Annotated in this window: 52 protein-coding genes, 2 pseudogenes and 1 riboswitch (1 of these 55 only partly in view); of the genes and pseudogenes, 18 read left to right on the forward strand and 36 right to left on the reverse strand. The window is 59.8% G+C overall.

The window, feature by feature from the left end; genetic code table 11:
- Positions 1-210: 210 nt before the first annotated feature.
- Together pyk and ACB042_RS07580 are read right to left on the reverse strand one after the other, a co-directional pair.
- The gene (gene pyk / locus ACB042_RS07575; protein ID WP_005362071.1) at positions 211-1,650 is read right to left on the reverse strand and encodes a pyruvate kinase; all 1,440 of its coding nucleotides are present in this window, start codon (positions 1,648-1,650) and stop codon (positions 211-213) included.
- Between the two features lie 163 nt (positions 1,651-1,813).
- Positions 1,814-2,671 carry a MurR/RpiR family transcriptional regulator gene (locus ACB042_RS07580; protein WP_005347620.1) on the reverse strand — a complete coding sequence of 286 codons (858 nt, stop codon included), beginning with the start codon at positions 2,669-2,671 and terminating at the stop codon, positions 1,814-1,816.
- Between the two features lie 344 nt (positions 2,672-3,015).
- Here ACB042_RS07580 and glk point away from each other — a divergent pair.
- A pseudogene (glk, locus tag ACB042_RS07585) lies at positions 3,016-3,987 on the forward strand (glucokinase); the annotation flags it as partial.
- Between the two features lie 205 nt (positions 3,988-4,192).
- Here the strand turns inward: glk and ACB042_RS07590 are convergent.
- Entirely contained in the window at positions 4,193-4,693 is a 501-nt protein-coding gene (locus ACB042_RS07590) for an SRPBCC domain-containing protein (RefSeq protein ID WP_005334766.1), read from the reverse strand.
- Positions 4,694-4,853: 160 nt separating this feature from the next.
- On the opposite strand from ACB042_RS07590, the pseudogene ACB042_RS07595 reads away from it, so the two are divergent.
- Positions 4,854-5,273 (forward strand): annotated as a pseudogene (locus tag ACB042_RS07595) (N-acetyltransferase family protein).
- Here the strand turns inward: ACB042_RS07595 and ACB042_RS07600 are convergent.
- From ACB042_RS07600 to ACB042_RS07620, 5 genes are all read right to left on the reverse strand, one after another.
- The gene (locus ACB042_RS07600; RefSeq protein WP_043822460.1) at positions 5,263-5,781 is read right to left on the reverse strand and encodes a hypothetical protein; all 519 of its coding nucleotides are present in this window, start codon (positions 5,779-5,781) and stop codon (positions 5,263-5,265) included. The pseudogene ACB042_RS07595 and the gene ACB042_RS07600 overlap by 11 nt on opposite strands.
- Before the next feature lie 10 nt (positions 5,782-5,791).
- Positions 5,792-6,583, reverse strand: coding sequence for a transcriptional regulator (locus tag ACB042_RS07605; protein WP_371178173.1), 792 nt, complete (start codon positions 6,581-6,583; stop codon positions 5,792-5,794).
- Positions 6,584-6,959: 376 nt separating this feature from the next.
- Positions 6,960-8,486, reverse strand: coding sequence for a methyl-accepting chemotaxis protein (locus ACB042_RS07610; protein WP_371178174.1), 1,527 nt, complete (start codon positions 8,484-8,486; stop codon positions 6,960-6,962).
- 64 nt (positions 8,487-8,550) lie between these two features.
- Complete coding sequence (locus ACB042_RS07615) at positions 8,551-9,282, reverse strand: transporter substrate-binding domain-containing protein (RefSeq protein WP_323929635.1); 732 nt, start codon at positions 9,280-9,282, stop codon at positions 8,551-8,553.
- A gap of 551 nt (positions 9,283-9,833) precedes the next feature.
- The gene (locus ACB042_RS07620; RefSeq protein ID WP_005334784.1) at positions 9,834-11,072 is read right to left on the reverse strand and encodes a uracil-xanthine permease family protein; all 1,239 of its coding nucleotides are present in this window, start codon (positions 11,070-11,072) and stop codon (positions 9,834-9,836) included.
- 559 nt (positions 11,073-11,631) lie between these two features.
- Here ACB042_RS07620 and ACB042_RS07625 point away from each other — a divergent pair.
- Entirely contained in the window at positions 11,632-12,669 is a 1,038-nt protein-coding gene (locus tag ACB042_RS07625) for an OmpA family protein (RefSeq protein ID WP_371178175.1), read from the forward strand.
- 85 nt (positions 12,670-12,754) lie between these two features.
- Here ACB042_RS07625 and ACB042_RS07630 read toward each other — a convergent pair whose 3' ends face one another.
- Both ACB042_RS07630 and ACB042_RS07635 read right to left on the reverse strand, forming a co-directional pair.
- Positions 12,755-14,449 carry an NAD-dependent malic enzyme gene (locus ACB042_RS07630; RefSeq protein ID WP_005338379.1) on the reverse strand — a complete coding sequence of 565 codons (1,695 nt, stop codon included), beginning with the start codon at positions 14,447-14,449 and terminating at the stop codon, positions 12,755-12,757.
- A gap of 69 nt (positions 14,450-14,518) precedes the next feature.
- Positions 14,519-15,376, reverse strand: coding sequence for a helix-turn-helix transcriptional regulator (locus tag ACB042_RS07635; protein WP_371178176.1), 858 nt, complete (start codon positions 15,374-15,376; stop codon positions 14,519-14,521).
- A gap of 120 nt (positions 15,377-15,496) precedes the next feature.
- Between ACB042_RS07635 and ACB042_RS07640 the strand changes: the two genes are divergently transcribed.
- Entirely contained in the window at positions 15,497-16,876 is a 1,380-nt protein-coding gene (locus ACB042_RS07640; protein ID WP_371178177.1) for an MATE family efflux transporter, read from the forward strand.
- Positions 16,877-16,999: 123 nt separating this feature from the next.
- Positions 17,000-17,248 (forward strand): YciN family protein, encoded by a 249-nt coding sequence (locus ACB042_RS07645; RefSeq protein WP_005338382.1) that lies wholly within the window; start codon positions 17,000-17,002, stop codon positions 17,246-17,248.
- Positions 17,249-17,281: 33 nt separating this feature from the next.
- On the opposite strand, the gene ACB042_RS07650 is transcribed toward ACB042_RS07645, so the two are convergent.
- The gene (locus ACB042_RS07650) at positions 17,282-18,403 is read right to left on the reverse strand and encodes a GGDEF domain-containing protein (RefSeq protein WP_005338383.1); all 1,122 of its coding nucleotides are present in this window, start codon (positions 18,401-18,403) and stop codon (positions 17,282-17,284) included.
- Positions 18,404-18,649: 246 nt separating this feature from the next.
- Here ACB042_RS07650 and ACB042_RS07655 point away from each other — a divergent pair, with 246 nt between their 5' ends.
- Positions 18,650-20,047: a nucleobase:cation symporter-2 family protein gene (locus tag ACB042_RS07655; RefSeq protein ID WP_371178178.1), complete on the forward strand. Its 1,398-nt coding sequence runs from the start codon at positions 18,650-18,652 to the stop codon at positions 20,045-20,047.
- A gap of 100 nt (positions 20,048-20,147) precedes the next feature.
- Positions 20,148-20,864: a protein ligase gene (locus ACB042_RS07660; protein WP_279485930.1), complete on the forward strand. Its 717-nt coding sequence runs from the start codon at positions 20,148-20,150 to the stop codon at positions 20,862-20,864.
- Between the two features lie 114 nt (positions 20,865-20,978).
- Here ACB042_RS07660 and ACB042_RS07665 read toward each other — a convergent pair whose 3' ends face one another.
- On the reverse strand, positions 20,979-22,355 hold the full coding sequence (locus ACB042_RS07665) for a sodium:alanine symporter family protein (protein ID WP_279485931.1): 1,377 nt from the start codon (positions 22,353-22,355) through the stop codon (positions 20,979-20,981).
- A 107-nt stretch (positions 22,356-22,462) separates the two neighbouring features.
- Positions 22,463-22,578: riboswitch (glycine riboswitch) on the reverse strand.
- 507 nt (positions 22,579-23,085) lie between these two features.
- Between ACB042_RS07665 and ACB042_RS07670 the strand changes: the two genes are divergently transcribed.
- A complete protein-coding gene (locus ACB042_RS07670; protein ID WP_371178180.1) occupies positions 23,086-24,252 on the forward strand; it encodes a type III PLP-dependent enzyme in 1,167 nt (388 codons plus the stop codon).
- Positions 24,253-24,340: 88 nt separating this feature from the next.
- Here ACB042_RS07670 and ACB042_RS07675 read toward each other — a convergent pair whose 3' ends face one another.
- Both ACB042_RS07675 and ACB042_RS07680 read right to left on the reverse strand, forming a co-directional pair.
- Complete coding sequence (locus ACB042_RS07675) at positions 24,341-25,309, reverse strand: calcium/sodium antiporter (protein WP_005343920.1); 969 nt, start codon at positions 25,307-25,309, stop codon at positions 24,341-24,343.
- A gap of 126 nt (positions 25,310-25,435) precedes the next feature.
- On the reverse strand, positions 25,436-25,909 hold the full coding sequence (locus tag ACB042_RS07680) for a peroxiredoxin (RefSeq protein WP_139741799.1): 474 nt from the start codon (positions 25,907-25,909) through the stop codon (positions 25,436-25,438).
- Between the two features lie 155 nt (positions 25,910-26,064).
- Here ACB042_RS07680 and ACB042_RS07685 point away from each other — a divergent pair, with 155 nt between their 5' ends.
- Positions 26,065-26,991: a phenylacetate--CoA ligase family protein gene (locus tag ACB042_RS07685; RefSeq protein ID WP_371178181.1), complete on the forward strand. Its 927-nt coding sequence runs from the start codon at positions 26,065-26,067 to the stop codon at positions 26,989-26,991.
- 91 nt (positions 26,992-27,082) lie between these two features.
- Here ACB042_RS07685 and yfcD read toward each other — a convergent pair whose 3' ends face one another.
- The gene (gene yfcD, locus ACB042_RS07690) at positions 27,083-27,565 is read right to left on the reverse strand and encodes an NUDIX hydrolase YfcD (RefSeq protein ID WP_201947473.1); all 483 of its coding nucleotides are present in this window, start codon (positions 27,563-27,565) and stop codon (positions 27,083-27,085) included.
- 203 nt (positions 27,566-27,768) lie between these two features.
- On the opposite strand from yfcD, the gene ACB042_RS07695 reads away from it, so the two are divergent.
- Positions 27,769-27,987: a DUF1107 family protein gene (locus ACB042_RS07695; protein ID WP_203118191.1), complete on the forward strand. Its 219-nt coding sequence runs from the start codon at positions 27,769-27,771 to the stop codon at positions 27,985-27,987.
- A gap of 52 nt (positions 27,988-28,039) precedes the next feature.
- On the opposite strand, the gene ACB042_RS07700 is transcribed toward ACB042_RS07695, so the two are convergent.
- The 11 genes from ACB042_RS07700 to ACB042_RS07750 all read right to left on the reverse strand — a co-directional run bounded on the left by ACB042_RS07700 (position 28,040) and on the right by ACB042_RS07750 (position 38,032).
- Positions 28,040-28,354 (reverse strand): DUF2845 domain-containing protein, encoded by a 315-nt coding sequence (locus ACB042_RS07700; RefSeq protein ID WP_201947470.1) that lies wholly within the window; start codon positions 28,352-28,354, stop codon positions 28,040-28,042.
- Positions 28,355-28,542: 188 nt separating this feature from the next.
- Positions 28,543-29,154, reverse strand: coding sequence for an FKBP-type peptidyl-prolyl cis-trans isomerase (locus ACB042_RS07705; protein WP_005338405.1), 612 nt, complete (start codon positions 29,152-29,154; stop codon positions 28,543-28,545).
- A gap of 150 nt (positions 29,155-29,304) precedes the next feature.
- Positions 29,305-30,030, reverse strand: coding sequence for a copper homeostasis protein CutC (locus ACB042_RS07710; protein WP_371178182.1), 726 nt, complete (start codon positions 30,028-30,030; stop codon positions 29,305-29,307).
- Between the two features lie 41 nt (positions 30,031-30,071).
- A complete protein-coding gene (locus ACB042_RS07715) occupies positions 30,072-30,974 on the reverse strand; it encodes an ROK family protein (protein WP_371178183.1) in 903 nt (300 codons plus the stop codon).
- A 108-nt stretch (positions 30,975-31,082) separates the two neighbouring features.
- Positions 31,083-31,589 carry an N-acetyltransferase family protein gene (locus ACB042_RS07720; RefSeq protein ID WP_371178184.1) on the reverse strand — a complete coding sequence of 169 codons (507 nt, stop codon included), beginning with the start codon at positions 31,587-31,589 and terminating at the stop codon, positions 31,083-31,085.
- Positions 31,577-32,383 (reverse strand): M48 family metallopeptidase, encoded by an 807-nt coding sequence (locus ACB042_RS07725; protein WP_005358873.1) that lies wholly within the window; start codon positions 32,381-32,383, stop codon positions 31,577-31,579. Before ACB042_RS07725 ends, ACB042_RS07720 begins: the two co-directional genes overlap by 13 nt.
- Positions 32,384-32,564: 181 nt before the next feature.
- Positions 32,565-33,539, reverse strand: a complete 975-nt coding sequence (locus ACB042_RS07730) for a PstS family phosphate ABC transporter substrate-binding protein (RefSeq protein ID WP_005338411.1) — start codon at positions 33,537-33,539, stop codon at positions 32,565-32,567.
- Positions 33,540-33,717: 178 nt separating this feature from the next.
- Positions 33,718-35,013, reverse strand: a complete 1,296-nt coding sequence (phoR, locus tag ACB042_RS07735) for a phosphate regulon sensor histidine kinase PhoR (protein ID WP_005338413.1) — start codon at positions 35,011-35,013, stop codon at positions 33,718-33,720.
- 8 nt (positions 35,014-35,021) lie between these two features.
- A complete protein-coding gene (gene phoB / locus ACB042_RS07740) occupies positions 35,022-35,711 on the reverse strand; it encodes a phosphate regulon transcriptional regulator PhoB (RefSeq protein ID WP_371178185.1) in 690 nt (229 codons plus the stop codon).
- 101 nt (positions 35,712-35,812) lie between these two features.
- Complete coding sequence (locus tag ACB042_RS07745; RefSeq protein ID WP_371178186.1) at positions 35,813-36,223, reverse strand: VOC family protein; 411 nt, start codon at positions 36,221-36,223, stop codon at positions 35,813-35,815.
- A gap of 129 nt (positions 36,224-36,352) precedes the next feature.
- The gene (locus ACB042_RS07750) at positions 36,353-38,032 is read right to left on the reverse strand and encodes a sigma-54-dependent Fis family transcriptional regulator (protein ID WP_371178187.1); all 1,680 of its coding nucleotides are present in this window, start codon (positions 38,030-38,032) and stop codon (positions 36,353-36,355) included.
- Positions 38,033-38,268: 236 nt separating this feature from the next.
- Between ACB042_RS07750 and ACB042_RS07755 the strand changes: the two genes are divergently transcribed.
- The gene (locus ACB042_RS07755) at positions 38,269-39,786 is read left to right on the forward strand and encodes an aldehyde dehydrogenase family protein (protein ID WP_371178188.1); all 1,518 of its coding nucleotides are present in this window, start codon (positions 38,269-38,271) and stop codon (positions 39,784-39,786) included.
- Between the two features lie 80 nt (positions 39,787-39,866).
- On the opposite strand, the gene ACB042_RS07760 is transcribed toward ACB042_RS07755, so the two are convergent.
- The gene (locus ACB042_RS07760; RefSeq protein WP_371178189.1) at positions 39,867-40,652 is read right to left on the reverse strand and encodes a helix-turn-helix transcriptional regulator; all 786 of its coding nucleotides are present in this window, start codon (positions 40,650-40,652) and stop codon (positions 39,867-39,869) included.
- Positions 40,653-40,885: 233 nt separating this feature from the next.
- Here ACB042_RS07760 and ACB042_RS07765 point away from each other — a divergent pair, with 233 nt between their 5' ends.
- Complete coding sequence (locus ACB042_RS07765; protein ID WP_330124089.1) at positions 40,886-41,785, forward strand: DMT family transporter; 900 nt, start codon at positions 40,886-40,888, stop codon at positions 41,783-41,785.
- An 81-nt stretch (positions 41,786-41,866) separates the two neighbouring features.
- Here ACB042_RS07765 and ACB042_RS07770 read toward each other — a convergent pair whose 3' ends face one another.
- The 5 genes from ACB042_RS07770 to ACB042_RS07790 all read right to left on the reverse strand — a co-directional run bounded on the left by ACB042_RS07770 (position 41,867) and on the right by ACB042_RS07790 (position 47,729).
- A complete protein-coding gene (locus ACB042_RS07770; protein WP_201986926.1) occupies positions 41,867-42,562 on the reverse strand; it encodes a response regulator in 696 nt (231 codons plus the stop codon).
- A 3-nt stretch (positions 42,563-42,565) separates the two neighbouring features.
- Positions 42,566-44,134, reverse strand: a complete 1,569-nt coding sequence (locus tag ACB042_RS07775; protein ID WP_069526286.1) for a sensor histidine kinase — start codon at positions 44,132-44,134, stop codon at positions 42,566-42,568.
- 17 nt (positions 44,135-44,151) lie between these two features.
- Complete coding sequence (locus ACB042_RS07780) at positions 44,152-45,702, reverse strand: NAD-dependent malic enzyme (protein WP_371178190.1); 1,551 nt, start codon at positions 45,700-45,702, stop codon at positions 44,152-44,154.
- A gap of 23 nt (positions 45,703-45,725) precedes the next feature.
- Positions 45,726-47,042 (reverse strand): 2-hydroxycarboxylate transporter family protein, encoded by a 1,317-nt coding sequence (locus ACB042_RS07785; protein WP_371178191.1) that lies wholly within the window; start codon positions 47,040-47,042, stop codon positions 45,726-45,728.
- A gap of 516 nt (positions 47,043-47,558) precedes the next feature.
- Positions 47,559-47,729 (reverse strand): hypothetical protein, encoded by a 171-nt coding sequence (locus ACB042_RS07790; RefSeq protein WP_162838752.1) that lies wholly within the window; start codon positions 47,727-47,729, stop codon positions 47,559-47,561.
- 298 nt (positions 47,730-48,027) lie between these two features.
- Here ACB042_RS07790 and ACB042_RS07795 point away from each other — a divergent pair, with 298 nt between their 5' ends.
- The 5 genes from ACB042_RS07795 to ACB042_RS07815 all read left to right on the forward strand — a co-directional run bounded on the left by ACB042_RS07795 (position 48,028) and on the right by ACB042_RS07815 (position 52,120).
- Positions 48,028-48,540, forward strand: coding sequence for a MarR family transcriptional regulator (locus ACB042_RS07795; protein ID WP_371178192.1), 513 nt, complete (start codon positions 48,028-48,030; stop codon positions 48,538-48,540).
- Between the two features lies 1 nt (position 48,541).
- A complete protein-coding gene (locus ACB042_RS07800) occupies positions 48,542-49,597 on the forward strand; it encodes an HlyD family secretion protein (protein ID WP_371178193.1) in 1,056 nt (351 codons plus the stop codon).
- The gene (locus ACB042_RS07805; protein ID WP_216958824.1) at positions 49,587-50,684 is read left to right on the forward strand and encodes a DUF2955 domain-containing protein; all 1,098 of its coding nucleotides are present in this window, start codon (positions 49,587-49,589) and stop codon (positions 50,682-50,684) included. Before ACB042_RS07800 ends, ACB042_RS07805 begins: the two co-directional genes overlap by 11 nt.
- 172 nt (positions 50,685-50,856) lie before the next feature.
- On the forward strand, positions 50,857-51,621 hold the full coding sequence (locus ACB042_RS07810; protein WP_371178194.1) for a substrate-binding periplasmic protein: 765 nt from the start codon (positions 50,857-50,859) through the stop codon (positions 51,619-51,621).
- Positions 51,622-51,763: 142 nt separating this feature from the next.
- A complete protein-coding gene (locus tag ACB042_RS07815; protein WP_267529625.1) occupies positions 51,764-52,120 on the forward strand; it encodes an MliC family protein in 357 nt (118 codons plus the stop codon).
- 56 nt (positions 52,121-52,176) lie between these two features.
- Here the strand turns inward: ACB042_RS07815 and ACB042_RS07820 are convergent, their stop codons facing one another.
- The 4 genes from ACB042_RS07820 to nrdD form a co-directional block, all read right to left on the reverse strand.
- Positions 52,177-52,569, reverse strand: a complete 393-nt coding sequence (locus tag ACB042_RS07820) for a TonB family protein (protein WP_005358848.1) — start codon at positions 52,567-52,569, stop codon at positions 52,177-52,179.
- Between the two features lie 176 nt (positions 52,570-52,745).
- Complete coding sequence (locus tag ACB042_RS07825; RefSeq protein WP_236381442.1) at positions 52,746-52,916, reverse strand: YqaE/Pmp3 family membrane protein; 171 nt, start codon at positions 52,914-52,916, stop codon at positions 52,746-52,748.
- Between the two features lie 64 nt (positions 52,917-52,980).
- The gene (gene nrdG / locus ACB042_RS07830) at positions 52,981-53,490 is read right to left on the reverse strand and encodes an anaerobic ribonucleoside-triphosphate reductase-activating protein (protein ID WP_043818898.1); all 510 of its coding nucleotides are present in this window, start codon (positions 53,488-53,490) and stop codon (positions 52,981-52,983) included.
- A gap of 100 nt (positions 53,491-53,590) precedes the next feature.
- Positions 53,591-55,708: an anaerobic ribonucleoside-triphosphate reductase gene (nrdD, locus tag ACB042_RS07835; protein ID WP_021229151.1), complete on the reverse strand. Its 2,118-nt coding sequence runs from the start codon at positions 55,706-55,708 to the stop codon at positions 53,591-53,593.
- Positions 55,709-56,152: 444 nt separating this feature from the next.
- On the opposite strand from nrdD, the gene ACB042_RS07840 reads away from it, so the two are divergent.
- On the forward strand, positions 56,153-56,895 hold the 5' portion of the coding sequence (locus tag ACB042_RS07840) for an ABC transporter substrate-binding protein (protein ID WP_005338444.1). It continues 232 nt past the right edge of the window; only the first 743 of its 975 coding nucleotides appear in the window; it begins with the start codon at positions 56,153-56,155; the stop codon falls past the right edge of the window.

Below are 56,895 nucleotides of genomic sequence, written 5' to 3' on the forward strand. Positions count from 1 at the left end.
AGGTGAGCTCGCCTTTTTCAATCTGCTCGACCAGTGCCAGTTTAAAAGTCAGCGAGTAATCGCGCTGTGTCCGTTTCACACCTTGTCCCATCGGGTTCTCCATTTATTGGGAGGAAAGGTGTAAACCATATTCAGGACGGGACACGGTTAACAAAAAGGCTGCTCATCAAAGAGGAGCAGCCTTTTTAAGCACAGTAAAACCGGACGGGCTTATTCGACCATCATCACCTTGCAGGTGTTGGTACTGCCCACGGTTTCCATCTTGTCACCGTGAGTCAGCAACACCATGTCGCCGCTCTGCAGCAGCCCCTTCTCCTTGAGCACGGCCAGCGCGTCGCGACACACTTCGTAGACCGGTTTGGTCTCGTCACCGTCAAACATCACCGGAGTGACGCCACGGTAGAGATTGGTCCAGGCCAGGGTCTTGTTGTGGGGAGACATAGCAAAGATCGGCAGACCGGAGCTGATACGGGACATCAGCAACGGCGTGGTGCCGGACTCGGTCAACGCCACGATCGCCTTGACCCCTTCCAAGTGGTTGGCCGCATACATGGTGGACATGGCTACAGCTTCTTCAACGGAAGTGAAGGTGTAGCTCATGCGGTGGTTGGAGACGTTCAGGCTCGGGTGCTTCTCGGCACCGACACAGACGCTCGCCATGGAGGTCACGGTCTCGATGGGGAACTGACCGGCAGCTGTCTCGGCAGAGAGCATCACCGCATCGGTACCATCCAGCACGGCGTTGGCCACGTCCATAACCTCTGCACGAGTCGGCAGCGGCGCGTTGATCATCGACTCCATCATCTGGGTAGCGGTGATCACCACACGGTTCAAACGACGGGAGTGGCGGATCAACTTCTTCTGTACACCAACCAGCTCGGGGTCACCGATCTCGACCCCCAGATCGCCACGGGCGACCATCACAGCATCGGAACCGAGGATGATGTCTTCCATCGCCTCATCGGTGGCGACTGTTTCGGCGCGCTCAACCTTGGCCACGATCTTGGCATTGGAACCGGCTTCGCGGGCCAACTCGCGGGCGTAGCGCAGATCATCGCCACAGCGCGGGAAGGAGACAGCCAGATAGTCCACATTCATGCGGGCAGCGGTCTTGATGTCTTCCTTGTCCTTCTCGGTCAGGGCCGGAGCGGAGAGACCGCCCCCTTTCTTGTTGATGCCCTTGTTGTTGGAGAGCGGCCCGGCCACGGTCACCGTGGTGTGAATGCGGGTGCCTTCAACCTGCTCGACCTTCAGCTGCACACGGCCATCGTCCAGCAGCAGGATGTCGCCCTGAACCACATCGTCTGGCAGGCTCTTGTAGTCGATACCGACCTGCTCCTGACACCCTTCACCCTTGCCGAGTGCCGCGTCGAGAATGAACTTGTCACCGATGGCAAGATAGATTTTGCCATCCTTGAAAGTGGAAACACGGATTTTCGGGCCTTGCAGATCACCCATGATGGCTACGTGACGACCGAGCTTGGCAGCAATGTCACGCACCTGATTGGCGCGCAGGATATGGTCTTCAGCAGTGCCGTGAGAGAAGTTCATCCGCACCATGTCGGCCCCGGCGCGGATGATCCCTTCGAGGATCCCTTCGCGGTCGGTAGCCGGACCGAGTGTGGTTACAATCTTTGTACGTCTAGGCATGAAAGACTCCAATATGAAGTTGATATGACTTGAGATTCTGCCCCATCAAGCCCATGGCTCGATGCACCCGTTTACAAACCATCTGGGTGGTTTTTGTTATTAAATTACAATACTACACCAAGGCGGGTGGCATAGACAGTCGGGGGCCGGAGCCCCCGACGGTTCAGGAAGAGTGCGGGGTTTCGAAGCGGGATTCGCGCAATCCCTCTTTCACTTTCTTCAGATTTTCGCGAAATTTCATCCCCCGGCGCAGGGTAAAACCGGTCGCCAGCACATCCACCAGCGCCAGTTGGGCGATGCGGGATGCCATCGGCATATAGACATCGGTATCTTCCGGCACATCCATGGAGAGCACCAGATTGCACTCGCGGGCCAGAGGGGAGTCCTTGGCGGTCATGCCGATCACGGTGGCGTCGTTCTCGCGAGCCAGCGCGGCGATCTCGACCAACGCCTTGGTGCGGCCGGTGTGGGAAATCAGCACCACCACATCCCCTTCGCTGCTGTTGATGCAGCTCATGCGCATCATGACGATATCGTCAAAGCTCACTACCGGAATGTTGAAGCGAAAGAATTTGTTCTGGGCATCGCGGGCAACGGCGGAGGAGGCGCCAAGGCCGAAGAAGCTGATCTTCTTGGACTGGGTCAGGATATCGACGCAGCGGTTGATGGCAGAGATATCCAGGCTGTTTTTGGCGGCATCCAGACAGGCCATGGTGGATTCGAAGATCTTGGCGGTATAGGTATCCGGCCCATCTTCCGCTTCCACATGACGATTTACGTAAGGGGTGCCATTGGCCAGGCTCTGGGCCAGATGGAGTTTGAAATCAGGAAAGCCCTTGGTATCGAGACGGCGGCAAAAGCGGTTGACGGTCGGTTCACTGACATCGGCCATCTTGGCCAGAGCGGCGATGCTGGAGTGGATGGCGGTCTGGGGAGACGCCAGGATCACCTCGGCAACCTTGCGTTCTGATTTACTGAAACTTTCCAAGTTGTTCGTAATTTTATCAAGGGTATTCATCATCACCACCAGGCGTTTTTGTAATTTAGCTTCAGTGTCTTTGCACTCAATCTACGGCTAAGCAAGTTTCCATTCAAGCTAAGGACTATACAAGACAAGCGGTTATCGCAACTAACGCCTGCCATACAAAGTATGACTCATCTCTAATTATTTCGTACTTTTCGTTACAAAACGTCACCTTGCCATGAAAGCGCTTACAAATGTTGCAAAGCAACAACACTGTGAGCAGGCGCACGTTTGTATCGATCCGGCGAGTGAGCAAGCCTGAGCTCGGATAGAATGGGCCGTCATAATCCAACAATAATCTCGGGACACCAGAGTCGTCCCCATCCTGTAACGAAGGAGTTGTTATGCAGCATACCCATGCGCTGGTCGGCGATGTCGGCGGCACCAATGCGCGTCTGGCCCTGTGTGAGCTGGCCACCGGTACTATCTCTCAGGCAAAGACCTACTCAGGTCTGGCCCATCCCAGCCTTGAAGCCGTGGTACGCCTCTATCTGGAAGAACACAAGGTACAGGTGGCTGAAGCCTGCATCGCCATCGCCTGCCCCATCAACGGTGACTGGGTTGCCATGACCAACCACAGCTGGGAGTTCTCCATCAGCGAAATGCAGAGCAATCTCGGGCTGGCACGCCTGCAAGTGATCAACGACTTTACTGCGGTCTCGATGGCGGTGCCGGTCTTGGCTGAATCGGATCGCATCCAGCTGGGCGGCGCGGCGCCAGTGGCTGGCAAGCCCATCGCCATCTATGGTGCGGGCACCGGCCTTGGGGTCGCCCATCTGGTCAAGGCGGGTGAGCAGTGGCTGAGCCTGCCGGGTGAAGGTGGTCATGTGGATTTTGCTGCCAACACCGAAGAGGAAGATGCGGTGCTGCAAGTAATGCGAGGCGAATTGGGCCATGTCTCGGCAGAGCGTTTCCTCTCCGGCCCGGGTCTGGTCAATCTCTATCGCGGGCTGGTGAAATCCGATGGCCGTGAGCCAGAGCCGTTTGCCCCCAAAGACATTACCGAGCGCGCACTGGCCGGGGAGTGCCTCGATTGCCGTCGCACCCTGAGCCTGTTCTGCGTGCTGATGGGCCGCTTTGCCGGCAATCTGGCCCTCAATATGGGTACCTTTGGCGGCGTCTATATCGCAGGTGGCATAGTGCCGCGCTTCCAGGAGTTCTTTACCGGTTCCGGTTTCCGGGTCGCCTTTGAAGACAAGGGGCGCTTCAAGTCCTACCTCAAGGAGATCCCGGTGTTTCTGATCACCCATGAAGGGCCGGGGCTGCTCGGTGCGGGCGCTTACTTGCGCCAGTCGATGGGGATCACTATCTGATTGAAGAGGGGAACGAGGCGGGATCATCCATGGTTCAGCCTCGATTCAGTGTGAATGGCATAAAGTAGCCGCACGTAACCAAGAGTGTTGTGCTTCACAAGGAGTGGAAAGCGACTCTCATCCGCTGGATACGTTTGTCACCTGACAAGCCTGAACTGTTTCAACCGGCCTTTTGGCCGGTTTTTTTTATGTCTGACATCCGGGATTACTGGGCCAACGCCTTCAACTGCGCCTTGTCTGGCGGATTGTTCCAGTCGATGGGGCCATGGGTAAAACGGTACTGCAACCGTGGCAGGCTGGTCTCCAGCCACTCTTCCCGAAAATAGGCATAACCCTGATCCCAATCCGGATCATTGGCCCAACCACTCTGGAGGAAGTAGAGGCGAGTACCCTGCCCTTCCGGCACAAAGCGCAGGCAAACCTGGGTCTTTTGCTGGCGGATATGGGGCAGGCTGGGCGGGAAATTCCAGCTGAAACTGAGCAGGTCATAGGGCATGACGGCCATGACCCGGCACCCTTCGCTGCCACGTTCACCCAGCGGGGCATCAGGCCTGAAGTAGATCTCGAAAGGACCATTCGGTTCGGCCACCATCAAACATTCGGGAGCCAGAAAACTGCGCAGACCGCTTTCGGTAGTCCAGGCGTGCCAGACATCGTCTATGTGCGCCGGAACAAAAATGTTGCCTTCAATCAGTTTATTGTCCATAAATCAGCGATCCTCAAGCCATCCATACAAGGGACTCCGGCAGTATAGCCCCATGGCAAATACAATGGACAGTGCTTAATCACACCCTTGTCATTTGCATCGATTAACCTGCCGCTGTGCAGCTGCCTCAATGAACATTGGCTTGATCCGGGAGGGCATCATGATCCGGCTCATGGAAGAACACGACATTCCACAACTGGCTCGGCTGTTTTTAAAAAGCCGCCGCCACACCTTTCACTGGGTCGATCCCGCCCGTTTCCAACTCGAGGATTTCGAGGAACAGACCAAAGGTGAACGGGTGTGGGTAGCCGAACAGGGGGGCAATATCTGCGGCTTTATCGCCATCTGGCAGCCCGATCACTTCGTCCATCACCTCTATGTGTCAAGCGACTAGCACGGTCAGGGGATAGGACGCGCCCTGCTGGAGCGGGGCCTCGCTGATTCGCCGCACGGCTCGCTCAAGGTTGCGACCCGCAACACGGCGGCAGTAGCCTTCTACCATTGGCTGGGCTGGCAAAACAGTGATGAGACAGGCCACTGCGATATCACCGGCCCTTGGTGCAAGTTATTTAGAAACTAGCGGGACGCCCGGCACCTGCGCTTTGCGGCTGAACAGGCACCAGCGGTGCCGGGGGGAAGAACCAGCGGTAGAGATCGAACCAGCCATCTCGCTGGGCAATCACGACCTCGTGCACCGGATCGCGCTGGAAAATTGCCACCTTGTTTTCGGTCAGCGGCACCCAGGCATAGTTGACCAGCGCATATTGCGACTGGATCAGGTTGTACTCATTGAGATAGGAGTCATCGTTACCCGACTCATGCAGTTGGGTACGACTGTCGATGAGGTAAATAAGCTGGTTGAAGAAGGTCAGTTGAAAACCGGTCACCCGCCACTTCTCCCTGGTCGCCTCCTCCTCTTCGATTACGGTGATTTTGCCCCAGCGGCACACCCCGTGATAGTTGACTCCATTGGCCGACATTTTCAGGTCGTAATGGCAGCCCAGACTGTTGATAAACATCCCGACCACAAACAGCAGCACGACAAGCAGTGGCAACAGCAGCAAGGTATTTTTCAGCGTTCGTTTCATCAGAGATCCCTTACAGCGTTTTTTCGAGCTCTTTATAGGAGAGCACGCGAACCTGGTGGCCGGAGACCAGCACCAGCGATGCCGGCTTGACTGGTGGCACATCGCTCCGTGCCTCCATCTGGCAAACAACGCCGGTCGGCGAGTCGGTGCAGTGCACATGGAGCCACTCGAAATGGAGATAGCTGGCGACAAACGCCACCAGCACAGCCAGTAGCAGATTGACGTATATTAGGCCCCTTGCCAGCATTGGCCGCCCGATACCGCTGAGAAAGGCAAGTTTGGCGCGCTCACCAAAAGAACGGGTAGCAGCAGGCTCTTTGATGACCTCGTGGTCGGAGCTTGGTGATGTCGACGGTGGCTGCGCAGCCGCTGCAGGCGTGGTCTCGCTCAGCGGCTCGGGCAAGGGCTCACTCTCTGTTGGCAGTGCCTTGCCGTAATAACTCTTCATCTTGCAGTTCAGATGCAGGGAGTACCCTTTTTTCGGGGTACTTCTGATATCCAGCGTCTGGGGGGATGAGGCGAAGTGGCGGCGAATATTGGCGATAGCCACGTTCAGGGAGTTGGGGCTGATGGGGCGACCCAACCAGCCGATATCGAGCAACAGATCCTTGTCGCACACCTCGTCATGGTGATCGAGCAGATAGCTGAAAATGAGGCTCTCTGCCGATGACAAGCGCACCACCCGGGCGCTTTGCAAGTTGTCCTTGTCGGCACAGAAGATCAGCTCTCGCCTTTTGACATCAAAGACATAATCACCGAAGTGATAGGCTGATATGTTATTGCCTGGCGCACCCCCCGTCATACCAACCACCTGTTATTTGCATTCATCATGAAGAAGATGGGATTCCACACCTGATAAAGCCAGATGGCGGCTCAGGACTCGCTGTAATTAAACGAAATTCTAAAGGGTCGAGATCAGCGGCACAATAGATGCAGGCAGGCATGAGCGGGGAAAATGAAAATATGCGTCCAGCGCTGTCGGACTGCGTATCGGGCAGAGCATGATGCTGCGAGTTTCGCGTATCGCGGTCACGCCAATCTCAGCTGAACAGTGACATGGGTATGACGAAAAGCTCTGCTGGACAAGGCCCCTTGCCCCTCACGACATCTCGCCACGCCTCAAATTAATGGGAACCGGCCTGCCCCGCAGGATGATCCAACGGGGCGAAGTGAACTGACTAGACCCGAAACTGCTTGAGCAGGGCGTCAAGCTGGGCCGACAAGTGCCGCAGATCGCTGCTGGCCTCGGCAACCTTTGCCACTCTGGCCGCACTCTCGCTGTTGAGCGTCGCAATCCGGTTGACGCTGTGGCTGACCGCCTCTGCCACCGAGTGTTGTTCTTCCGATGCCTGGGCGATATACATGTTCATCTCGCGGATCAGGCTGACCTGATTTTTAATCTTCTCCACCGATGTCTGCACATCTGCCGCCTCGATGCCGGCGCGGGATGCCTTCTCCTGACTCTGTTGCATGCCGGCACCGACATTCTGGGTCGCTTGCTGCAACCGCTTGATACTGGCGCTGATCTCCTCCGTCGACTGGCGAGTACGGCCCGACAAGGTGCGTACCTCATCCGCCACCACCGCAAAACCGCGCCCCTGATCACCCGCCCGCGCCGCCTCGATGGCCGCGTTGAGGGCAAGCAAATTGGTCTGCTCGGCAATGCCGTTGATCACCTCGATGATGGTGCCAATGCTGCTGCTTTCGGTCGAAAGGGTGCGCATCAGGGTGGCGACCCGCTCCACCTCCCCCACCAGTTGATGGATGGCCTCATTGGCATGGCCCGCCAGATTGTAACCCTGCTCCACATAGAGGTTGGCCTCATCGGTGGCGCCAGAGGTTTTCACCGCATTGCCAGCCACTTCCTGCACAGCCTGACTCATTTCGGTAATGGCAGTAGCGACCTGATCCAGCTCGGATTGCTGGGCGTCACTGCCTACCCGGGTATCTGCCGAGAGGGCGTCACAGAGTTCGGCGGTTTGCAACACACCGGCAGAGAGCTCGTTGATCTCCGCCACCATCTCCTGCAACTTGGCAATAAAGTGGTTGATGTTGGTGGCCAGCGCGCCCATCTCATCCTGGCGGCTGATCTTCAGACGCCGGGTCAGATCCCCCTCTCCTTTGGCCAGATCGAACACCGCCTGATTCATCTGATGAAGTGGTCTCAGCACATTGCGATGAATCAGCACCATCAGCAGCGCGATGATGCAGAGATCGAGCACCAGGATCTGCCAGACAGTGGTGATCAACTGCTGGCGCAGTTGGGCCTGAATGGCGGCATCACTGGTTTGCACCAGCAATCGGGCCACGGTGTTTTTCTGGCCGCTGTCGTCATAGACCAGATCATATCCCCCATAGGCAGCGGTATCGGCAGGCATGGCTGTCACGGGGGCAATGCTCCCCGCCGTGTCACGGGCAAACCCGGCAACCAGCTTGTCCTTGTTGACCACCAGCAAAGCACTCAGGATATCGGCCGCCAGCTCGGACTTGAGCGATGCCTCGATGAAGGCCGATTCATAATTCCACAGCGGGCCGGGCAGGGAGAGCTGCAGCCGGCCGATGGCCTGTTCGACCAGCGCACTCTGTTTGCTGTAGCTCTCCGCCTTGACCGCGTTATAGTTGTAAGCGCCAAACAACACCAGTAGCAGACTCACCGACAGGGAGGTCAACACGGCAATCCTGAACGTCAGACTTTTCCAATCCATGGTTTCCTCCCGGTTTTACGGCAGCCGGCGCAGTGCCATTGAGTAGCACTTGCTATTGGTACTGTTACTGGTACTTGGCATTGATCTTGTCGATGGTGCCATCCGCCTTCATGGCTGCTAGGATCTCGTTGAGCTTGGTGATGAGCTCATCGGGCGTATCCTTGTTAAACGCCAAGCTCATCTGGGTTTCCTTGAACACGAAGACCGGCTTGGGTGAAGCTACTTTCTCCTTGCTGGCCAGATAAGGCGCCAGATACTGGCCGGTTGCCCAAAGATCGATGCGGCCCGCCTCCAGTTTCTTCACGTTGGCGGTATCGTTGGCCGCCAGCTGCAACTTGGCAAATCCCTGGGCCTTGAGATATTCGGCGGCCGCATCACCGTTATAGCCACCCACCGAATACTGCTTGGCATCTTCCAGCGACTTGACCGTGATATTGGCGGTCGAGCTGGAGAAAAACACCCAGTTGTTATTGACCAGCGGCCCGACCCACTTGAACAGTGCTTCCCGCTCAGGAGTGCGGGTCGTGGAGTAGAGGGCGGTATTGGGAGTACCGAGGGTATCTTCGTACGCCCGCTTCCAGGGCATCAGGGTCAGCTTGTATTCGACCCCGGCACGCCTGAACAGCTCTTCGACCACCTCGGTCGACAGCCCGACAATCTTGCCCCCCTCTCCCTGCATGTTGAATGGCGGGTAATCCTCGGTCATCACGTTCAGTGGCGCAGCCTGAACAGCGTTTATCGCCATCATGGAAGAGACTGAAAAAATTGCACTTTTCCACAGCAGTTGATAGTTCATTGCAACCTCGCTTTGCTTGCCATTCATCCCTGAACATCCGCCGTTACCTATGGCGGTGCACGTCTGACCCGCTGGGGTCATGCCGGCTTTCACGGCTCGCCGCCCACCCATGTGCAGCAGCAAACAGATCCGGATTTTGCCTGTGCGCAACGAAACGCAACCGGCGAGGGAGGCTCACAACAAATCGAGGTGGAAACATGCCAGGGCAGCATAAGGGGAGTGCGGAGTGGGGCGGATAAGCCTCTGCCATACAACAGCGCCGTGGCAAAGAAAAAGCGCATCGTTTTATGACAGGGGTCTGGGAGAGAAATGATAGAAAACGCCAACATCCATTTTCCCATACTGCTCGAGGAGACCTCAGAGCCAAACCTGTCCTTTAGCTAAGGTCACGAAAAGAGATACGTCAAATGAGAATGCTAACCCCCTCATCTGCTTCCAGATTAGATTCCAGATGAGCTCCGCCGAGCCGAAAAGTGGCGCGAGATACTCGAAAAACAGAAGGCCACCGCGAGGTGGCCTTCTCCAAATCAACAATGAACGTCTGGTGAAACTCAATCTTTGGCCGCGTCCATCACACCCTCTTCGGAGTGCGCAGGCAGGATCAGATTGAGCAGGATGGCGGCAACAGAGGCCAGGCCAACGCCGGCCAGCGCGAAGTCGCCAATCTTCATCTCCAGCGCACCGACACCGACGGTCAGAGTCACGGCGACAATCGCGATATTGCGTGACAGCCCCAGATCCACCTTGGATTCCACCAGAGTCTTGAGACCGATGGCAGCGATGGATCCGAACAGCAGCAGCATGATACCGCCCATCACCGGCATGGGGATGGAGGTGAGCAGCGCATTGAACTTGCCGAAGAAGGCCAGAATGATGGCAAACACCGCAGCCCAGGTCATGGTGACCGGATTGAAGTTGCGAGTGATCATCACGGCACCGGTCACTTCGGCGTAGGTGGTCACGGGAGGGCCACCGATGAAACCGGCGAAGCAGACGCCGATGCCGTCACCGGCCAGCGTACGGTGCAAACCCGGATCCTTGGTGTAATCCTTGCCAGTCACGCCACCAATCGCCAACACGCCACCGATATGCTCGATACAGGGGGCGATGGCTACCGGCAACATGAACAACGCAGCAGCCCAGTTGATCTCCGGGGTTTCGAAGTGGGGCAGCGCCAACCAGGGGGCGTTCACCATGCCATCGAAACTCACCTGGCCCATGAAGACCGCCGAGACATAACCGGCAATCACGCCGCACAGGATGGGGATCAGCTTGATCCACCCCTTGCAGAACACAGCTGCAATCAGGGTGACCGCCAGCGAGATACCGGCCAGCGTCAACGCAGTCCCCGCAGGTACTACCTGCTCACTACCGGCACGACCCATAGCCATGTTGCAGGCAACCTGCGCCACAGAAAGACCGATCACCATGATCACCGGGCCAATCACCACCGGGGGCAGCAATTTGTGCACAAACCCCATCCCTTTTGCCCGGATCAGCGCAGCCAAAATGAAATACATGAAACCGGCGGCAAACAGGCCAAACATGGTGGATGGCAATCCCCAGGTCTGGGTGGCGTAGATGATGGGGGCGATGAAGGCAAAGCTGGAACCGAGGAAAATCGGGACCTGGCGGCGGGTGCAGAGCTGGAACAACAGGGTGCCCACACCGGCGCCAAGCAGGGCCATGGAGGGGTTCAGTCCGGTGAGCAGGGGCACCAGAACCATGGCACCGAAGGCGACAAACAGGATTTGCAGCCCGGCGACACTTTGCTTGACTAAGGAAAACATGGATGTCCTTAATTTTTTGATAACTGATGGGTATATTTATCACTTTTCAGTCATCACAAGACTTTTTCAAGGCACAAAATGAACACAAATGCGTCACTTGTTACCTTTTACTGCTTGGGAAGGGCATGAAACTGGCTTTTTAGGCGGGATTCGTTGCTACAAGCATCGAGTATGCGATTTTACGCATTATTGTGACGAACGCCAATCGTTTTTCTGACCGGTTTATTGAACCCCCATTCAACAGGGTGATGTTTTGTACGCTAAATGAAGAAAACGGCGGGGACTTGACCCCGATGCTGACACGCTCACTATCTGGCAACCAATACCAGGACACATCCGACATAACAAGGAGGCCACCTGGCCTCCTTTTTCTTGCCGCTTATTTCACCTACTTTGTAACCCTCTATTGCCCCCTTCCTCTTCCCGTCTCGCGCCCTAGTTCACGGCGTGTCGCCCCCCATACCTCTTTGGTGGTTAAAAACAGCCCGTCACCTATACATAAGTGTGGGGTTTGACCAGCAGGCAACCCCACTACACCAAACATCGACGAGGATACGCGATGAACATAAGAGTAAAACCTGTGTGGATTGCATTGGCATTGGCGAGCACAGGCGCACAAGCGGAACCGGTTCACGACTGGTATGCCGGGATTGGCGGTGGCTGGGCCATTGCCCACAATCTGAATGATTTCAGTCAGGATGTCGGCAAGGATGCGACTGCGCTCTCCCTGTTTGGCGGCTACAACTTCACGGAAAACCTGGGGGCCGAGATTGGCTATCTCTCCACCGGTGACTGGGATATCAGCGGCCATGACTTCAACAGCAAGGGAGCCACGCTGTCAGTCATTGGCCGCCTGCCGCTCAGCGAGATGTTTTCGATCTTTGCCGAAGGCGGTGGCTATATCTATCACGTCGAATCGGTCAATGGCGGGGACGACAACCTGGCGCCGCTGGCAGGCCTGGGAGTGACGGCCCGGCTCCATGACTGGGTCGATCTGCAGGCACGCTACCGTTACATAGTGCGCGTTGGCGATGATCCGGATAACGGCAAAGCCAACAGCGGTACCCAGCGCTGGGTCAGCGACATCAGCACCGCCACGCTGGAACTGGTGATACACCCGAACCGCAGCCAACCCAAAGAAGCAGCCCCCACGCCCGCCCCGGTCGTGGTCCCCCCGCCACCGGCCGAACCGGAGGTGGTGGATCAGACCTTCAACCTCAGTTCCGATGTGTTGTTCGCCTTTGGCAAAGCGGACCTCAAACAGGAGGGGATGAGTGCGCTGGACGATCTCTACCAGCAGATCGTCGACGTGCAGCCCAAAGATGGCAGTGCGGTCGTGATGGGGTATACCGACCGCATCGGCTCGGATGCCAACAATCAGAGGTTGTCAGAAGCTAGGGCCCAAACCGTTGCCGACTTTCTGATCAGCAAGGGATTGCCTGCCGACAAGGTGAGCACCCAGGGCAATGGCGCGAGTAATCCGGTCACCGGCAACCAGTGTGATGCCATCAAGGCGAAGGCGGCGCTCATCGACTGCCTTGGGCCGGATCGCCGGGTAGAGGTGCGTGTCACCGGCGTACAGGGCGGCAGCGAGTAGTTCATCTTGAGGCGATAACCATGTCAGACGTGCAGTAAAAAGGGATGCCGAGGCATCCCTTTTGCTTTGCATCTTCCCGCAGAAATCAGAACGAGGTGCGGCGGTAGCGGCGATATTCCGGATGCCAGAAGTTGGCGTCGATGGCCTGATCGATCACCTCGTCCGGGGTCTGCACCGCCTTGCCCTGCAGCATGGCGGTCTTGGCCACCATCTTGGCGATGTAGCGGGAGACCTGATGGATATCCGCCAGATCCGGCAGCAGGGAGCCCTCCTCCCCTTTCACCAGCGGCGAGCACTCCGCCAGCGCGCGGCTGGCCGACATCAGCATGGCGTCGGTTACCCGGGTGGCGCCGGAGGCGATGACGCCAAGGCCGATCCCCGGGAAGATGAAGGAGTTGTTGCACTGGGCGATGACGTAGCGCTTGCCCTTGTGCTCCACCGGTGCGAACGGGCTACCGGTGGCCACCAGCGCCTGACCGTCGGTCCAGCGGATAAGATCAGCCGGCGTCGCCTCGACCCGGGAGGTGGGGTTGGAGAGCGGGAAGATGATGGGACGGGCACAGTGCTTGTGCATAGTCTTGACCACCTCTTCGGTAAACAGCCCCGGCTGGCCGGAGACCCCGATCAGGATATCCGGGCGACCGTGCTCCATCACCTCCAGCAGGGAGATATTGTCCCCCACCGGCCAGTCGGCGATGCGCTCCACCGGTTGGGAGAGACGGCGCTGGAAGTCGAGCTGGTTGGGGATCTTGTCGGTGATAAGACCAAAGCGGTCCACCATAAAGACCCGGCTGCGGGCCTGGGCATCGGTCAGCCCCTCGGCCTTCATCTGTGCCACGATCTGCTCGGCAATGCCGCAACCGGCGCTGCCAGCGCCAAGGAAGGCAACCCGCTTCTCGGAGAGCTTGGCACCGGAGGCCTTGCAGGCGGCGATCAGGCTGCCCAGGGTCACGGCAGCCGTACCCTGAATGTCGTCGTTGAAGCAGCAGAGCTCGTTCTTGTAGCGGTTGAGCAGTGGCATGGCGTTGTTCTGGGCGAAATCCTCAAACTGCAGCAGGATGTCGGGCCAGCGGCGCTTGACCGCCTGAATGAAGGCATCGACAAACTCGGCGTACTCATCTCCCGAGATACGCGGATTGCGCCACCCCATATAGAAGGGGTCATTCAGCAGTTGCTGGTTGTTGGTGCCGACATCCAGCACCACCGGCAGGCAGTAGGCGGGCGAGATGCCACCACAGGCGGTGTAGAGGGAGAGCTTGCCGATGGGAATGCCCATGCCGCCGATCCCTTGGTCACCCAGACCCAGGATCCGCTCGCCATCGGTCACCACGATCACCTTGACGTTCTGCTTGGTGGCGTTTTGCAGCATGTCATCGATCCTGTCCTTGTCCGGATAGGAGATAAACAGGCCACGGGCGCGGCGATAGATGTTGGAGAACTCCTCGCACGCCTTGCCCACCGTCGGGGTGTAGATGATGGGCAGCATCTCGGTCAGGTGGTTGTGCAGCAGACGGTAGAAGAGCGTCTCGTTGGTATCCTGGATGTTGCGCAGATAGATGTGCTTGTCCATGTCGTTGCCAAACGCCATGAACTGGCGATAGGCGCGCTCGGCCTGCTCTTCGATGGTCTCGATATTCTGGGGCAACAGACCTTCGAGGTTGAAGTTGCTGCGCTCTTCGCTGGTGAAGGCGCTGCCCTTGTTGAGCAAAGGGGTCTCCAGCAGGGCGGGACCGGCGTAGGGAATGTAGAGAGGACGTTTCTGGTTATTATCTTCAAACATGGATCTTGATACCTAAACGGTTAGCTAGACGCAGGGACCCGCCGATCCTAGGGGCTTGTCTCATTAATTTCAAAGAGTTTGCACATCCGTTGCAAAAGGTTTGCGACCCAGTCGACGAAAGGCGCCGGGGGTCTGACCAGTCAGACGACGAAAGCGGTTGGCAAAGTTGGCCCCATCGCTGTAACCGACCCGGGCCGCCAGCTCGCCAAGTGGCCAGTTGGTATAGAGCAGCAGCTGGCGCGCCTTATTCATTCTGAGCTCGGTCACCCTCGCCATCGGCCCCATACCGAACGCTTGCTGACAGAGCCGGTGCAGATGGGGAACGGAGCAGGCCATCTGTCGGGCCAGCAGGGCGACACTCCAGGGTTCGTCCAGGCGCGCCTCCACCCGGCGAAACAGTGCCTGCAATCTGAGTTCAGGGGTGCCGCGCACCTCCCCTTGCAGGGTGCGCTCCAGCAGCGCCAGCAACAGGCTGAGCAGTTGAGGTTGAAGCGGGGAGCGAACCCCCTCCCCCTGTATCAGGCTGAGCAGATGGTAGAGCTGATCGCCGCCATCCCCTTGCCAGATACGGTGACCAAGGCGATGCAGGTGCTGCCAGCGCGGCACGTCATCGAGCAAAATCCAGCTAATCTGCCAGCTTTCGCCAATCAGCTTGAGACCACCGGGGACGGCGGCGGGCAGGAAAATCAGCGACCCGGCCGGAATGGCTTGCTCCCCCTCGTCGGTGAGCAGCGCCCCCCCCTCATCGTGACTCACCATCAGGATGTGAAACTCGGGGCGATTGCGGCGGATCAGGTAGTGCTCCCGCACCCGGGAGAGACCGGTCAGGAAGATCCCTGCCTCGCCGAGCAGGGGCAGCCCTTCACGTCCCAGCATCTGCTCTTCACAGGCTGGCGCTATCTCCAGACACTCGCTGGCAAATGGCATAACACCTCAACAGGATAGTTTTACACAAGAAAACCGAGAGCTACTCACAGTGAGAAGAGCCTCATCAGCCCCTATCATACCCCTGACAAACCTTGCTTTTCTCATACCCGGTTAACAACTATGAATTATTGGCAAGCGATTTTAAAACAAACCACCGATCGCGAGTTCATGACCCGATTGTGGCGGCTGGCCCTGCCTGTCTCGCTGCAATCCATGATGTTCTCCCTGCTCGGCCTCATCGATATCATGATGGTGAGCCAGCTTGGCACCACGGCTGTGGCGGCGGTCGGCTTGGGTAACCGGGTCTTCTTTTTCAATCTGCTGGTGATAGCGGGCCTCGCGGGCGGGGTCTCGGTATTGGCAGCACAATACTTCGGGCGCGGGGAGATGGCCGGGGTGCGCCGCTCCCTGGCGCTGGCAATAGTGGGCGCCCTGCTGGTCACCCTGCCCTTTGCCTTCATCTATGTGTTATCACCGGGCAGCGTACTCGGCTTTGCCAGTCAGGATCCGGCACTGCGCAAGCTGGCGGATCAATTCCTGATGATCACCGGCGCCACCATCCTCTGTACCGCCATCGTAGTGCCGCTGGAGTCAGCCCTGCGCTCGGTGGGCAATGCCGCAGCGCCAACCCGCATCGGCATTATCGCCATCATCGCCAACGTCATCCTCAACTACGCCCTCATCTTCGGTCACTTCGGCTTCGAGGCAATGGGGGTGGCCGGTTCGGCCTGGGGCACCACCATTTCCCGGCTGCTACAAACGGCCCTGCTGCTGCTCTACGTAAAGCGTTATGAGGCGCGCCTGATCCCGCGCGCACCAGACTGGCTGGCCGCCTTCAAGCGCAAGGAGGTGGTGCGCTTTACCCTGATCGCCCTGCCGCTGCTGTTCCATGACGGCCTCTGGGCCTTCGGCATGCTGATTTACGGCTTTCTCTATGCCCATCTTGGCACCGATTCGCTGGCCATCATGACCACACTCGGCACCCTGGAGAGCATCCTGATCTCCCTCTTTTTCGGACTGGCGGTGGCCTGCTCCACCCTGCTCGGCCACCGGCTCGGGGCCGAGGAGTACGAGGTCGCCTGGCAGCACTCCCAGCTCTTCCTGCTGCTGGCACCGATTGGCGCGCTGCTGGTGGGGATCATCGTCTGGCTGCTGCAAGCCAACCTGCTGCAGTGGGTCGGCAACCTGCCCCCCGAGCTGATGACGGAAGCGGGACAGGTGCTCGGCATCATGTGCCTCGGGATGCTGCTCAAGGTGTTCAACATGGTGGGGATCATCGGAGTGCTGCGCTCTGGCGGTGATGTGAACTACAGCATCTTTATCGACATCGTCGGCATGTGGTGCATCGGCATCCCGCTCGCCTGGGTGGCAGTCACGCTGCTCGGCTGGCCCCTCTCCTGGGTGGTGGCGGTGGTCTTGCTGGAGGAGCTTAGCAAGGTGCTGCTGGTGCAGCGCCGTATTCGCCAGCGCTGCTGGTTGAAGAATCTGGTGATCGGATAAACAGCCACAAATCGGGGTCATATCAATGACAGAAAAACCCTGTTTGCAGTATGCTGGGCGCCTCTTCAATCAGAGACAGGGATCCACGATCTCCCTGTCCAGTAGTCGTTTAAGGAGACGAGCATGCAACCACAGAAAGAGCTGATCACCGAGACGGCCCTGCTTGAGATGGCCAACAAGATCATCAAAGAGCATGAAGACTTCATCCACGGTATGCGCGCCGATTCGGTGGAGCAGAAGGGGGATATTCTGGTGTTCAAGGGGGAGTATTTCCTGGCCGAAGATGGCACCCCGACCGGCAAGACCATGGCGGTCTTCAACATGTTCAAGCTGCTGGCCCAGCAGCTCTCCGGCAAGTACAAGCTGGCCTGATCTCGCCAGCTCATTGCCAACAGGATGCCGCCCTCAGGCGGCATCTGTTTTTGCGCGGTTCTGCCCCTCGACCACCACGCAGTTGCGTCCCGCCATCTTGGCCTGATAGAGGCACTCGTCGGCACGGTTGATCAGAATATCGATGGTGTCATCGGCACGAGCCATGGCAATCCCGATACTCACCGTCACCTCCAGCAATTCGTCCGAGGTGGGACTCTTCACCAGCCGCGCCTCGACGGCAATGCGCAGCCGCTCGGCCATTTTGCTCGCCAGCGCCGGATCGGCGCAGTTGTGCATCAGGATGGCAAACTCTTCGCCGCCATAGCGCCCCAGCACCATATCAGGCTCCAGCTGCTCTCCCAGGGTAGTAGCCACCTCCTTGAGCACCGCATCCCCCGCCAGATGGCCGTAGATATCGTTGATCCGCTTGAAGCGATCGAGATCCAGCAGCATCACCGCAAAGGGCTTCTTCTTGAGTTGCAGCCGGATTCTGGCCTGCTCCAGCTGCTTCATCAGCAGGCGGCGGTTCATCATGCCGGTCAGCTCATCGGTGGTCGATTCCCGATAGAGCCGCAGCAGCATGTTGAGTTGGCCGCACTGCACCCAGCAACTGGCCATGGTAAACATGCCGAGCACCCACACCTGATTCAGGGTGGCTTGACTCCAGATGCTCTGACCCACCAGCAACCAGTGGCCCAGCAGCATGGTCACCAGCACCACGCCTGCCAGTTGCAAGCCGAGGGAGAGTGGGATGGGGAAGATGGCAAACAGGGTGATCAACAAATAGGGAAAAGCCGCATAGCCCGCCTGCAACTCCTGTCCGGCGCCAAAGCTGTTCAGGCAAAAGAGGGAGAAGAGCATCATCACGGCCATCAGGTAGCCAAGGGCCAGCTTCATTCGCTCTCGCTTGAAATGGATGAGGTACGAGAGCGGAATAAGTGGCGAGAGCGCCAGGGTGCAGAAGATCCTGGCCTGAAACAGCTGCTCGAAATGAACGGCGGGCAAGGTCAACCAATCCACCACGGCCCAGGCGGGCAATCCGAGCATCAGCAAGCAGGTCAGCAGGCGCAAACGCACTGTCATAAAGCCCATGCGAGTACGAGTAAAGTCTTCGGAGTGAACCCTCGCACTCCAGAACTCTGACAACTTGAGCATCCAGAGTCTCCACGATGAATACTGAGGGCTCATTCTACACCTACAAAGTGGTAAAAATGTCATTAGCGGGGAGAATAAAAAGGAGAGGTCGGTCACACAAACCGACAGATGATAATCGCAGCGCGCAAACGTTTCAACCCATCAAAAAATAAACCTTTTTTTGCATAATTAGCGCTGGTCAGGCTCATTTCAATCACTACAATAGCGCCCAATTTTCTCCCCCTCCCCACACAATTCGAGGTACTTATGGAACAGGCTGCTGTCACACGCGCCAATCGAGAGGCACATCCACCCAGGCGAGCCCATAGCGAACTGGTCTATGGCATAGAGGATGTCCCACCTCTGCCCCAGACGCTGTTCGCCGCCCTGCAGCATATGCTCGCCATGTTTGTCGCCATCATTACCCCGCCCCTGATTATTGCCAATGCCCTCGGCCTCCCTGCCGCCGACACCCGTTATATCGTCTCCATGTCGCTGGTCATGTCCGGCATCGCCTCCTTCATTCAAACCCGTCGCTTCGGCCCCATCGGTTCCGGCCTGCTCTCGGTACAGGGCACCAGCTTCAACTTCCTCGGCCCCATCATCGCCTCCGGTCTCGCCCTCAAACAGGCGGCCATGCCCACCGAGGATCTGTTGGGCACATTGTTTGGCACCATGATGGTTGCCGCACTCACTATCGTGGTGATGAGCCGCTTCCTCCATCTGGTGAAACGGATCATCACCCCGCTGGTCACCGGCATAGTCGTGCTGCTGATCGGCCTGACCCTGATCAAGGTGGGTCTGATCAGCATGGGCGGCGGCTATGCTGCCCTCTCTGATGGCAGCTTCGCCAGCCACACCAACCTCTTCCTCTCCCTGCTGGTGCTCGGCCTTATCGTGTTGCTGCAGCGCAGCCGCAATCCCTGGCTGCGCCTCTCCGCCATCATGATCGCCATGCTGGCAGGCTATGCCGTGGCGCTGCTGCTGGGCAAAGTGAGCCCCCCCACCTTCGATGGCCCGCTGGTGATGGTGCCCATTCCGCTCCACTACGGCCTCGGCTTTGACTGGCAGCTGTTCGTGCCGCTCGCCATCATCTTCGTGGTGACGGCGCTCGAAGCGATCGGCGACATGACCGCCACCTCGGATATCTCCGGCGAGCCGCTGGAAGGGCCTGTCTATATGGAGCGGATCAAAGGCGGCGTGCTGGCTGATGGTGCCAACTCCATGCTGGCGGCAGTTTTCTCCACCTTCCCCATGTCCACCTTCGCCCAGAATAACGGCGTCATTCAGCTGACCGGGGTGGCCAGCCGTCACGTCGGGCTCTTTATCGCGGCCATGCTGGCCCTGCTCGGCCTGTTCCCGGCGGTCGCCAGTCTGGTGCAACAGATCCCCGAGCCCGTGCTGGGGGGCGCCACTATCGTGATGTTCGGCACCATCGCCGCCGCTGGCGTGCGCATCATTGCCCGCGAGGAGCTGGATCGCCGCGCCCTGATGATCCTGGCGGTGTCGCTGGCCATGGGGCTGGGGGTCGCACAGGTGCCGGAAGTGCTGCAACACCTGCCAGAGCTGGCCAAGAGCGTGCTCTCCTACGGCGTCGCCACCGGTGGCATTACCGCCATCGTGCTCAACCTGCTGCTGCCCAAGCGCGAAGCGTGTCACTCCTGAAACACAGCCTACCGATAGCAAACAGCCCCGCACTTGCGGGGCTTTACCTTGCCAGTCGCCACGGGTAGTGTGCTGGGCAGCCTTTTTTGAGGATGCCGCCATGCCCTATCGCCTGCTCTCCCCCCTCCCCGATACCGCTTCACCCGCACAGATACTGGCACAAGAGCAGCACTGGCTGCGCGACTGTGCCCATGACGGTCAGCCCCGCGCTCACCTGTGGCAGGCACCCCAATGCCTGATTGTCACTCGCAAAGATACCCGCCTCCCCCGTTACGAAGCCGCCTGCAAACAGCTGGCAGATGAAGGCTGGCCGGTACATGTGCGCGACAGTGGCGGTACCGCCGTGCCCCACGGAGCGGGGATCCTCAACCTATCCCTGCTGCTGCCCCGCACCACCACAGCTCTCGCCCACTACTACCAGCTGCTGGGGGCGCCGCTACTGACCCTGCTGGCAGAGTACGGCCTTGAGGGAAGCTATGACTTCGTGCCAGGCTCCTTTTGCGATGGTCAGTACAATCTGGTGATCGGGGGACGCAAGATCACCGGCACTGCCCAGCGCTGGCTGGCGCCGGGGCAGGATCACCAGGGCGCCGTGCTGGCACAAGCCATGCTGCTGGTGGCGGGTGATGTGGATGAGGGAACCAGGATGGCAAGCCGCTTCTACGAGCTGGCGGGCGGCGAACTGCGTTTTATGACGGGAACCTCCACCACGCTGGCAAGCTGCATCGATTGGCGCGGTAGCGATCAGGCACTGGTAGAGAAAGTGCAAACACGTCTGGATAGCCTGCTGAGCGAGGGGCTACCCCCCTCGTCCTGACCTTATCCCGAAGGGAGAGGGAAAGTCCCCGTCCATAGACACAGCGCACAAAAAAGCCACGACCGGAGTCGTGGCTTGTTCTTTTCAAGGGGAGCGTGAAACGGGCTGAGGCATTCAGGCCGTCTGCGGCTCCGGCTCGGCTTCGCTATCCAGATCCCGGCTAAAGTAGGCGCGGGTCTCGGCGATCACCACATGGCGCAGACCAATCAGGCCGATGAGGTTGGGCACCGCCATCAGGCCGTTAACGATATCGGCCAGCAGCCAAATCATGTCCAGATGGAGGAAAGCACCGCTCGCCACCAGCGCCAGATAGACCAGACGATAGGGCTTGATTGCCTTCACCCCGAACAGGTACTCGGTGCAGCGCTCGCCGTAGTAGTTCCAGCCAAGGATGGTGGTAAAGGCGAAGAACAGCAGGCCAATGCTCACCAGATACTGGCCAACATGGGCATCGAGCCCCTGGGCAAAGGCCAGACTGGTCATGGCCGCGCCGCTTGCATCGCCGCTCCACACGCCGGTCACCACCAGGGTCAGGCCGGTCATGGTGCAGATGATGATGGTGTCGATGAAGGTACCTGTCATGGAGACCAGCCCCTGCTCCACACACGAATCGGTCTTGGCTGCCGCCGCCGCGATGGGCGCAGAGCCCAGTCCCGATTCGTTGGAGAAAACCCCGCGCGCCACCCCTGACTGAATGGCCAGCATGATGCTGGCACCGACGAAGCCGCCGGTCGCCGCATGGCCGGTGAAGGCACTCTCGATCACCAGCATAACGGCATCGGGCAGGGCGCTGGCGTTGTTCACCAGCACGCCCAGACAGGCGACGATGTAGAAGATGGCCATGAAGGGCACCACCTTGCTCGACACGCCGGATATCGACTTGATCCCTCCCAGGGTCACCAGCGCCACGATCAGGGTCAGCACTACGGCGGTCGCTTCACGGGGCACCGAGAAGGAGAGACTCATGGCGTCGGAGATGGCATTGACCTGAGGGAAGGTACCGATGCCGAAGAAGGCCACGCCGATACCGAACAGGGCAAACAGCTTGGCGAGCGGTTTGGAACCGAGCCCCTTCTCCAGATAGTACATGGGGCCGCCAGCCATCTGGCCGTTGGCATCCTGCTCGCGGTATTTGACCGCCAGCAGGCACTCGGCATACTTGGTGGCCATGCCGAACAGTGCCGCCATCCACATCCAGAACAGGGCACCGGGGCCGCCGAGCTTGATGGCGGTAGCCACCCCGACGATGTTACCGGTACCGATGGTGGCAGAGAGTGCGGTACAGAGGGCGCCGAAGCTGGAGACATCCCCCTGCTTGCCCTGCCCCTGATCGCGACCAAAAACCAGCCGCAGAGCGAGCGGCAAGCGCACCACCTGAAGCAGACCCAGACGCAGGGTGAGATAGATACCGGTCCCGACCAGCAGGATCAGCAGGGGCGGCCCCCAGATAAAGCTATCGATGGCGGTTAACGCCGATTGAATTGATGACATGCATCCTCCTTAAGAAACAGAAATTAAGGAGGAGAAGGATGATCTTCCCATAGGTGTCGCGATCGGCCAGAGGCGATCGGATGCGGGCCAAGCCCAGGTACAACCATCCCATCCCCTCTGTCCTTTTGCCTGAGAGTTTCCGGCGCCAGCCTGCCCTTGCGGGTAGTCGTGGTGCCTTGCTCCTTCGGCGCCCGATTTAACGGGTCTCTCCAGAGTATCGTCCAGTAGCAGTCCACACCGGTTGCCCGGTACCTGAAAGATTCACTTCTTCGGTGGATGGTTGCCCATCGCTCTCCTGCTACCTTCATCCGAACTAGTTTGGATTAGGAAGTCGGCATGTTAATCCAAAAAATGTGAGCTGTCTCGCACTTGGCCACCCCCATTTATATTTTTTTAGTGACCACCAGAACCGCAGCAAGAATGTTAAATGTTAGTTAACTATCAACAAGTTAGGCTCTCACGAATCAAATGTGACCCAAACTGGAAAAATGGCGGATAGAGAACAGTGATCCCTCTCGTTTCGCCAAGAAAATCTTGCCAACATATCCAATCAAAATGCTTGCACACAGAATCAATAAGCCGATAATCCGCTGCATAACCAAGCACTTTGCCATCAGTTTATGCACTGTGTTAGGTTGGTCCCACCGGACCGCTCGCCTGACCCGGCCGTCGCCGGTTCAATCGCATATGGCTTGGGCATATCACGCCCCCTAAGGATGACCAAAAGAGAATGAACGAGACCCTGGTTGCAAAAGATGTGGTCGCACAAGATTACCGTCAGCTGGTTGAACAATTCGGCTCCCCCCTGCTGCTGCTCGACAAGGCAGCCGTCCGCAAACAGTATCGGGCCCTGGCCGCCGCCCTGCCCGATGTACGATTGCACTATGCACTCAAACCCCTGCCCCATGAGGCGGTGGTCTCTGTCTTGAAGGAAGAGGGGGCCTGTTTCGATCTGGCCACCAATGGCGAAGTGGATCTGGTGCGCAGTCAGGGGGTTCGCCCGGGGCGTTGCATTCATACCCATCCCATCAAGCGCGACAGCGATATCCGTTATGCGCTCGAGTTCGGCTGCACCGTGTTTGTCTACGACAACCCGCTGGAGCTGGAAAAGTTCATTCCCTACAAGGACGAAGTGAAACTGCTGCTGCGGGTCAGCTTCCCCAACCCCGAGACCAAGGTCGATCTCTCCAAGAAGTTTGGCTGCACTCCGGAGCAGGCGCTGCCGCTGCTGCAATTGGCCCACGCCAAGGGGATCAAGGTGATGGGGCTGTCGTTTCACGTCGGCTCGCAAGTGCCTCATGCCCGTCGCCATGTGCAGGCCATCGACGCGTGCCGCGAGATCATGGAGCAGGCCTGGGAGCTCGGGCTCAAGCCCTGGGTACTGGATATCGGCGGCGGTTTCCCGGTCGATTATGAGGGGGGCGAGTTCGATATCGACGGCTTCTGCGCGCCGATCCGCGAAGCGCTGGCCAAGCTGCCCGCTACCGTGCAGAAGATTGCCGAACCGGGCCGCTTTATCAGCGCACCGGCCATGACTTCGGTATCCAGCGTGATGGGCAAGGCCCACCGTGGCGACAAGATCTGGTACTACCTGGATGACGGTCTCTACGGCAGCTACAACGGCCAGCTCTATGACCACGTTACCTATCTGGTGAGCACGCCTTATGCCTGTGGCGATCAGCACAACTCGGTGCTCTCCGGCCCCACCTGCGACAGCGTGGATGTGATCCGCGATGGCATCATGCTGCCGGATCTGGCTATCGGCGAGTTGGTGGTTGGCAAGGTGATGGGCGCCTACACCTGGGCCTCCGCCTCCACCTTCAACTTCTTCCCCAAGGCCAGCATCCTCATTCTGGACAGCAGCCAGAAGGGGCAGAAGCTGGTGGCAGTAGCCTGAGCACACCGCTCGCTCGCCAACTGGTTCACTGGGCAAAAACAAGAGGGGGAAGCTTGAGCTTCCCCCTCTCTCATTTCACCAACCCCTATCAGATAAACTGACTGGTCAGCAGCCAGCCGGTGTAGGCGACGAAGCAGGTGAGCAGCACGCCCCCCTCCAGCCGGTTGATGCGGCCTTGGCCCTTACGGCCCAGACACATCACCAGCAGCAACAGGGTCAGCCCCATCATGATGCTCCAGTCACGGGTAAGCACCTCCGGCGCCACATCGAGCGGGTGGATGCCCGCCGCAATCCCCACCACCGCCAAGGTGTTGAACAGGTTGGAGCCGAGCACGTTGCCAAGGGCCAGATCATGCTCGTTCTTGCGAATGGCGATGAGGGACGAGGCCAGCTCCGGAAGGGAGGTACCCACCGCGACTATGGTGAGGCCAATCACCAGATCGCTGATACCAAGCGCCTGAGCGATGGTCACCGCCCCCCAGACCAACAGGCGGGAAGCGCCGATCAGCAGCACCAGCCCGACCACCAGCCAGAAGATGGCGCTCTTGAGGGACATCCCCTCGCTCTCGATATCCTCGGCGGTCTCGGTATCCAGCGCATCTCCCTTACCATTCATGCCAGCCCAGATGGACCAGCCCATCAGGGCAACGAAGACGGCCCCCAGAATGACCGCATCCATCCGGCCCAGATGGCCATCGATCAGCAGGGCGCCGGAGAGCAGGGTAATGCCGAGCAGGATCGGGATCTCCTTGCGCACAACCTGAGAGGCCACCGCGATAGGGCTGATCAGTGCCGTCAGACCCAGGATCAGTGCGATATTGGTGATGTTGGAGCCATAGGCATTACCAAGCGCCAACCCGGGATTGCCCTGGGACGCCGCCAGCGCCGAGACCACCATCTCCGGGGCCGAGGTACCAAAACCGATGATCACCATGCCGATCAGCAGCGGCGGCATCCCCGCATAACGGGCAGTGGCGGCGGCACCGTCGACAAACTTGTCTGCACTCCAGACCAGCAGCGCCAGTCCGGCAATCAGGGCAACAAAAGCCAGGGTCATAGGATCTTCATCTCTTGTTATCTGCAACGAAGCGCCAGCCCAAACGGGCAGGCACCATGGGAAAGTGGCGCCAGTGTAGCTGTGCCACCTCCCATTTCAAGGGGAAATCAAACCGTGATTAACATTTCACAGTGCAGCCAGCAGGCTCGCGGCATCGGAGACCTCGAACTTGCCCGGCGCCTCCACAAACAGCTGCTCGACCACACCATCGTTGGCGATCAACGCAAAGCGCTGGGCGCGGATACCGCCAAAGGCGCCGGTATCCTTGGCCAGGCCCAGCGCCCGGGTCCAGCTGCCGTCGCCATCCGCCAGCATGGTGATCGCCTCGGCATTCTGGGCCGTCTGCCAGGCCCGCATCACGAAGGCGTCGTTGACCGACAGACAACAGATGGCATCCACCCCTTTGGCCATGAACTGATCGGCCAGCACCACATAACCGGGCAGATGGGCATTGGAGCAGGTGGGAGTAAAGGCGCCGGGTACCGCAAACAGCACCACTTTTTTACCGGCGAACAGCGTCTTGCTATCCCGCAGCTGTTTGCCCTCGGCGGTGATAAAGGTAAATTCGCCCGCAGGCAGGGGTTGTCCTACAGCAATCATGATTTCTCGTCCTGAGTCGTGATGGGAAGTCGCCAGTTTATCCCAGAGTGACGATGTCGCCTAACAGCGGCTCTGAGCCTGACCATGGATAGCGGCAGGCATTTTCCCCTTGGGCAGACTACTCTTGAGCTGGTTTCACGGCGCCAGGAGGCCCCATGCAACACTATTACGATGGTCTGGAAATTCGTCCCCCCACCATGCGCGAACAGCAGCAACTGGACCAGCTCAATCATCAGCTTACCCATGTCAGTCAATATTGCGCCGGTTACTCCAGCGCCTATCGCCAGTGCCGCCTCGAGGATCTGGCTGAGCTGGCCACCCTGCCGCTGCTCGACAGCAAAGAGCTGTTTGCCGCCCAGCAGGCCCATCCCCCCTTCGCCGGTCTCACTGGCCGTCCCGCCAGTCAGGCACTGCGGGTCTTCTCCTGTCCGGGTCAGCTGGCCATCCCCGAGTATGCCGGGGCGGACTGGTGGGGCGCCGCTCGTGCCCTGTTTGCCGCCGGTTTCAAGGCGGGGGAGGTGATGCTCAACGGCCACGACTATCACGCGGGCCCCACCGCCTTTATCTTCGATAACGGTGCCCGCCAGCTGGGTGCCCCTGTGGTGCCTTGCGGGCCACACGATACCCAGCGCCAGCTGGAGGCGCTGCTGCGCTATCAACCCACCGGCTATGTCGGCCCGCTGGTGACCCTGCTCGACCTGCTGGAGGCTGCCGAGGCGGCGGAGATCCCGAGCGACTCGCTGCGCCACGCCCTACTGTGCGAAGCAACCCATCCCGAAACGGCACCACTGCGCGCCATCCACGGCATTGCGGCCCTCAACTGTCTGGTGTGGCAGGATGTGGGGGTGGTGGCCTACGAGAGTCAGCCCGGTCAGGGCTTTATCGTCAACGAGAGCTGCATCGTCGAGATCATCGATCCCGCCAGCGGCAATCCCGTGAGTGGCGATGCAACAGGCCAGCTAGTGGTGACCCGACTCGATCTCGAGTATCCCCTACTGCGTCTGGCCACCGACTGGCAGGGGCACTGGCTCGCCAAGCCGAGCGCTTGCGGGCGCACCAACCGACGCCTCAAGCTGGTGTAGCAGACCAAGTAAATGCACAAAGGCAGACGGGCAGCCATCAGGCTGGCCGTCTTGTCTCTGAACTGGGAAAGAAAATATCTAAAGAGAGACGTTAGCGTCTCGCCTGCCAGGTGGCAATGGCGAGCAGGGAGTCGGGGGTAAATTCGCTGGCGCGCTCGGCAATCTCGGCCAGGCTCATCCAGTGCACCGCGCTCACCTCTTCGGCCTGCAACTGCAGCGGCCCCTGATAACGGCAACTGAAGAGGCCGCCCCAAACCCGGTAGCCTTCCCCTTCAGCATAAAAGCTGCCAAAGCCCTGCAGTGGAATATCCATAATCCCCAGCTCTTCGGCCAGCTCGCGGCGGGCGGAGCGCTCCATCTCCTCACCGGTGGTGACCACGCCACCGGCGCAGGCATCCAGCATACCGGGGCAGAAATCCTTGCTGAGGGTGCGTCGCTGCACCAGGATCCGATCCGCGTCGTCGAGCACCAGAATATAGCTGGCGCGATGGCAGAGATTCTCCCGCCGCACCTTGGCTCGCTCGGCCACGCCAATCACCCGGTTATCCTCGTCCACCACATCAACCCATTCCACGCACAGGCCCTTTTATTTGTTCCATTCAAGCCCGCAGTATATCGGTGCGGTGGTTTGCCATGGCACAACTTTTTCGATGATGCCGTCAATTTGCCGAGCCCACAGGCAAAATAAGGATTCACACAAATCTTTATAAACCGTCATATCAGTGTCATCGACCGACACCATAGTGTGCCCTGTCCAGGCAATCAGGGAACCGTGTGATGAAGGTATTCAAGCAGTTATCCCCACGGCAGATCGCTCGCTACATCAAGAGCTTTCATCGAGGCTATTTTGCCATCGAGTCGCTGGGGACATTTGAATTCAACGCAGGCAGGATCAGCCTCCATGGCCTGACCTGCCGCCAGCGGCTAAGACTGGCTCGCCAGATCAATCTGGCGGTCAGACAACTTGGTCACCACAACCCCTTGCCGGACATGTGAGTCAAAGGGTCTTGCCCTACTGTCTGTTGTGCATCCATGCTTTGCCCGCCGGCTACTCGCCGCGCGGGCCGTTTTCGATATCGGTAATGATGCCGTTGCGCACCGTCACAAAGCGCATGAACTCGTTCTTGCCGAAGTTGTAGGTCCAGCGTTCACCATATTTGACCTGCACCATGTTGCCAAACTGGTTCTCCTCGTTGCGGTTGAGCTCTTCACGCAACATCGGCTCGCCGCACTTGAGCAGCATCTCGGCGGTGCTGTCACCCTCGCTGATCAGGGCGTTCTTGCAGCGCATGGCATCGGCACTGGCCGGAATGCTCAGCAGCAACAGAGCAAGCCCCGCTACATTCTTCATCTTATTGCTCATCGGGTTCTCCATATCCTCTCTAATGAGTCGCAGTATGCCTGTTCCCGTTTCTGAAACAACCAGTCAATGGCGCAAAAAAGCCGCCCTTTTCTGCTCTCCAACCTGCTGACCGCGACAAATACTGTCTATCACATAACCCAAAAACAAACGGCGACCCGAGGGTCGCCGTTTGCATCAAGCCAGCAGGATCACAGGATGTCCAGCAGCTCGACTTCAAATACCAGTGCAGAGTAAGGCGGGATAGAGCCCGCGCCACGGGCACCGTAGGCCAGATCGTGGGGGATGTAGAGCTTCCACTTGGAACCAACCGGCATCAGCTGCAGCGCTTCAACCCAGCCAGCGATCACGCCGGTCACCGGGAATTCAGCCGGCTGGCCGCGAGCAACGGAGCTGTCGAATACACCACCGTGGGTAAAGGTACCGTGGTAGTGCACACGCACGGACTGACCGGCTACCGGAACGGCACCGTTGCCTTCTACCAGCACTTCGTACTGCAGACCGGAGTCAGTCACCTTCACTTCAGCGCGCTTGGCGTTGTCAGCCAGGAAGGCTTCGCCGTCAGCAGCAGCGGCCTTGGCGGCGGCTTCCTGCTCTTCTTGCATACGCGCAGTGATCACCTGGAAGGCATCATTGATATCGTCACGGCTGACCGCGAACTCCAGACCATTCAGGGCATCTGCCAGACCTTGTTGCAGGGCCGGGATATCCAGACCGGCGAAGGCTTGCTGCGCCAGCTGATCACCCATGTTGCGGCCGATGCCATAGCTGGCCTTCTGTTCGATAGAGTCGTATTGGGACATTGAGATGTTGCTCCAGATCCATGTAGTAAAGAGGCGGGATAATATCAGACTTTTGGCCGGGGTGCTGCCGGGGGCGCCCCTGATTTCCCCGTCAGTGGGAGGAACTTCACACAAGATGCGGATGAACGCCGCCCAACGGCGGCGATCTGCTTAACCGCGATCCAGCAAGGCTCTGACCGCAGCGACCTTGGTGCCATCGGTGATATTGACCCGACCATCATCCGAAGTGCCCATATTCACTCCGTGCGGCACCATGCCGCCGCGCCAGCCCATGCCGGACATATGTACTTCGCTCACTCCGGTGAACTCGATGATGGTACGCACATTGTCGGCATTGACCCCGGCCCCCGGCATCAGGCTGGCACGCCCCGCCAGCGCCTGCTGCATCTCTTGCAGGGTTTCCAACCCAGCCAACGCGGTCGGCGCATGGCCCGAGCTCAGAATGCGCTCGCAACCGGCCGCGACTATGGTCTCCAGATCGAGGCGCCAATCGGAGGAGAGGTCGATGGCGCGATGGAAAGTGACCCCCAACGGCCCAGCGGCCTCCACCAGCTGTTTGAGTTTGGCGGCAGGCACCCGCCCCTCCTCATCCAGCAAACCGACCACTACCCCTTGCAGACCGGCAGAGCGGGCCGCCGCGATATCTTGCAGCATCATCTCGAACTCGCCGTCGTTAAAGCAAAAATCCCCGGCGCGCGGGCGGATCATGGCATAAACAGGCACGGTGGCGTGGCGGGCTGCCTGCTGCATAAAACCGTAGGAGGGGGTCAGGCCGCCCAGACCCAGCGCAGAGCAGAGCTCGATGCGATCCGCCCCGGATTGCTGGGCAGTAAACAGGGATTCCAGGTTGTCGATACAGATTTCAAGACGGGTCATGAGGACTCCTTTTTCGGGGAGATCAGACCCCACATCTGATCTCATAGATTGAGCAAGGCTGCGCCGCGCACACCACCGGCACCGCCGAAGCGGGCCTGGCGGATCTCGGGCAGGGCGACCCCGGGCAGCAAGTGACCGGGCAGACGCAGCGGCAGCTGTTCATAGAGGGCGGGCAGGCCGCTCAGGCCGCCCCCCAACACCACCACTTCGGGATCAATCACCGAAATGGCGGTGGCAAGCCCGGCGGCCATGATCTCCAACCAGCAGTCGACCGTCTCGACCGCATGGGGTTCATGGGCCTCGAAGCGTCCCACAATCTGGTGACCCGTGGCGCGCTGGCCATGGAAATGGTGATAGAGACGCTCCAGACCGGTGCCGGAGGCATAGGTTTCAAAACAGACCAGACGGCCGCAGCCGCAACGGGGACGGGGCAACTCGGGGTACTTCATCAGCATGGTCGCGGGCAAGGGGTAGTGACCAATCTCGCCAGCCAGCCAGTTGCGCCCCTGAATAAGCTTGCCCGCCAGATAGACGGCGCCGCCGATGCCGGTGCCGATGGTGACGCCGAGCGCACTGCCTGCGCTGTCGGCTGCCCCTTGATGCACTTCGGACCAGAGGAAGCAGTTGGCGTCGTTATCCACCTTGACCGGCCGCTCCAGCAGCTCGGCCAGATCGGCGCCCAGATGGCGACCATTGATGGAGGGCAGATTGGCCGCCACTATGCTGTGATCCTGGCTATTGATGACACCGGGAAAACCGATGCCGACCGAGCCCCGTGCGCCGAAGCGGGCATCCGCCTGCTCGACCCGGGAGCGGATCAGCTGCTGCAACCCCTCGTAATCGTTGCCCGGGGTGCTCATGCGCTCCTCATGGCAGAGGTTCAATGCACCGTCATAGACCGCAAAGGCGATCTTGGTGCCACCGATATCAAAGCCGTAATACATGCCAGCACTCCCTTGTCAGCCCGTGTTTATCCAACTCTGTTTCAAGGGGGACATTGTATTAATTCGCAAAAAAAATAAAGTGACCGAAGGCGAAAAACGGGAGAGTGATCAGAGCAAACGGCTCATTTGTCGCTGCAAGCAGGGCTGCCCGAGGCTTATCAGGGTGCGCTCCTCGCCATCAAAAACGAAGCCACGGCGCAGGTAGAATCCCTCGCCGATGTGGTTGCCATCAAGCAGCCACAATTTGACGCTATGGCAACCGGCGCGGCGCATCTGCATCGCCACCGCCTGCCACAGCCGTTTACCATAACCTTGTCGCCAGTGGTCGGGATGGAGGTAAAAAGCGCGGATCAGGGCATGACTCTGTCCCGCGTCCTGCTGTGGTTGCCAGTAGAGCAGGCCAATCACTACCTCATCGAGACAAAGCAGCATGGGCCTTGGGCCCGGCTCGGCCAGACGGCTCTGCCAGATTTGCAGATGAGCGGTGACGTCCAGCTGTTCCAGCAGGTCGGCACCGAGCACCTGGCCATAGGCAGCGAGCCAGCTGGCTCGCTGCATCACCGTCATGGCGGCGGCATCGTCGCTGCGCGCCATGCGCAGGCTTATGCCTTGCATTGGGGCACCAGACCATTGGCGCGAGCCTGCTCATAGAGCGGCAGCACTTGCGCCTGTTGCGCCTGCAACTCGGCGATCCGGTTCTCGTTGCTCGGGTGGGTGGAGAGCAGTTGCGGCGGGGTGTTGCCACCGGCGGCGGCACTCATGTTTTGCCACAGGGGGATTGCCTCGGCCGGATTGAACCCGGCACGCGCCATCAGCTCAAGCCCCAGCCGATCCGCTTCGCTCTCCTGAGTGCGGCCGTAGGGCAGCATCACCCCCACCTCGACCCCGAGGCCAAGGGCGGCCATGGTGGCGCCGCGATACTCGCTGGTGCCCATGGCGATGTCCGCAGCCGCCAGACCGATCCCCGCCAGCTGGCTGCGCGAGAGTCGTTCGTTGGAGTGCTGGGCCAGCACGTGAGTCAACTCGTGGCCGATGACGGTCGCCAGCTGATCCTGATTCTTGGCCACCTTGAGCAGGCCGCTGTAGACCCCGATCTTGCCGCCGGGCAGGGCGAAGGCGTTGACCTGTTTGGAGTCAAACACCACCACTTCCCAGTTGGTGATGCCATAGCTGGCCGGCACCTGGGCGGTCACCGCCTTGGCGACACAGGAGACATAGGCGTTGAGTTTGGCATCCTTGCTCACCTTCTCCTGCTTTTTCATCTGCTCGAAGGAGTCAGCGCCCAGCTGGTTCATCTGCTGGGGAGAGTAGAGCAGCATCTGGCTGCGGCCGGTCGGCGACTGGGCGCAGGCGACCAGCAGGGAACTACAGAGGGCTACCAGGCCAAACTTGGTGAGGGACGCAATCATGAAGGGATCCTTTGCCATAACGTTGCCCTATTCTCGGAAATGCCGCCCGGCTACGCAAGGGAGCCAGCCCCCGGCTGGCGGAAAAATATCCATCCTGCGCTATTAACAAAACTGACAGCTGCCAAAAACAAAACGAGCCCGCTTGGGGCTCGTTTTATCAGGGCATGCTGACTGCAGGCAGTTACATGATACCCAGCTTTTTCAGGTCAGCCTGTACCACCTTGGCCGGCACCGGCACGTAGCCATCTTTGGCAACGATGTTCTGGCCTGCTTTGGAGAGCATCATCTTGACGAACTCTTGCTCCATCGGGGAGAGCGGCTTGTTCGGATGCTTGTTCACGTAAACGTACAGGAAGCGTGACAGCGGATACTTGCCGGTGATGGCGTTATCGGAGGTCGCTTCGATGAAGGTCTTGCCATCTTTGGAGAGCGGTACCGCACGCACGCCGGAGGTGACATAACCGATACCGGAGTAGCCGATGCCGTTCAGGGAGGCAGAGACAGACTGCACCACGGAGGCAGAACCCGGCTGCTCGTTCACGCCGCTCTTGAAGTCGCCGTTACACAGGGCGTGCTCCTTGAAGTAACCGTAGGTACCGGATACGGAGTTGCGACCGAACAGTTGCAGATCCTTGCTTGACCAGTTGCCGTCCAGACCCAGATCAGACCACTTGGTGGCAGCCTTGGCTTCGCCGCACTTGAGGGTGCTGGAGAAGATGGCGTCGATCTGCGGCATGGTCAGCCCCTTGATGGGGTTGTCCTTGTTGACGAACACCGCCAGGGCATCGACTGCAACGCGGATGGCAGTCGGCTTGTAGCCGTAACGCTTCTCGAATGCTTCCTCTTCACCGGCCTTCATGGCACGGCTCATCGGGCCGAACTGGGCAACACCTTCGGTCAGGGCAGTCGGGGCGGTAGAAGAACCGGCGGCCTGGATCTGCACGTTGACGTTGGGGTACAAACGCTTAAATTCTTCGGCCCACAGGGTCATCATGTTGGCCAGGGTGTCCGAGCCGACAGAGGACAGGTTGCCCGAAATGCCGCTGGTCGGTGTGTAATCCGGCAGGTCTTTATCCACACCGGCAGCCAGGGCGCTGACAGAAAACAGGGTTGCTGCGGTGAATCCGATTACACCAGCCAGTTTGTTGAGTTTCATCCAATCTCTCCAAAGTTACAGAAGGTCCGTTCTTAAGACGGCGCCAGTATCTGACCTGGCAGTGACAAATTTATGGATTTAATGTGACACTTTAATGACATGGCGACAGATTTGAACAAATGAAAAGAGGGCCCGTTCAAAGGCCCTCTTTTTGCAGCTAACTCATTGCCATAAAAGACTATTTAATCACCACCATCCGGCTCGGGATGAGAAAGCTGAAGCGGCTGCCAAGGCCGACCCGGCTCTCGATATCGAGCTGGCAGTCGTGATGACTGAGGGCATGCTTGACGATGGCAAGGCCCAAGCCTGAGCCGCCGGTATGGCGCGAGCGTGCCTTGTCGACCCGATAAAACCGCTCGGTCAGCCGTGCCAGATGCTCGGGGGCAATCCCCTCCCCTTCATCGCTCACGGCAAACAGCGCCATCGCCCCCTGCTTGCGCCACTCCACGGTAATTTTTCGCCCCGCCGGGGTGTAGTGAATGGCGTTGTAGACCAGGTTGGAGACAGCACTGCGCAGCTGCTCCTGATCCCCGCGCACCAGAAGATTGGGCTGCACCACAAATTCGAGCTGGTGGGCCCGTTCGCCCGAGAGCGCCCGCGCCTCCTGCTCCAGCAGCCCCAGCATGGCAGGCATGTCCACCAGATGGGAGAGATCCACGGTCGGAGCCGCCTCGATACGGGAGAGGGTGAGCAGCTGATTGACCAGATTATCCATCCGGATGGTCTGCTCCATCATCACCCGATGCGCCTTGGCCCACATGGCGGGCGGGGGCGGCTCCTCGGTCATCTCCAGATAGCCCTTGAGCACGGTCAGCGGGGTGCGGAGCTCGTGGGAGACGTTGGAGACAAAGTGCTTGCGGGTCTTCTCGAGACTGCGCAAGCGGGTGACATCCCGCACCACCAGCATCGCCTGATCCGAGGCGTAGGGCATGATCCGAAACTCGAGAAACTTCTCCTCGTTGACCGGGGAGTGCATCTCGAGGGGCTCGTCATACGCTCCCTTGCCCAGATAGGCGTTAAAGGCCGGATTGCGAATGAGGTTGCCGATATGCTGGCCGGCATCCTCCGGCCAGCGAAAACCGAGCAGTTGCTCCGCCAGCCGGTTGCACCAGAGGATGCTGCCATCGGTGCGAAACACCACGGCGGCATCGGGCAGCGCCTCGGCCCCCTCCCGGAAGCGGCGGATCAGCCCCGCCAGCTCGCGGCGACGGGCGCGGTGACGCTGCTGCAGCTTGTAGATACCGTTGAAGATGTACTCCCAGCTGCCATTGCCGCTGGGGGGCACCAGGCTGCGGTCGTGCCACAGCCAGTCAGAGAGCCGCTTCTGGAAGCGATAGTGCCAGCCCAGATGCAACACGGCCGCCACCAACAGGCAGAGGGCAAGATGATCAATCAACCAGCCAACCAATGCGAAGGGGGCGTAAAAAAACGCCATTCGCCACAACTGTCGCCGCCAGGCGTAAGGTTGCAACATAACTGCCTCTAGAGACGGGTTGAGAAGCGGTATCCGGCTCCACGCACCGTCTGGATCAATCTGTCGTGCCCTGTCTCTTCAATCGCCTTGCGCAGGCGACGAATATGCACATCCACGGTTCTGTCCTCGACGTACACATTGGTACCCCAGACATTATTGAGCAGCTGTTCACGGCTGTAGACCCGCTCGGGGTGAGTCATAAAGAAGTGAAGCAGCTTGAATTCGGTCGGCCCCATGTCGAGCGCCTTCTCTTCGGCACTGACCCGGTGGGAGACAGGATCGAGTTTCAGCCCCTGCACCTCGATCACCTCATCCACCGAGGTGGGCGACACGCGGCGCATCACCGCATGGAGGCGAGCGGTCAGCTCCTTGGGCGAGAACGGCTTGGTGATGTAGTCGTCGGCTCCGGCCTCCAGACCACGCACCTTGTCCTCCTCTTCACCGCGAGCGGTGAGCATCACCACCGGGATCTGGCGCGTCACCTCATCCTGCTTGAGCTGCCTGATAAACTGGATGCCACTGCCGCCCGGCATCATCCAGTCGAGCACGATGAGTTCGGGGTAGGGTTCGCGCACCTTCGCCAGTCCATCGGCGTAATCTTCCGCTTCAATCGTCTCATATCCCTTCTGCTCCAACACGAAGCAGAGCATTTCGCGGATCGGTGCTTCGTCCTCGACCACCAGAATTCGCTTAGCCATTCCCTTCTCTCTCCTCTGTGAAGATGGGTGCGCCAATTATTAGAATTTTCTGTGACACTTTTATGACTTTATGACAGGCGGGATGATAAACGTTTTCAGATTCAGTTGGCAGCAGTACGTTGCAACAAGTCCCACCGGTTGCCGCTGATATCCTCAAACACCACCACGGTGCCATAAGGCTCGTCACGGGGCTGTTCACAAAAATGAACACCGTACGCCTGCATGCGCTGGTAATCCCCCCAGAAATCAGTGGTCTCGAGGAACAGAAATACCCGGCCACCGCCCTGCTGGCCGATGGCGGCCTGCTGCTGCGCATTGGCCCCTTGTGCCAGCAGCAGTGCAGAACCGGAGGCGCCTTTGGGGGCAACCCGCACCCAGCGCTTGCCCGGTTTGCCCGGCTCGTCGAGCCGGGTGTCTTCCAGGAGCACAAAGCCAAGTCCCTCGGTAAAAAAGCGAATGGCCTGATCGTAATCAGCCACCAGCAGGGTCAGCGCCCCTATGTGTTGTGACATGGCAGAAAATCCTCAACGGATGAGTCAACGGGCGCAATGCCCCGGCCAGGGCGCATCATAGCGGCTGGACGGGCAGGGCTCCAGCCGTCATGTGCGTCTTGAAAACAACCGGTGAGGGGGAGTGAGCACTCAAGGGGCTTCGCGCAGCGTCCGGTAGAGGGTGGTGCGGCTGATCCCCAGCTGGCGCGCGGCCTCGCTCACATTGCCGCCGCATGCCGCCAGCGTTTGCTGCACCTGCCGCCGGGTTTGTTCACGCAAACTGGTCGCCTCCCCCATCGGCAAGACGCCGGGCTCTGTGGCCACACTGGGCAGATGCAGGTGGGCGGGTTCTATCCAACCCAACCCCTCTGCCAGCACACAGGCCACTTCCAGTGCCTGCTTGAGCTGGCGCACGTTGCCGGGCAGCGGATGGGCCAGCAGCTGTTGCTCCGCATCGCGGGTCAGACGCAGGGTCGGGTCCATCTCCGCCAACAGTCGCAGGATCAACCCCAGACGCTCAGCGGCAGGCCAACGGCGCAGCGGCATCAGCTGCTGACGCCAGCCGCAGATCCGGTAATAGAGGTCTTCGCGAAATGCGCCACTCTGCACCATGGCCGCCAGATCCCGGTGGCTGGCACTGACCAGCCAGAAATCCACCGCCTCCGGCTTGTGACTGCCAACCGGCGTCACGCTGCGCTCCTGCAATACCCGCAGCAGTCGGGTTTGAGCCTGCAGCGGCAGTTCGCCAATTTCATCGAGCATCAGCATGCCGCCATGGGCTGCACGCAGATAACCCTGACTGCCCTGGCTGCGGGCACCGCTGAAGGCCCCGCCCACATACCCAAACAGCTCGGCTTCCACCAGATCTGCTGGTAACGCGCCACAGTTGACACACACCAGTGGCTGCTCCCGCCGACTGGACGCTCGGTGCAGGGCCCGCACCAGATGCTCTTTCCCGCTGCCGGTCTCCCCCTCGATAAGCAGCGAAATGCCGCGCTCCAGCATCTTGAGCGGCACCTGCTGCGGATGTTGCACCGGGCTTGAGTGACCCGGCAGCGCGGTGCAGGAAGAGGTCACGTCCGCTTCTGGCTCCAGCCGCAAGCCACGCCCCTCGCGCAGCAGTTGCCTGCCATCGAAAGGGTGCTGGCCGAGCCAGAGTCGGCCTGCCCGGTTGGCGCCGAGCAGCTCCCCCTCCTCTCCCAGCAGCAGGCGAGCGGACCAGAGGCTCTGGGGATCGAGATCCACCAGCCAGCCCGGCTGGCGTGCCAACAGCGCGTTTTCGAGGGTCATGGCCAACAGCCGCACCGTGCCCAGCATATCGCCATCGTGATGGGCAGCATCGGTGGAGATATCGAGCACCCCGAGCAATTGCCCATCCGGCCCGAGCAACGGGCAAGCGCTGCAACTGAGGAAGCTGTGCTGGGCGAAGAAGTGCTGATTGCCGAGCACCTGCACTTCGCTCTGTTCGGCCAGCGCGGTACCGATGGCGTTGGTGCCCTTGCTCGCCTCCCCCCAGCGGGCGCCACTGCGCAAAAAGATACGCTCGGCATGGCGGGCGAACCCCTCGTCACCACTGGCGGCCAGAATGGCCCCCTCACCGTCACACAACAACAGGCGACAGGGGCGACCCGCCAGCAACTGGGCAAACAGCGGCAGCACGAAGCGCTGGAAGCAGGCGATCAGCGCCCTGTGCTGCTCCTGACGGGCCGACAGCTCCCCCTGGGGCAGCAAGTCCAGATCGGCGCTCTGCTGACGGCTCAGCCCCTGATGCAGGCAACGCTGCCAGGAACGCTGGATCGGACCGGGACCGGGTTGAAGTGACTCACTCATCACGCCTCCTGTTCACAAACAGCACGACTGTCTCGGCCACTGTCCAGAAACGGTACAGTTTTATCGCAATAGCCGTGATCATTGGTTAACCAAGATACGCCGCCACACCCCATTTGATAACGTTTTTGTAACCTTTTACCTGCTGGTCAGACCCTTTGGCACGCCCCTTGCGATATCAGCTGCCAACCGGTCTGTCAGTCAGCCCGGTCAGGATCACACACATAAAGGATGATGAGATGATTTATACCGCTCCCGGTCAGGCAGGTGCCCTGGTCAGCTTCAAATCCCGTTACGACAACTTCATCGGCGGTGAGTGGGTGGCTCCTCGCGCCGGCCGCTACTTTGAAAACATCTCGCCGGTGGATGGCAAAGTATTCTGCGAGGTCGCCCGCTCCGACGCCGCCGATATCGAGCTGGCGCTGGATGCCGCCCACAAGGCGTTCACCATCTGGAGCAAGACCAGCGTCACCGAGCGCAGCAACCTGTTGCTGCGCATCGCCGATCGCATCGAGCAGAACATCGAAAGGCTCGCCATCGCCGAAACCTGGGAGAACGGCAAGGCGGTGCGTGAAACCCTGGCCGCCGACCTGCCGCTGGTGGTGGATCACTTCCGCTACTTCGCTGGCTGCATTCGTGCTCAGGAGGGCTCGGCCGCCGAGCTGGATCAGAACACCGTCAGCTACCACTTCAAGGAGCCCATCGGCGTGGTCGGCCAGATCATCCCGTGGAACTTCCCGCTGCTGATGGCCGCCTGGAAGCTTGCCCCTGTGCTGGCGGCCGGTTGCTGCAGCGTGCTCAAGCCCGCCGAGCAGACCCCGGTCACCATCATGCTGATGATGGATCTCATCAAGGACATCCTGCCTGCCGGCGTAGTCAACGTGGTCAACGGCTTCGGCGCCGAGGCAGGTCAGGCTCTGGCCACCAGCAACCGGATCCAGAAACTCGCCTTCACCGGTTCGACCGAAGTGGGCGCCCATATCCTGCGCTGCGCCGCCGACAAGCTGATCCCCTCCACCGTGGAGCTGGGGGGCAAGTCCCCCAATATCTACTTCGCCGACGTGATGCAGCACGAGAGCAGCTACATCGACAAGGCGGTAGAAGGGATGCTGATGACCTTCTTCAACCAGGGGGAAGTGTGTACCTGTCCCTCCCGCGCGCTGGTGCAGGCCAACATCTATGACGACTTCATGGACAGGGTGCTGGCCCGTGCTCGCACCATAGTGCAGGGCAACCCCCTCGATACCGCCACTCAGGTGGGGGCGCAGGCGTCCCGCGAGCAGTTCGACAAGATCCTGAGCTACATGGAGATCGGCCGCGGCGAAGGGGCCAAGATGCTGATCGGCGGCGGCCCGGCCAAGGTGAGCGGACTGGAGGGGGGATTCTACATCCAGCCCACCATCTTCTCCGGTCAGAACAAGATGCGGGTGTTCCAGGAGGAGATCTTCGGGCCAGCGCTCGGGGTCACCACCTTCAAGGACGAGGCGGATGCTCTGGCCATTGCCAACGACACCCAGTACGGGTTGGGGGCAGGCCTGTGGACCCGCGACAGCAATCTGGCCTGGCGCATGGGGCGTGGCATTCAGGCTGGCCGGGTCTGGGTCAACTGCTACCACGCCTACCCGGCACACGCCGCCTTTGGCGGTTACAAAAAGTCGGGGATCGGCCGTGAGACCCACAAGATGATGCTGGACCACTACCAGAACACCAAGAACCTGCTGGTAAGTCACGACATCAACCCGCTCGGCTTCTTCTAGCGCAAGCAGATGTCATCAGAAAGGGCGCCTGCGGGCGCCCTCCTTGTTTTGCTTCATCAGATGACATGTCCGGCAATTTGTTATCGGCCTGACTGTAGGCGATAACGCTGGGGGGAGCAGCCCAGCTCCCGGTTGAACATGGCGATAAAGGCCGAGGTGGAGCCGTAACCGAGCCGCCAGCTGATCTCCTGAATGGGCATGTCGCCCTTGAGCCAGGCCAGTGCCTTGAGCAACCGCAGCCGCGCCCGCCACTGACCGAAGCTCATCCCCAGCTCCCGCAGGCAGCGCCGCGCCAGGGTGCGCTCTGTGGTATGCAGTTGTCCGGCCCACTGGGCCAGAGTTCGGGGATCGGCAGGATCGCTGTGTAACGCCGCCAGCATGGGAGCCAGCAGCTTGTCCTGACTCATCGGCAGGTAGCTCTCCTGACAGCGGGTGCGCGCCAGTCGCTCCACCAGTAACTCGGCCTGACGCTGATCCCACTCATCCGCCATATGGCTCACCCGCCGTTCGCAAAAATCGCTCAGCAGGGCGCGAATAAGTGGGGTAAGCAGCAGCAATCTGGGCTCTGGCGGCAGCTTGGCCGCCAGCTCGTGGCTGACGTAGATGGAGGTATAGTCGAGGGTCTGCTCGTTGTAGGAGGTGTGCTCGAGACCCGCCGGTACCCAGATAAGGTAGTCGGCAGGGGCCACCAGTCGCTGATCCCCCAGCTCTATCTCCATGATCCCCAGACTGATCATGTTGAGCTGTCCCCAGGGGTGGGAGTGCAGCACGGTCGCGCTGTCGGCCAGCATCTGCTGGTAACTGAAATAGAGCGGATTGGGAGCGGGCAGAACGACATCTACCGGCTGAAACTGGTGAGTGGCCATTAGCGCCCCTTGTCAGCGAGAGAGAGGAGCAGGCGTGATGCAACGCCCTGTTGGCTCGGTCCCCGGCACAGGCCAAAAGCAGCCATCAGTTGCGGGCAAACGCAGCCCGGGTGGGCCGGAATAAGGTGCATCAGAAAGAGTTGTCTTTTCTGCTGGGTCATCTGTCTGTTTTACGCTACTTGATAGTATAAAGACAAGGGTAGACTTGGCCCCCTGTTAATAAGGAGCCTCTGATGCGAATCTTTTCCCCTCTTCTCTTTCCGCTGATGGCTGTGCTGATCTGGGCTACCAATACCGTGGTGTCCAAGGCGGCCGCCAGCGTGCTCGACCCCGCGGCTATCTCCTTCTATCGCTGGGTGATTGCCGCCCTGGCGCTGACCCCCTTCTGTCTGCCCACCCTCTGGCGGCGACGCAGTGAGGTTCGCCCCTGGCTCGGCAAGCTGCTGGTGCTGGCGGCGCTCGGTATGGTGCTCTACCAGTGTCTGGCCTACTACGCCGCCCACAGCACCTCGGCCACCAATATGGGGGTGATCGGCTCCCTGATCCCGCTGCTTACTCTGCTGCAAGGGGCGCTCTTCTTCGGCCAGCGTCCCGGCAAACAGGCACTGCTCGGCATGAGTATCTCCCTGTTCGGGGTGCTCTGGCTGCTTGGCAAGGGCGAACCACTGGCCCTGCTCCACAACGGCATCAACCCGGGGGATGGCATGATGCTGCTGGGCTCCGCCAGCTACGCCCTTTACGGCCTGCTGATCCGCCGCTGGCACCTGCCGTTTGGCCCCTGGCTCAACCTCTACATGCAGATCCTGCTGGCGGTACTGCTGCTGGTGCCGCTCGCTCTCAGCGCAGACTCGATGGCGGTGCCAGCCGAAGGATGGGGACTGGTGCTCTTCGCCGGGCTTGCCTCCTCCCTGCTGGCGGCTTACTGCTGGATGCGCGGCCTCGCCTGCATGGGCGCCGAGCGCACCTCGGTCTTTATGAACCTGATGCCGCTCTGTACGGCGCTGATCGCCGTCGTCGGCCTGGGCGAGCCGATCCATGGCTACCACCTGCTGGGTGGCGGCCTTATTCTGGGGGGCGTGATGATCTCCCAGCTGAAAAAGCGTGTCCCACTGCCGGAGCGCAACACGGCCTGATGGGCAACATGCCAAAAACAACGAGGGAGCCGCTGGCTCCCTTGTTCATTTCTATCCTGTTTGAACGACTGTGAACCAACTTCACCCCGCCCGGCGCCAGCGGTAGCGACGCTCAGGCCGCCCGCGCTGACCATAGTTGAGATCCACATCGACCCGGTCTTCCGACTCCAGATATTCCAGATAGCGGCGCGCCGTGGTGCGGCTGAGGGAGAGTCGCAGCGCCACCGTGTCGGTGGAGAAGACACTCTCCGGCTCACCCGCCAGCAGATCCAGCACCTGACGCAGGGTGATGCTGTCGATCCCCTTGGGAGTGACGCGCATCTCCTTGATCTGGGAGCGCCCTCCCTTGCCCAGCAGCTTGTCGAGATCTTCCTGCTCCAGCCGACCCCGCTCGCAGAGGCGGCTGTGCAGTTGCAGGATCTCGTCCAGACTCTGCTGAATACGAAACAGCCGCAATGGTTTGATGACGTAGTCATGAACCCCCAGATTGAGGGCCTGCTGGATGGTCTCCACATCCCGCGAGGCAGTCACCATGATGACATAGGCTTCGCGGTTGTGGCTGCGCAGGCGGCTCACCCACTCAAGGCCGGAGCCATCGGGCAGGGAGACATCCACCAGCAGCAGTTGGGGCACCACACCGGCCATCATGGCATCGGCATGGGCCAGGGTGCCGGCCCGCCCCAGCAGGGAGAAACCGGGTGTCGCCGCCACCAGTTCTGACAAGATGGCACCGATCCGATCGTCATCTTCAATAACAAGCGTGATTATTGGGTCCATGGCTCACATTAATTGGTTTTTATTCAAGTAGATACCAAACAGGGTGGTCTGCTCGGCGGTTCGCCGCCATTCTATCACACCCTCGTGCCGACCCACGGTCTCCTTGACCAGGAACAGACCCACCCCGTGATCGCCGCTCTGGCGACTCACCCCGTAATCGAACAGATGATCGGCCAGCTCCTCGTCGACCCCCTCGCCGCTGTCCTCCACCTCGATCACCAACCGCCGTCCCACATCGCACAGGGAGAGCAGCACCCGGGGCGGCCGCTGCTGGCGGTTGCGCCAGGCCGCCTGCAGGCCGTTGTCCAGCAGGTTGCCAATGAGGGTGATGAGATCGGCCGAGACCGAGGCCGGATACTCCGCCAGCGCCGAATCGGGATCGAGTTCCAGGGTCACCCCCAGCTCGCGAGCCCGGCTGAACTTGCCGAGAATAAGCCCCGCCACCGGCTTGTTGTCGATCAGCCGCAGCAGCTCCTGCAGCATGGTCTGGCACGCTTCGTTCTCCTGCTGGATCAGCTCCACCGCCTGATCCACATGGCCCAGCTGCAACAAGCCGGAGAGGCTGCTCAGCTTGTTGGCGAACTCGTGGCTCTGCATCCGCAGCATCTCGGCATACTGGCGCAGGTGGGTCACCTGCACCCCCAGACTGGCGGCCACCTCCGGACGACTGAAGATCAGCAACCGCCCCGGCGCCTTGCCCTGCACCGCCTGCCAGCGACCGACAAAGGACTCCCCCTGAATGGTGAAGCTCACTTCCCCACCCTCCTGCTCCAGACAGGGGGCAAGGGGCGGCACCAGCTCCGCCAGCGACTGCCCCTGCAGGGCGTGGCGTCCAGTGACCGGCAGCCGCAGCTGATAGCTGGCGGTGCTGTTGATCATGTTGATATTGCCGCGGCCATCGAGGGCGATGACCCCTTCGGTGATGTGCTCCAGCACCAGATCCTGCAGGGTAAAGCGGCGCACGATCGCCTCCGGCTCCAGATCGAGCAGGGTCTTGCGCAGCAGGTATTGCACCCAGAGCGCCAGCAGCAGGCCGCACCCCAGCACCGCCACAATGGCGCAGATGAGCAGGGCCACCCGCTCCATATAGATGCCCTCCACCTGCTGCATCAGGTAGCCCACCACCACGGCCCCCATGACGCGCCCATCCCCGCCAACCACCGGGGAGAAGCAGCGGATCGCTGGCCCCATGGTGCCCCGATCCTTGGAGCAGTAGCTGCGCCGCTCCTGCAGCGCGGGCCAGATATCCTCGCCGCGAAACTTCTGCCCCACCAGCTCGGGGTTGGGGTGGCTGAGGCGGCGACCATGCTCATCGGTCACCACCATATAGGTGGCGTCGGTGCGGTTGCAGACCGCCTCCACATAGTCGCGCAGGGTAGGATCACTGCCCTGACGCAGAGCCTCGACCACCCGGGTATCCGCAGCCATCACCCGTGCCAGATCGCTCCCCTTATCCTGCAAGTTGCTCTCCAGCAGATGACGGATAAAGAGGGCCAGCAGGCTGCCCAGAATGAGGATCAGCAGCAGGGAGAGCCCAAGAGAGAGGGTGACCAACTGGTGGCGAAGTTTCATGCACATACCTTAAAACGTCAGGACGCTGCCCAATAGTGCGGATGCCACCAGGTCTGGTCAATCAAAGGAGCCGGATCGCCGACAAAATCGGCCAATCCTTCCTCGCGGGCACAGAGCGCCACCGCTCTGGCGACGGCTCGGGCCACCTCTCCCACCTGCTCGATGGGGGGCAACAGCCGGCCCGCCACCAGCGGATAGGCACCGACCGCCCGCACCGCGGCCAGCAACATGCCATCGCTGATGCGGCGCGCCTTGACAGCGCAGGCTCCGAGACCAATCCCCGGGAAGACATAGACGTTATTGCACTGGGATACCACCCGCCGCTCCCCTGCCACCATCACCGGCACAAAGGGGCTGCCGGTGGCCAGCAAGGCGCGGCCATCTGTGGCGGCCCACACCTGCTCGGGGGTGGCCTCGGCGCTGCGGGTCGGGTTGGAGAGTGGCAGGATCACCGGCTGATCGCACACCGCCCCCATCGCCTGCAGCACCTCGCAGGTAAAGAGGCCGCCCTGACCGCTCACCCCGATCAGCACCGCCGGGCGCACCTGACGGATGGTCTCCAGCAGCGAACTGATCCCCTCCTCCACGGCACGGGCAAACGGCTGTTGGGCGCGAGTCAGATTGGGACGATCGCTGCAGACCACCCCATCCTGATCAAACAGCCAGACGCCGTCGTGACTCCCCGCCAGCTGGGCCAACATGGCGGCGATGCCACAACCGGCAGAGCCCGCCCCGACGATCAGCACCGGGGCATCACTGAGGGCGGTCCCCGCCTGTTGCAACCCAGCCAACACGCAGGCAGAAGCCACTGCCGCCGTGCCCTGAATATCGTCGTTAAACATGCAGAGTTCGTCGCGATAACGGGTCAGCAGGTTGGCGGCGTGCTTGCCGGCAAAGTCTTCAAACTGCAGCACCACCTGCGGCCAGCGCTTGCGAATGGCGGCCACCACCTTGTCCATGAAGTGGTAGTAGCTCTCGCCGTCGATGCGCGGGGATTGCCAGCCAAGGTAGGAGTCATCCTCCAGCAGCTCGGGGTTGTTGGTGCCCACATCAACGCAGAGCGGCAGAGTACGCGCCGGGTTGATGCCACCCGCGGCGGAGTAGAGCGCCAGCTTGCCGATACAGATCCCCATACCGCCGATACCGAGATCGCCAAGCCCCAGCACCCGCTCGCCGTCGGAGATGACGATCACATCCACCTCCTGCTCCACCGACTCGAGAATATCGTCGAGATCGTCCCTGTCATGCCAGGAGAGGTAGAGGCCGTGGCTGCGCAGATAGAGATCGCTGTGGCGCTGACACGCCTCCCCCACCACCGGGGTGTAGATGATCGGCAGCAGCTCCGGCAGGTGGTGACGCACCAGATCGTAGAAGAGTACAGGATTGTCCTCCTGCAGCTGGCGCAGCAGCAGATGCTGGTCAAACGGACTCTGCATGGCGCTGACCAACCGGTAGATCCGGCGCCGCTGCTGGGAGAGGGACTCCTCCTTGTGGGGCATACGCCCCCGCACGCCCTGACGCTTGCGCTCGGCATAGGGCAGGCTGGTGCCCATCATGATGTCGTTCATTTTGTGTGTTCCTCAATCCGGTATCAGGCGAGCAGGGAGATAAGCGCGGTAGCCAAAATAAGCATCACGGCGCCACCAAGGCGAGAGGAGATCTGGGCAAAGGGCATCAGCTTCATCCGCTGGGCCGCCGAGAGCACCGCCACATCGCCGGTGCCGCCCATGTTGGCCATACAGAGCCCGCCGGTGATGGCCGCCTCGATGGGATAGAAGCCGATCATCCGGCCCACCAGTGCCGCGCCGAGGGCGCCACCGATCACGGTGACCATGACCAGCACGAAGTAGCTGACGGAGAAGGCACTGATCAGCTCGGGAATACTGGTATAGGCGACGCCGATCCCCACCAGCAGGGAGGGAGTCAGGTTGCTCACCACAAACTGATACCAGTCGGCCGCTGCCTGCTCATAACGGCGCGGCAGCAGGCCGCTCACCTTGATAAAGGCGACCGCCAAAATCATCAGGGCGAAGGGGTGCATGGGGATAAAGTTGCCAAGCAGGGAACCCAGCACAAACATGCTGGAGCTGATAAAAAGCCCCATACCCAGACTCTGCAGGGTCGGCGCTTCGGCCTGCTCATCGGTAATGCTCTGGCTACTCTCTTTAACCATCAGCTTGCCGTTGCCAGTCAGGGAGGGGTAACGGCGACCGAGCCGCGCCAGCAGGGAGCCCACCAGAATGGCCAGGGTATTGGCGATCACCACCGCCGGTACCATGCGCGACAAGAGATCCGCACTGGACATCTGCATCGGGCCGGAGAGGATCTCCACCAACGGCACCGCACCGGCGCCCATGCCACCGCCCATGATCGGCAGGCCGATCAGCAGCACCGCATTCTTGAAGCCATACCCCATCAGGGAGCCGACCAGCCCCACGCTCAGCAATGCCAGCGCTACGCCGCCAAGAATGACCGGCAGATAGCGCATGGCGGCATTTTTCAGCAAAGCGCCGCTCATGCCAAACACGGAGCCAGTCACCAGACTGGCGATAAAGAAGTTGAGAAAGCCTCCCTCCTTCATGAAGTTGGTAATGACCTGCCCCGCCTGCACCGGCAGCAGCTGGTATTCGAACAGGGCGGCGCCGCCAAAGATGGCGAGGATGGTGCCACCCCCCAGATATTCACGGATCGGCATGATCCGCTCCCCCAGCTCGGTCAGCAGGGTGCCCAGTACAAACATCAGTGCCAGCGCACCGACCATGCCCAGCGGCAACGAGCCGTTCCAGCCGGAAAAGAGAACGCAGGTCGCCAACCCCAGAAATATAAAGAGCGGCATACCGGCAATTTGTTGGCCGCCCATAAAGGCGGCCTTTTCTTGTGTGGTTTGTAGGGGGGAGAGGTTTTTCATTGTTATGTACTCTGCGTGTGATTGTGGCCGCTACTTTATTGATCCCCCTCTCCCCTGTCGGTTAGCCAGACTGCAAAGCCATATAAAAACATTAAAAACTTAAACATCATGGTGCCTCCAACGTGCGCAGCACAATAGAACACCAGACATCCGATACCCGACCAAGTCAGGAAATAGGGTGATAAAACGAGCGACCATAATGGCGGATATTTGGGTGATCAGCAGTAATAACGATGCGATGATCTCCCCCTTCGGGGAAATAACAGAGCCAGATGACAAGCTCTGCGACCATTTATCGCCACAGCTCCTGTGAGTGATAATCAGCGGGCAATGTCATCGCCATAACGCGAGAGCCACGGCGTGCCACATCAGGGTTTGAGTCGGCGTGCAAGAAGCACGCACGATGAAAAAGGGTGAGGAGAAAGATGCAAAAAGGGGAGATTAAAATAGTGATGAGCCAAGCCAGCGAATACCAGAGCACTGGCTTGAACTCACAAGGATCACACACGGTCAGGTCTATTCTGCCAACAGCAATGGAATATTGGCGGGGTCAAAATCATGACTGATATCGGTACTTCTGATTGCGCCTTCCCGATTCACGCCATGGTGTGACTCTGCACCATATTCTCCATCACTCAACAGCGCTTCAATTGCCAGATACACACATCCACTGTCATATCCATCCACAACCCGTTTCCCCCTTGTTTTATAACCCCATCAATATTAGCGGATAAAAAAAGAGCTGCTCGCTGAAGCTGAAAATTTCATGAAAATAACCACCGGATATCCTCCATTCACGGCGCAATATCCGAAGCGGCAAAAGAGCCTCGAGTGGATCAGCCCCGAAAATAATATCAGGGTCTCGAATGCTGCCAGCTCGCACCAGCGAAAGATCCGACCAGAAACATGATCAGCATCGCACTATTTACTTAGCCTGCTAAACAAGTATGATAGTTAGCATGCTAAGTACATTGAGGATGAGAAGATGACGGATCTGGAAAGGTTGCGCGAGCTGTCGCTCGCCGAGCAGATAGCGCGGATGCACCGGCTATGGCGTACTGCCGCCGACCTGGAGTTGGCTCCCCTTGGCCTCACCCATCCCCGCTGGACCGCGCTGTGGAAACTCTCCCGCATGGGGAACCATGTCAGCCAGAAGACCCTGGCCGACGCCCTCGAGATAGAGCTCCCCTCCCTGATGCGCACCCTGGGCCAGCTGGAAGAGCAGGGACTGATTGAGCGCCATTGCTGCAGTCAGGACAAGCGGGCCCGCATCGTCTGTGTGACCCCGGCTGGCCAGACCCTGCTCGATCAGATCGCCGACCGCATCATGAATATCCGCCGGGAGCTGCTGGGGGGCATCGACGAGCAGACCCTGCAGCTGTTTGAAGCCACGGTGCAGCGGATCTCGGCCAACGCCCTCAGCAAAATTGAACAACACCACGACCGACAAGCCGGAGGCGATACAAGCCCTCCCGAGACCGACAGAGAGAGAGAATAAGATGACCCCGGATCAACAATTTACCCGCTGGATCAAATGGTCCATGGCTGGCTTTGCCACATTGTTTGCCTATTTTCTGATAGCCGACCTGCTGATGCCCCTCACCCCTCAGGCGATGGCGACCCGGGTGGTCACCAAGCTGGCCCCCCAGGTGAGCGGCAAGGTGATCGAGGTCGCCGTTCACAACAACCAGCAGGTCAAGAAGGGGGAGCTGCTGTTCAGGCTGGATCCGGCCCCTTTTGAACTGGCAGTGGAGCAGGCCCGCCTTGCGCTGGCGCAGGCAGAGCAGCAGAACAGTGAACTGGATGCCGCCCTGACCGCCGCCGTTGCCGAGATCAACGCCAAGGAGACCCTGGCCAGCCAGAAGTGGCGCGAGGCTGAGCGGATAGATGCGCTCTACCAACGTCACATGGTTTCGCTGCAACAAAAAGATGAAGCTGACAGCGCCCTGCGCAGCGCCCAGGCCAACCTGCGCGCCAGTCAGGCCAAACTGGCCCAGATCAAGGCCAGTCGTGGCGTGACCGGTGAGGACAATCTGTTGCTGCGCCAGGCCCGCAACAAGCTGGCGCAAGCGCAGCTGGCCCTCTCTTACAGCCGGGTCCACGCGGATCAGGATGGCACCATCACCAACCTGCAGCTCAAGCCGGGCAGTATCGCCAGCGCGGGCAGCCCGCTGCTGGCGCTGGTGTCGGAACAGGTCGATGTCATAGCCGATTTTCGGGAGAAGAGCCTGCGCCATGTCGGCGAGCAAACCCGCGCACTGGTCGCCTTCGATGGCGAGCCGGGTCAGATCTATTCTGCCCGGGTGAGCAGTCTGGATGCCGGGGTGAGTGCCGGTCAGTTTGATGCCAACGGTCGGCTGGCAGCGCCGGTCGAATCGGATCGTTGGGTGCGGGATGCCCAGCGGATGCGGCTGCACCTCGAGCTGGAGCAGCTCCCCGATCATCTGCCAGCCGGGGCTCGGGCCACGGTACAACTGCTGCCAGACAATGCCCTGACCGCCATGCTGGCACGGGGCCAGATCCATCTGCTCAGCCTGCTCCATTATGTCTACTAACCACGCCACTCACCCGTCGGCCAATACCGCCGCAGCACACCCCGCCGGTGTTGCTGCCACCCACCTCTGGTATCGGCCCCTCACCGGCAACGAGCTGCGCCAGTGCCTGCGCATCGCCTTTGGCTGCACCACGGGCTTTTTGCTCTGCAAGCTGTTTGGCTGGAATTACGGGGTCTTCTATACGGTCACACCGGTGCTGCTGCTGGGGATGGTGCCGGTGATGAATGGCCATGCCGCACGCCAGCTGATCGCGGCGGCGGTGGTCTGTGGTGTGGAGGTCGGGCTGCTGGGGGGGCTGTTTGGCAGCCATCCGGCGCTGATGACCCCTATCGCCTTTCTGCTGTTTCTCTACCGTTTCGCCGCCATGTCGCGGGGCAGCCTGTTTCTGTTCGGGGCCAACGGGGTGCTGAGCCTCAGCATCATGCTGCACTTTGCCAGCTATCCGCAGACCGACCTCAACGACCTGATCCTCAACAATATCTGGGCGAGCGTGCTGTCGGTGCTGATCGCTTACCTGATGACCATGCTGATCCCGGATGTGGAGGCCAGACCCAAGCCCGCCTCGGCCCCCAAGGCGCCGCACCGGATGCGCCATGAAGCCCTGCTGGGGGCCACGGTGGCCACCCTGTCGTTTCTGGTATTTCAGGTGTTTGACCTGCGCGACTCCATGTCTGCCCAGGCCACGACCTTGCTGGTGCTGTTCCCCATGCACTGGAACGGTGCACTGAGTTATGCCCGCAAACGGGCGATGGGCACCTTGCTGGGGGTCACCTTCGGCTTGCTCGGCCAACTGCTGCTCTATGACTGGTCAGGGCAACTGCTGCTGGTCGCCCCGCTGCTGTGGCTCGGCGCCATGTTGTTCAGCCATGCCCACGTCAAGGAGGCTGGTGGCTCCGGGGTCGGCTTTGGCGCCCTCACCACCCTCGGCATCCTGTTTGGCCAATACCTCACTCCGGGCAACGATCTGGTGTTCAGCGCCCTCTACCGGGTGAGCAGCATCCTGTTTGCCATCGTGGTCACCCTGCTGGCCTGCTACCTCGTCCACCGGTTGCTCAACCGCTTCGAGGCGACCCGCTTCGGTTATTGATTTCCTGTTGTAAGCACTGTTGTCAGCCCATGGATGAGCTCTCTTTCGCCCCGTCGCCTGCCGGGGCGTTTTTTCTCTCGCTCGTTGACTTCCCTCACCAATACTCCTGCCACTACAAGTCAGCGCAGAAGTGTGGCTATGCTTGTAAGGCTGCTGTCGATGAGGTGTACCTATGGTCGCGTTGTTAAAAAAATGGCTGGTTTGTCTGGTACTGTTGGCTACCAGCCCGCTCGGGGCCACCCCGCTTGTCATTGGTGCCGAAGATGACTGGGCCCCCTACTGCGAGCGCGACAAGGACAATGAGGATGACCAGCCCCACGGACTGGCGCCTGAGCTGGTCAAGGCGGTGTTCGCCGCCGAAGGGATCGAGATTGTCTTTCGCACCCTCCCCTTCGCCCGCTGCATGCACGATGCGAAAAGCGGCAAACTTGCGGGGTGCTTCAACGCCACTATCACCGAAGAGAACCGCTACCAGTACCACTGGCACGATACCCCCATGTTCGAGGAGGATCTTGCCATCTTCGCCCTCGCCAGCGAGCCGCAACGGGATCTCAAGCTCACCTCGCTGGAGGGCAAGCGGGTGGGCATCACCCTCGGCTACACCTACCCCACTGATTTTATGGAGAACCCCAGGATCACCCGCTTTCAGGCCAAGTCCGATGCCCAGATCCTCGAGATGCTGGTGCGCGGCCGGGTCGACTACATCCTGATGAACGGCATGCCGGGCTACCTCAAGATCCAGCAGAAGCAGCTGACCGGCAAGGTGGTCAAGGTTGGCAAGCTCTCCACTGATGGCTTCTGGCTCGCCTTCTCCCGCCACCACCCGCAAGGGGAAGCGCTGGCCAAACAGTTCGAGCAGGGGCTGCAGAAGATCAAAAACAACGGTATCTATGAGACGCTGATCCGCCAGTTTGAAACCAGACTTGGCCTCTACTGATTGACGATGCCTTCCTGATAGCGCCCCCTCATACTCACGCGATATGCCGGACAGCCAGCGACGCACCGAATGGCCCCGCTGATTGCACAATAACAGCAACCTGTTAGGCTCACGCCCGTATGACACCAATGGAGCTGTAATCATGAATAAGGTACATATGATGGCCGCTGGTGCGCTGGCCCTCGGCCTGCTCGCTGGCTGCAATCAGGGCAATACCCTCTCAGTCACTGGTGGCGAACCGGTCAGTTACCAGTGCGAGCAGGGCAAGAAGGTGCAGGTGCGCTACTTCTCTCTCTCCGACAAGAGCCTCAACTTTATCAAGCTGTCACTGCCGGACGGCAAGGATTACACCCTGCCCCAAGCCATTTCGGCCTCCGGCGCCCGCTATACGGACGAACATGAGGCCGTCTGGTGGAACAAGGGGGATGAGGGCTTTGTCGAGCTGCGGGATCAGGATGGCGAGTGGCAGACCGCCTACAACGACTGCAAACAACAATAAACGTGACCCCGGCCTGGCCGGGGTCTCTCTTTCTCTGGCATCAGAGTGGTGGGGGATCAATTGATCTCGATCTCGAAGCGGTTGGTCACCTCGACCGGAATGGCATCCGGGTTGCCCTCTGCCGGGCTGTAGCGGATCCGCGAGAGGGTCGCCAGCGCGCTCTGTTCCAGTTCGCCGGGGGGCTCGGCCGCCACCACTTCCGGCTTGACCGGCGTGCCGCTGGCGTCGATTTGATAGCGAACTTCCACATACCCCTTGACCGGTTTGGCCGGCAGGGCGGGCTCGTCATTGCCAAGCCATGACCACTGCTTCTCCTGAACCCAGTAGCTGGACAACTGCTCGAGAGGGATAGCGATCGGAGCACGCTCGTGCGCCACCTCCTGACGGGATGAGCACCCCAGCAACAGTGTCACTGCCAGACCTGACCATACTGCAACTTTCCACTTCATGTAACGCTCCTTGTTCTCTGCCGGTGCTTGTTGCCGGACTGCGGGACGCTCAACGCGCCCCGCTTGGTCAGTCACCCATCCTAACGAAAAAGTATTCGTATGAACATGAACAAAAGGGCCAACCCCGAGAGGTTGGCCCTTTTATCGTCAATGAGCTCACTAACCAGCCGAAGGTATCAGCCGCGCTTGTCGCTCACCACCAGCCAGAGCGCATGGACCATGCCCGGCAGACCGCCCATCAGGGTCAGCACTATGTTGATTAAAAAGTGCAGGCTAAGGCCCACCTGGATAAACGCGCACACAGGGGGCAGGAAAATGGCCAGCAGGATCTTGAGCAGATTGTTCATCCAAGCTCTCCTCTTCATGAATGTCGTCAGGATTGGAATGGGCTAACCATAAACATCCCGGGCTTCAACTGCAAACCAGACAGGGAATTCGCTCACCGGCATCACGCCAGGCGTTGAGATCGTGGATCTGCTGATTGCTGCTGCCACGCCAGAGCAAACCGGGGTCTGCCAACGCCTTTTCAAACTTGCCATCCACCAGCACATCCAGCAAGGCCACCAGCTCACGCTGGGCCTCTGACAGCTCACCGAGCAGATAGCCGGTCCAGCACCAGATATCCTTGCCCGGACACTCGGCGCGCACCCGTTTCACCAGCGCCAGCACGTGGGGCACGTTGGCAGGGTGGAGCGGATCGCCGCCGGAGAGCGACAGACCTCGCCGTTTGATGCGGCTGTCGTTGAGATCCGCAATGATGCGATCGCTCATCGCCTCATCGAACGGCTTGCCGCCATCGAGTCGCCAAGTGCTCTGGTTGTAGCAACCCGGGCACTGATGCTCACAACCGGAGACAAACAGGGTGGCACGGGTGCCGGGGCCGTTGATCACATCGACCGGGTAGTATTGGTGGTAGTGCATCGTTTGTTTCCTGCCTCGTTCACGGGACAGCGGCATAACTGCCGCCCTCCAATGAAAATGGCCCCTTGAGTCAGGGGCCAGCTCTTCATCGCCTGTGCGCTTACATATGTTTGACGCGGCGCTTTACTTCTTCCTGCTTGCCCGCATTGAAGGGGCGTGCATCAGGGCTGCCGAGGTAGCCGCAGACACGGCGGGTCACCGACACCTTGGCGGGGTCATGGTTGCCGCAGCGCGGGCAGGTAAAGCCCTTGGAGGTGCACTCGAATTCGCCGGTAAAGCCGCAGTCGTAGCACTCGTCGATGGGGGTGTTGGTACCGTAGTAAGGCACCTTGTCATAGCTGTAATCCCAGACGTTTTCGAGCGCTTCCAGGTTGTGCTGGATGTTGGGGTATTCGCCGTAGCAGATGAAGCCGCCACTGGCGATGGGCGGATAGGGCGCCTCGAAGTCCAGCTTGTCGTACGGATTGACCTGCTTCTCCACATCGAGGTGGAAGCTGTTGGTGTAGTAACCCTTGTCTGTCACGCCGGATACCACGCCAAACTCCTTGGCGTCGATGCGGCAGAAGCGGGTGCAGAGGTTCTCGCTCGGGGTGGAGTAGAGGCTGAAGCCGTAGCCAGTCTCCTCTTTCCACTCGTCAATGGCTGCCCTGAGACGGGCGATGATGGCGATGGCCTTCTGTTGCAGCTCGGCGCTGTCAAACAGGTGCACCTTGTCACCAAACAGGGCGTTGATGGTCTCGTGAACCCCGATATAACCGAGGGAAATGGAGGCACGACCGTTCTTGAAGATCTCGCTGACGTTGTCGTCCGCCTTCAGTCGCACGCCGCAAGCCCCTTCCATATAGAGGATCGGCGCAACCCGTGCTTTCACCCCGTCCAGACGAGTGATGCGGTACATCAGCGCCTTCTTGGCGACCCGCAGGGATGCATCCAGACGATCCCAGAAGTCCGCTTCGTCACGGGATTTCAGGGCAATGCGCGGCAGGTTGAGGCTCACGACACCCAGGTTGTTGCGACCTTCGTGGATCTGCTCGCCATTCTCCTCGTAGGCACCGAGGAAGGAGCGGCACCCCATGGGGGTCTTGAAGGAGCCGGTCACTTTCACGACCTGGTCGTAGTTGAGGATGTCCGGATACATCCGCTTGGAGGCACACTCCAGCGCCAGCTGCTTGATGTCGTAGTTGGGATCGCCCTGCTTGTGGTTGAGGCCATCCTTGATGGCGAACACCAGTTTCGGGAACACAGCGGTCTTCTTGTTCTTGCCAAGACCAGCGATACGGTTGCTGAGGATGGCGCGCTGGATCATCCGCGACTCCCAGCTGTCCCCCAGACCAAAGCCGAAGGTGACAAACGGCGTCTGACCGTTGGCGGTGTGCAGAGTGTTGACTTCGTACTCCAGTGACTGGAAGGCGTCGTAGCACTCTTTCTCGGTGCGGGCCATGGCGTAGGCTTCCACATCGGCAATGCCCCACTCTTCGGCCACTTCACGGTGTTTCTGCCAGCTGATGGTCACATAGGGGGCCAGCACTTCGTCGATGCGGTTGATGGTGGTGCCGCCATAGATGTGGCTCGCCACCTGGGCGATGATCTGGGCGGTCACGGCCGTAGCGGTGCTGATGGATTTCGGAGTATCGATCTCCGCATTGCCCATCTTGAAGCCGTGGGTCAGCATCCCCTTCAGGTCGATCAACATACAGTTGAACATTGGGAAGAAGGGAGAGTAATCGAGATCGTGGAAGTGCAGATCACCGCTCTCATGAGCCTGAACCACATCACGGGGCAGCATGTGGCTGGTGGCATAGTGCTTGGCGACGATACCGGCCAGCAAGTCGCGCTGGGTCGGGATCACTTTGGAGTCTTTGTTGGCATTCTCGTTGAGCAGGGCGGCATTGGTCTGCTCGACCAGACCGCGGATCTCCTGCGCCAGACGGCCGCGCGCCTCGCGAGCCTGATCCCTGTCGTGACGATATTCGATATAGGCACGGGCGATGGCCTTGTCGTCGGAAGCCATCAGGTGGTTTTCGACCCGGTTCTGGATCTCGTGGATATCAACTTCACCACGCCCTTCCAGCTCCTGACTCACCGCATTGGCAATGCGGGAGGCGAGTGCCGGATTGGCCTGATTGACCGCTTCCGCCGCACGGCTGACCGCCTCTGCAATCAGCTGGGCATTGAATGGTGCGCGACATCCGTCACGTTTGATCACAACCGGTTTCATGGATTTTCCCCGTTAAAAGGCCAGGCATTTGCCTCTGGCTCACCCTTGTTGGGCCCCCCTCCCGGCATCTCGTCCTGGACGCAAATAAATTCAGCCGAGGCTTGACAAGCCTGGGCTGAAGATAGGAGGGGAACAGCTTATACACAGCTTAATAACACAACATATAGGGATTAAAAACGAATGCGTCCCTATATGTGGTGTCTATTAGGCACTAAAGCGAAGCCTCATTTCTTGATCCAGAACAGGTTTTTCAGCGAGCGGGACAGTTCACGACCAACCAAGATGGGCCCCATTCAAATCCAGCCTCAAGCAGAGTGCGGGCTGCCGTCCGATCCGCCCACACGAAAAAAATCGCCCCCCACCGCATCGGTTTCGAGATGACAGCGCCAACCAAAACCGCCCATACTGAACAAGAACTCTCTCCCCCTCGACAAGGGACAACCCATGCGCACCTCTCTGCTGTTGCTACTGTTATCCACCCTCTCTCTGCCGCTCTGGGCCGCCAACATTCTGGTGATCAGCAGCTACCATCCCGAATACCTGTGGGACCAAAGCTACAACAAAGGGCTGCTCGATGGCTTGCAGGGGGAGCACAAGATCACCCACTTCTATATGGATACCAAACGCCATCCACGGGAGAAGTTCGACGAGATCGCCCAGCAAGCTATCGCCTTTTATCTGAAGAGCAAACCGGATCTGGTAGTACTGGGGGATGACAACGCCATCAACTATCTGGCCAACGAGATCGCCTCGCTGGGTACCCCGGTGGTATTTCTTGGCATGAACGAGAATCCGCGCCTTAAGGGCTTTGTCGGCCATCCCAAGATCACCGGCGTGCTGGAACGCCCCCTGCTCAAGCGCAACATCAGCGAAATAAGCCAGATGATGGGGGGGCTCGACAAGGCACTGGTGCTGTTTGATTCCAGCAATGTGGCCCTCACCGCCATCGAGGATGAATTCAAGACCCAGACCGAGCTGCGGGTCGGTCAGACCCGGATCAACAGCCAGCTGATGGGGGATTACAGCCTCTGGCAGGAGGCGGTGCTCAACGCCAAGAAGAACGGCTATCAGGCAATCTTCCTCGGCCTCTACCACACGCTGGTCGATGACAATGGCAAGCATGTGAGCGAAAAGACGGTGCTGGAGTGGACCAGTGCCAACACGCCGGTGCCGCTCTTCTGTTTCTG

The organism is Aeromonas sp. S13(2024), from assembly GCF_041402405.1.
In the GTDB taxonomy this organism is placed as follows: domain Bacteria; phylum Pseudomonadota; class Gammaproteobacteria; order Enterobacterales; family Aeromonadaceae; genus Aeromonas; species Aeromonas veronii.

Excerpts from the sequence above, each read along its gene's own strand:
- pyk (WP_005362071.1), bottom strand. The coding sequence starts at position 1,650 with ATGCCTAGACGTACAAAGATTGTAACCACACTCGGTCCGGCTACCGAC.
- ACB042_RS07580 (WP_005347620.1), bottom strand. The coding sequence starts at position 2,671 with ATGATGAATACCCTTGATAAAATTACGAACAACTTGGAAAGTTTCAGT.
- ACB042_RS07590 (WP_005334766.1), bottom strand. The coding sequence starts at position 4,693 with ATGGACAATAAACTGATTGAAGGCAACATTTTTGTTCCGGCGCACATA.
- ACB042_RS07600 (WP_043822460.1), bottom strand. The coding sequence starts at position 5,781 with ATGAAACGAACGCTGAAAAATACCTTGCTGCTGTTGCCACTGCTTGTC.
- ACB042_RS07605 (WP_371178173.1), bottom strand. The coding sequence starts at position 6,583 with ATGACGGGGGGTGCGCCAGGCAATAACATATCAGCCTATCACTTCGGT.
- ACB042_RS07610 (WP_371178174.1), bottom strand. The coding sequence starts at position 8,486 with ATGGATTGGAAAAGTCTGACGTTCAGGATTGCCGTGTTGACCTCCCTG.
- ACB042_RS07615 (WP_323929635.1), bottom strand. The coding sequence starts at position 9,282 with ATGAACTATCAACTGCTGTGGAAAAGTGCAATTTTTTCAGTCTCTTCC.
- ACB042_RS07620 (WP_005334784.1), bottom strand. The coding sequence starts at position 11,072 with ATGTTTTCCTTAGTCAAGCAAAGTGTCGCCGGGCTGCAAATCCTGTTT.
- ACB042_RS07625 (WP_371178175.1), top strand. The coding sequence starts at position 11,632 with ATGAACATAAGAGTAAAACCTGTGTGGATTGCATTGGCATTGGCGAGC.
- ACB042_RS07630 (WP_005338379.1), bottom strand. The coding sequence starts at position 14,449 with ATGTTTGAAGATAATAACCAGAAACGTCCTCTCTACATTCCCTACGCC.
- ACB042_RS07635 (WP_371178176.1), bottom strand. The coding sequence starts at position 15,376 with ATGCCATTTGCCAGCGAGTGTCTGGAGATAGCGCCAGCCTGTGAAGAG.
- ACB042_RS07640 (WP_371178177.1), top strand. The coding sequence starts at position 15,497 with ATGAATTATTGGCAAGCGATTTTAAAACAAACCACCGATCGCGAGTTC.
- ACB042_RS07645 (WP_005338382.1), top strand. The coding sequence starts at position 17,000 with ATGCAACCACAGAAAGAGCTGATCACCGAGACGGCCCTGCTTGAGATG.
- ACB042_RS07650 (WP_005338383.1), bottom strand. The coding sequence starts at position 18,403 with ATGCTCAAGTTGTCAGAGTTCTGGAGTGCGAGGGTTCACTCCGAAGAC.
- ACB042_RS07655 (WP_371178178.1), top strand. The coding sequence starts at position 18,650 with ATGGAACAGGCTGCTGTCACACGCGCCAATCGAGAGGCACATCCACCC.
- ACB042_RS07660 (WP_279485930.1), top strand. The coding sequence starts at position 20,148 with ATGCCCTATCGCCTGCTCTCCCCCCTCCCCGATACCGCTTCACCCGCA.
- ACB042_RS07665 (WP_279485931.1), bottom strand. The coding sequence starts at position 22,355 with ATGTCATCAATTCAATCGGCGTTAACCGCCATCGATAGCTTTATCTGG.
- ACB042_RS07670 (WP_371178180.1), top strand. The coding sequence starts at position 23,086 with ATGAACGAGACCCTGGTTGCAAAAGATGTGGTCGCACAAGATTACCGT.
- ACB042_RS07675 (WP_005343920.1), bottom strand. The coding sequence starts at position 25,309 with ATGACCCTGGCTTTTGTTGCCCTGATTGCCGGACTGGCGCTGCTGGTC.
- ACB042_RS07680 (WP_139741799.1), bottom strand. The coding sequence starts at position 25,909 with ATGATTGCTGTAGGACAACCCCTGCCTGCGGGCGAATTTACCTTTATC.
- ACB042_RS07685 (WP_371178181.1), top strand. The coding sequence starts at position 26,065 with ATGCAACACTATTACGATGGTCTGGAAATTCGTCCCCCCACCATGCGC.
- ACB042_RS07695 (WP_203118191.1), top strand. The coding sequence starts at position 27,769 with ATGAAGGTATTCAAGCAGTTATCCCCACGGCAGATCGCTCGCTACATC.
- ACB042_RS07700 (WP_201947470.1), bottom strand. The coding sequence starts at position 28,354 with ATGAGCAATAAGATGAAGAATGTAGCGGGGCTTGCTCTGTTGCTGCTG.
- ACB042_RS07705 (WP_005338405.1), bottom strand. The coding sequence starts at position 29,154 with ATGTCCCAATACGACTCTATCGAACAGAAGGCCAGCTATGGCATCGGC.
- ACB042_RS07710 (WP_371178182.1), bottom strand. The coding sequence starts at position 30,030 with ATGACCCGTCTTGAAATCTGTATCGACAACCTGGAATCCCTGTTTACT.
- ACB042_RS07715 (WP_371178183.1), bottom strand. The coding sequence starts at position 30,974 with ATGTATTACGGCTTTGATATCGGTGGCACCAAGATCGCCTTTGCGGTC.
- ACB042_RS07720 (WP_371178184.1), bottom strand. The coding sequence starts at position 31,589 with ATGCAAGGCATAAGCCTGCGCATGGCGCGCAGCGACGATGCCGCCGCC.
- ACB042_RS07725 (WP_005358873.1), bottom strand. The coding sequence starts at position 32,383 with ATGATTGCGTCCCTCACCAAGTTTGGCCTGGTAGCCCTCTGTAGTTCC.
- ACB042_RS07730 (WP_005338411.1), bottom strand. The coding sequence starts at position 33,539 with ATGAAACTCAACAAACTGGCTGGTGTAATCGGATTCACCGCAGCAACC.
- phoR (WP_005338413.1), bottom strand. The coding sequence starts at position 35,013 with ATGTTGCAACCTTACGCCTGGCGGCGACAGTTGTGGCGAATGGCGTTT.
- phoB (WP_371178185.1), bottom strand. The coding sequence starts at position 35,711 with ATGGCTAAGCGAATTCTGGTGGTCGAGGACGAAGCACCGATCCGCGAA.
- ACB042_RS07745 (WP_371178186.1), bottom strand. The coding sequence starts at position 36,223 with ATGTCACAACACATAGGGGCGCTGACCCTGCTGGTGGCTGATTACGAT.
- ACB042_RS07750 (WP_371178187.1), bottom strand. The coding sequence starts at position 38,032 with ATGAGTGAGTCACTTCAACCCGGTCCCGGTCCGATCCAGCGTTCCTGG.
- ACB042_RS07755 (WP_371178188.1), top strand. The coding sequence starts at position 38,269 with ATGATTTATACCGCTCCCGGTCAGGCAGGTGCCCTGGTCAGCTTCAAA.
- ACB042_RS07760 (WP_371178189.1), bottom strand. The coding sequence starts at position 40,652 with ATGGCCACTCACCAGTTTCAGCCGGTAGATGTCGTTCTGCCCGCTCCC.
- ACB042_RS07765 (WP_330124089.1), top strand. The coding sequence starts at position 40,886 with ATGCGAATCTTTTCCCCTCTTCTCTTTCCGCTGATGGCTGTGCTGATC.
- ACB042_RS07770 (WP_201986926.1), bottom strand. The coding sequence starts at position 42,562 with ATGGACCCAATAATCACGCTTGTTATTGAAGATGACGATCGGATCGGT.
- ACB042_RS07775 (WP_069526286.1), bottom strand. The coding sequence starts at position 44,134 with ATGAAACTTCGCCACCAGTTGGTCACCCTCTCTCTTGGGCTCTCCCTG.
- ACB042_RS07780 (WP_371178190.1), bottom strand. The coding sequence starts at position 45,702 with ATGAACGACATCATGATGGGCACCAGCCTGCCCTATGCCGAGCGCAAG.
- ACB042_RS07785 (WP_371178191.1), bottom strand. The coding sequence starts at position 47,042 with ATGAAAAACCTCTCCCCCCTACAAACCACACAAGAAAAGGCCGCCTTT.
- ACB042_RS07795 (WP_371178192.1), top strand. The coding sequence starts at position 48,028 with ATGACGGATCTGGAAAGGTTGCGCGAGCTGTCGCTCGCCGAGCAGATA.
- ACB042_RS07800 (WP_371178193.1), top strand. The coding sequence starts at position 48,542 with ATGACCCCGGATCAACAATTTACCCGCTGGATCAAATGGTCCATGGCT.
- ACB042_RS07805 (WP_216958824.1), top strand. The coding sequence starts at position 49,587 with ATGTCTACTAACCACGCCACTCACCCGTCGGCCAATACCGCCGCAGCA.
- ACB042_RS07810 (WP_371178194.1), top strand. The coding sequence starts at position 50,857 with ATGGTCGCGTTGTTAAAAAAATGGCTGGTTTGTCTGGTACTGTTGGCT.
- ACB042_RS07815 (WP_267529625.1), top strand. The coding sequence starts at position 51,764 with ATGAATAAGGTACATATGATGGCCGCTGGTGCGCTGGCCCTCGGCCTG.
- ACB042_RS07820 (WP_005358848.1), bottom strand. The coding sequence starts at position 52,569 with ATGAAGTGGAAAGTTGCAGTATGGTCAGGTCTGGCAGTGACACTGTTG.
- ACB042_RS07825 (WP_236381442.1), bottom strand. The coding sequence starts at position 52,916 with ATGAACAATCTGCTCAAGATCCTGCTGGCCATTTTCCTGCCCCCTGTG.
- nrdG (WP_043818898.1), bottom strand. The coding sequence starts at position 53,490 with ATGCACTACCACCAATACTACCCGGTCGATGTGATCAACGGCCCCGGC.
- nrdD (WP_021229151.1), bottom strand. The coding sequence starts at position 55,708 with ATGAAACCGGTTGTGATCAAACGTGACGGATGTCGCGCACCATTCAAT.